53 protein-coding genes and 3 pseudogenes (1 of these 56 cut by a window edge) are annotated in these 56,120 nt (G+C 62.8%); 19 read left to right on the forward strand and 37 right to left on the reverse strand.

All coding sequences use genetic code 11. From position 1 onward, the window contains the following. From ACKWRH_RS46090 to ACKWRH_RS46135, 10 genes are all read right to left on the reverse strand, one after another. Positions 1-1,043: the beginning of a caspase family protein gene (locus ACKWRH_RS46090; RefSeq protein ID WP_445222881.1), read on the reverse strand. The gene continues 1,597 nt to the left of window position 1, outside the view; the window shows 1,043 of its 2,640 coding nt (coding positions 1-1,043); the start codon lies at positions 1,041-1,043; its stop codon lies beyond the left edge, outside the window. A gap of 1 nt (position 1,044) precedes the next feature. Then, positions 1,045-1,383, reverse strand: a complete 339-nt coding sequence (locus ACKWRH_RS46095) for a hypothetical protein (RefSeq protein WP_254114065.1) — start codon at positions 1,381-1,383, stop codon at positions 1,045-1,047. Between the two features lie 30 nt (positions 1,384-1,413). Beyond that, the gene (locus ACKWRH_RS46100) at positions 1,414-2,982 is read right to left on the reverse strand and encodes a hypothetical protein (protein WP_445222882.1); all 1,569 of its coding nucleotides are present in this window, start codon (positions 2,980-2,982) and stop codon (positions 1,414-1,416) included. 436 nt (positions 2,983-3,418) lie between these two features. Further along, positions 3,419-4,339, reverse strand: coding sequence for a hypothetical protein (locus ACKWRH_RS46105; RefSeq protein ID WP_445222883.1), 921 nt, complete (start codon positions 4,337-4,339; stop codon positions 3,419-3,421). Between the two features lie 235 nt (positions 4,340-4,574). After that, on the reverse strand, positions 4,575-7,889 hold the full coding sequence (locus tag ACKWRH_RS46110) for a UvrD-helicase domain-containing protein (RefSeq protein WP_445222884.1): 3,315 nt from the start codon (positions 7,887-7,889) through the stop codon (positions 4,575-4,577). Then, positions 7,886-9,880: a PD-(D/E)XK nuclease family protein gene (locus ACKWRH_RS46115; RefSeq protein WP_445222885.1), complete on the reverse strand. Its 1,995-nt coding sequence runs from the start codon at positions 9,878-9,880 to the stop codon at positions 7,886-7,888. Before ACKWRH_RS46115 ends, ACKWRH_RS46110 begins: the two co-directional genes overlap by 4 nt. After that, a complete protein-coding gene (locus ACKWRH_RS46120; RefSeq protein WP_445222886.1) occupies positions 9,881-10,456 on the reverse strand; it encodes a hypothetical protein in 576 nt (191 codons plus the stop codon). 80 nt (positions 10,457-10,536) lie between these two features. Next, on the reverse strand, positions 10,537-12,564 hold the full coding sequence (locus tag ACKWRH_RS46125) for an ATP-binding protein (RefSeq protein ID WP_254114060.1): 2,028 nt from the start codon (positions 12,562-12,564) through the stop codon (positions 10,537-10,539). Further along, positions 12,561-13,859, reverse strand: coding sequence for an SIR2 family protein (locus ACKWRH_RS46130; RefSeq protein ID WP_445222887.1), 1,299 nt, complete (start codon positions 13,857-13,859; stop codon positions 12,561-12,563). Before ACKWRH_RS46130 ends, ACKWRH_RS46125 begins: the two co-directional genes overlap by 4 nt. Positions 13,860-14,037: 178 nt before the next feature. After that, positions 14,038-14,631 carry a DUF6088 family protein gene (locus tag ACKWRH_RS46135; protein WP_254114058.1) on the reverse strand — a complete coding sequence of 198 codons (594 nt, stop codon included), beginning with the start codon at positions 14,629-14,631 and terminating at the stop codon, positions 14,038-14,040. A gap of 188 nt (positions 14,632-14,819) precedes the next feature. Here ACKWRH_RS46135 and ACKWRH_RS46140 point away from each other — a divergent pair, with 188 nt between their 5' ends. The 5 genes from ACKWRH_RS46140 to ACKWRH_RS46160 all read left to right on the forward strand — a co-directional run bounded on the left by ACKWRH_RS46140 (position 14,820) and on the right by ACKWRH_RS46160 (position 19,375). Then, positions 14,820-15,155, forward strand: coding sequence for a helix-turn-helix domain-containing protein (locus ACKWRH_RS46140; protein ID WP_060907918.1), 336 nt, complete (start codon positions 14,820-14,822; stop codon positions 15,153-15,155). Then, a complete protein-coding gene (locus ACKWRH_RS46145; RefSeq protein ID WP_254114057.1) occupies positions 15,148-16,395 on the forward strand; it encodes a type II toxin-antitoxin system HipA family toxin in 1,248 nt (415 codons plus the stop codon). The genes ACKWRH_RS46140 and ACKWRH_RS46145 overlap by 8 nt, the downstream gene beginning before the upstream one ends. A 104-nt stretch (positions 16,396-16,499) precedes the next feature. Next, positions 16,500-17,516, forward strand: coding sequence for a hypothetical protein (locus ACKWRH_RS46150; RefSeq protein WP_445222656.1), 1,017 nt, complete (start codon positions 16,500-16,502; stop codon positions 17,514-17,516). Between the two features lie 390 nt (positions 17,517-17,906). Then, the gene (locus ACKWRH_RS46155; RefSeq protein WP_254114055.1) at positions 17,907-18,650 is read left to right on the forward strand and encodes a hypothetical protein; all 744 of its coding nucleotides are present in this window, start codon (positions 17,907-17,909) and stop codon (positions 18,648-18,650) included. A 176-nt stretch (positions 18,651-18,826) separates the two neighbouring features. Then, positions 18,827-19,375, forward strand: a complete 549-nt coding sequence (locus ACKWRH_RS46160) for an NYN domain-containing protein (protein WP_254114054.1) — start codon at positions 18,827-18,829, stop codon at positions 19,373-19,375. 40 nt (positions 19,376-19,415) lie between these two features. On the opposite strand, the gene ACKWRH_RS46165 is transcribed toward ACKWRH_RS46160, so the two are convergent. Both ACKWRH_RS46165 and ACKWRH_RS46170 read right to left on the reverse strand, forming a co-directional pair. Then, positions 19,416-19,982, reverse strand: coding sequence for an ImmA/IrrE family metallo-endopeptidase (locus ACKWRH_RS46165; protein WP_445222657.1), 567 nt, complete (start codon positions 19,980-19,982; stop codon positions 19,416-19,418). A gap of 7 nt (positions 19,983-19,989) precedes the next feature. Next, on the reverse strand, positions 19,990-20,346 hold the full coding sequence (locus ACKWRH_RS46170) for a hypothetical protein (RefSeq protein ID WP_254114052.1): 357 nt from the start codon (positions 20,344-20,346) through the stop codon (positions 19,990-19,992). A 103-nt stretch (positions 20,347-20,449) separates the two neighbouring features. Here ACKWRH_RS46170 and ACKWRH_RS46175 point away from each other — a divergent pair, with 103 nt between their 5' ends. The 4 genes from ACKWRH_RS46175 to ACKWRH_RS46190 all read left to right on the forward strand — a co-directional run bounded on the left by ACKWRH_RS46175 (position 20,450) and on the right by ACKWRH_RS46190 (position 22,582). Beyond that, a complete protein-coding gene (locus ACKWRH_RS46175; RefSeq protein ID WP_254114051.1) occupies positions 20,450-20,668 on the forward strand; it encodes a hypothetical protein in 219 nt (72 codons plus the stop codon). 2 nt (positions 20,669-20,670) lie between these two features. Further along, positions 20,671-20,934 (forward strand): DUF1883 domain-containing protein, encoded by a 264-nt coding sequence (locus ACKWRH_RS46180; RefSeq protein ID WP_254114050.1) that lies wholly within the window; start codon positions 20,671-20,673, stop codon positions 20,932-20,934. 248 nt (positions 20,935-21,182) lie between these two features. Then, entirely contained in the window at positions 21,183-22,079 is an 897-nt protein-coding gene (locus tag ACKWRH_RS46185; RefSeq protein WP_445222658.1) for an SMODS domain-containing nucleotidyltransferase, read from the forward strand. Continuing rightward, positions 22,076-22,582 (forward strand): hypothetical protein, encoded by a 507-nt coding sequence (locus ACKWRH_RS46190; protein ID WP_445222659.1) that lies wholly within the window; start codon positions 22,076-22,078, stop codon positions 22,580-22,582. Before ACKWRH_RS46185 ends, ACKWRH_RS46190 begins: the two co-directional genes overlap by 4 nt. Positions 22,583-22,924: 342 nt before the next feature. Here ACKWRH_RS46190 and ACKWRH_RS46195 read toward each other — a convergent pair whose 3' ends face one another. Both ACKWRH_RS46195 and ACKWRH_RS46200 read right to left on the reverse strand, forming a co-directional pair. Continuing rightward, positions 22,925-23,998: a relaxase/mobilization nuclease domain-containing protein gene (locus ACKWRH_RS46195; protein ID WP_254114046.1), complete on the reverse strand. Its 1,074-nt coding sequence runs from the start codon at positions 23,996-23,998 to the stop codon at positions 22,925-22,927. Beyond that, positions 23,995-24,513: a plasmid mobilization protein gene (locus ACKWRH_RS46200; protein ID WP_445222660.1), complete on the reverse strand. Its 519-nt coding sequence runs from the start codon at positions 24,511-24,513 to the stop codon at positions 23,995-23,997. The genes ACKWRH_RS46195 and ACKWRH_RS46200 overlap by 4 nt, the downstream gene beginning before the upstream one ends. Between ACKWRH_RS46200 and ACKWRH_RS46205 the strand changes: the two genes are divergently transcribed. Next, on the forward strand, positions 24,512-24,670 hold the full coding sequence (locus tag ACKWRH_RS46205) for a hypothetical protein (RefSeq protein WP_445222661.1): 159 nt from the start codon (positions 24,512-24,514) through the stop codon (positions 24,668-24,670). The genes ACKWRH_RS46200 and ACKWRH_RS46205 overlap by 2 nt on opposite strands. Before the next feature lie 243 nt (positions 24,671-24,913). On the opposite strand, the gene ACKWRH_RS46210 is transcribed toward ACKWRH_RS46205, so the two are convergent. Further along, positions 24,914-25,609, reverse strand: a complete 696-nt coding sequence (locus tag ACKWRH_RS46210) for a KorB domain-containing protein (RefSeq protein WP_445222662.1) — start codon at positions 25,607-25,609, stop codon at positions 24,914-24,916. Continuing rightward, positions 25,599-26,360, reverse strand: coding sequence for a ParA family protein (locus tag ACKWRH_RS46215; protein WP_445222663.1), 762 nt, complete (start codon positions 26,358-26,360; stop codon positions 25,599-25,601). The genes ACKWRH_RS46210 and ACKWRH_RS46215 overlap by 11 nt, the downstream gene beginning before the upstream one ends. An 848-nt stretch (positions 26,361-27,208) precedes the next feature. Between ACKWRH_RS46215 and ACKWRH_RS46220 the strand changes: the two genes are divergently transcribed. The 3 genes from ACKWRH_RS46220 (at position 27,209) to ACKWRH_RS46230 (ending at position 29,232) form a co-directional block, all read left to right on the forward strand. Further along, positions 27,209-27,388, forward strand: coding sequence for a hypothetical protein (locus ACKWRH_RS46220; RefSeq protein WP_445222891.1), 180 nt, complete (start codon positions 27,209-27,211; stop codon positions 27,386-27,388). 33 nt (positions 27,389-27,421) lie between these two features. Next, complete coding sequence (locus ACKWRH_RS46225) at positions 27,422-28,780, forward strand: IS701 family transposase (protein WP_445217214.1); 1,359 nt, start codon at positions 27,422-27,424, stop codon at positions 28,778-28,780. 146 nt (positions 28,781-28,926) lie between these two features. Beyond that, positions 28,927-29,232, forward strand: coding sequence for an HU family DNA-binding protein (locus tag ACKWRH_RS46230; RefSeq protein ID WP_445222664.1), 306 nt, complete (start codon positions 28,927-28,929; stop codon positions 29,230-29,232). Between the two features lie 20 nt (positions 29,233-29,252). Here the strand turns inward: ACKWRH_RS46230 and ACKWRH_RS46235 are convergent, their stop codons facing one another. From ACKWRH_RS46235 to ACKWRH_RS46245, 3 genes are all read right to left on the reverse strand, one after another. Next, positions 29,253-29,396, reverse strand: coding sequence for a hypothetical protein (locus tag ACKWRH_RS46235; RefSeq protein ID WP_445222665.1), 144 nt, complete (start codon positions 29,394-29,396; stop codon positions 29,253-29,255). Positions 29,397-29,459: 63 nt separating this feature from the next. After that, positions 29,460-29,771, reverse strand: a complete 312-nt coding sequence (locus tag ACKWRH_RS46240; protein WP_445222666.1) for a DUF736 domain-containing protein — start codon at positions 29,769-29,771, stop codon at positions 29,460-29,462. Positions 29,772-30,479: 708 nt separating this feature from the next. Further along, positions 30,480-30,662 (reverse strand): hypothetical protein, encoded by a 183-nt coding sequence (locus ACKWRH_RS46245; RefSeq protein ID WP_445222667.1) that lies wholly within the window; start codon positions 30,660-30,662, stop codon positions 30,480-30,482. A gap of 148 nt (positions 30,663-30,810) precedes the next feature. Between ACKWRH_RS46245 and ACKWRH_RS46250 the strand changes: the two genes are divergently transcribed. Continuing rightward, positions 30,811-31,011, forward strand: coding sequence for a hypothetical protein (locus tag ACKWRH_RS46250; RefSeq protein ID WP_445222668.1), 201 nt, complete (start codon positions 30,811-30,813; stop codon positions 31,009-31,011). A 141-nt stretch (positions 31,012-31,152) separates the two neighbouring features. Here the strand turns inward: ACKWRH_RS46250 and ACKWRH_RS46255 are convergent, their stop codons facing one another. From ACKWRH_RS46255 to ACKWRH_RS46280, 6 genes and pseudogenes are all read right to left on the reverse strand, one after another. After that, the gene (locus ACKWRH_RS46255) at positions 31,153-31,572 is read right to left on the reverse strand and encodes a hypothetical protein (RefSeq protein ID WP_445222669.1); all 420 of its coding nucleotides are present in this window, start codon (positions 31,570-31,572) and stop codon (positions 31,153-31,155) included. A gap of 108 nt (positions 31,573-31,680) precedes the next feature. After that, positions 31,681-32,913 carry a plasmid replication protein RepC gene (gene repC / locus ACKWRH_RS46260; RefSeq protein WP_445222670.1) on the reverse strand — a complete coding sequence of 411 codons (1,233 nt, stop codon included), beginning with the start codon at positions 32,911-32,913 and terminating at the stop codon, positions 31,681-31,683. A 197-nt stretch (positions 32,914-33,110) separates the two neighbouring features. Next, positions 33,111-34,130 carry a plasmid partitioning protein RepB gene (gene repB / locus ACKWRH_RS46265; protein WP_445222671.1) on the reverse strand — a complete coding sequence of 340 codons (1,020 nt, stop codon included), beginning with the start codon at positions 34,128-34,130 and terminating at the stop codon, positions 33,111-33,113. Further along, positions 34,127-35,341, reverse strand: a complete 1,215-nt coding sequence (repA, locus tag ACKWRH_RS46270; RefSeq protein ID WP_024342299.1) for a plasmid partitioning protein RepA — start codon at positions 35,339-35,341, stop codon at positions 34,127-34,129. Before repA ends, repB begins: the two co-directional genes overlap by 4 nt. A gap of 1,425 nt (positions 35,342-36,766) precedes the next feature. Beyond that, positions 36,767-36,988: pseudogene (locus ACKWRH_RS46275) on the reverse strand (integrase); the annotation flags it as partial. Positions 36,989-37,001: 13 nt separating this feature from the next. Beyond that, positions 37,002-38,093 carry a hypothetical protein gene (locus ACKWRH_RS46280; protein WP_445222672.1) on the reverse strand — a complete coding sequence of 364 codons (1,092 nt, stop codon included), beginning with the start codon at positions 38,091-38,093 and terminating at the stop codon, positions 37,002-37,004. A 227-nt stretch (positions 38,094-38,320) separates the two neighbouring features. On the opposite strand from ACKWRH_RS46280, the gene ACKWRH_RS46285 reads away from it, so the two are divergent. The 3 genes from ACKWRH_RS46285 to ACKWRH_RS46295 all read left to right on the forward strand — a co-directional run bounded on the left by ACKWRH_RS46285 (position 38,321) and on the right by ACKWRH_RS46295 (position 40,387). Beyond that, positions 38,321-38,566, forward strand: a complete 246-nt coding sequence (locus tag ACKWRH_RS46285) for a type II toxin-antitoxin system VapB family antitoxin (RefSeq protein WP_011931108.1) — start codon at positions 38,321-38,323, stop codon at positions 38,564-38,566. Next, positions 38,566-38,961, forward strand: coding sequence for a type II toxin-antitoxin system VapC family toxin (locus ACKWRH_RS46290; protein WP_445222673.1), 396 nt, complete (start codon positions 38,566-38,568; stop codon positions 38,959-38,961). Before ACKWRH_RS46285 ends, ACKWRH_RS46290 begins: the two co-directional genes overlap by 1 nt. A 241-nt stretch (positions 38,962-39,202) precedes the next feature. Then, the gene (locus tag ACKWRH_RS46295; RefSeq protein WP_445222674.1) at positions 39,203-40,387 is read left to right on the forward strand and encodes an RHE_PE00001 family protein; all 1,185 of its coding nucleotides are present in this window, start codon (positions 39,203-39,205) and stop codon (positions 40,385-40,387) included. Between the two features lie 9 nt (positions 40,388-40,396). Here the strand turns inward: ACKWRH_RS46295 and ACKWRH_RS46300 are convergent, their stop codons facing one another. After that, positions 40,397-40,675 (reverse strand): DNA -binding domain-containing protein, encoded by a 279-nt coding sequence (locus ACKWRH_RS46300; RefSeq protein WP_445222675.1) that lies wholly within the window; start codon positions 40,673-40,675, stop codon positions 40,397-40,399. A 206-nt stretch (positions 40,676-40,881) separates the two neighbouring features. On the opposite strand from ACKWRH_RS46300, the gene ACKWRH_RS46305 reads away from it, so the two are divergent. Both ACKWRH_RS46305 and ACKWRH_RS46310 read left to right on the forward strand, forming a co-directional pair. After that, positions 40,882-41,223, forward strand: a complete 342-nt coding sequence (locus ACKWRH_RS46305; protein WP_247316009.1) for a type II toxin-antitoxin system PrlF family antitoxin — start codon at positions 40,882-40,884, stop codon at positions 41,221-41,223. Next, the gene (locus tag ACKWRH_RS46310) at positions 41,220-41,723 is read left to right on the forward strand and encodes a type II toxin-antitoxin system YhaV family toxin (RefSeq protein ID WP_445222676.1); all 504 of its coding nucleotides are present in this window, start codon (positions 41,220-41,222) and stop codon (positions 41,721-41,723) included. Before ACKWRH_RS46305 ends, ACKWRH_RS46310 begins: the two co-directional genes overlap by 4 nt. Positions 41,724-42,125: 402 nt before the next feature. Here ACKWRH_RS46310 and ACKWRH_RS46315 read toward each other — a convergent pair whose 3' ends face one another. From ACKWRH_RS46315 to ACKWRH_RS46365, 11 genes and pseudogenes are all read right to left on the reverse strand, one after another. After that, positions 42,126-42,437, reverse strand: coding sequence for a DUF736 domain-containing protein (locus ACKWRH_RS46315; protein WP_445222677.1), 312 nt, complete (start codon positions 42,435-42,437; stop codon positions 42,126-42,128). A gap of 774 nt (positions 42,438-43,211) precedes the next feature. Continuing rightward, a pseudogene (locus ACKWRH_RS46320) lies at positions 43,212-43,547 on the reverse strand (ArdC-like ssDNA-binding domain-containing protein); the annotation flags it as partial. A gap of 296 nt (positions 43,548-43,843) precedes the next feature. Beyond that, on the reverse strand, positions 43,844-44,431 hold the full coding sequence (locus tag ACKWRH_RS46325; RefSeq protein WP_445222678.1) for a hypothetical protein: 588 nt from the start codon (positions 44,429-44,431) through the stop codon (positions 43,844-43,846). Between the two features lie 382 nt (positions 44,432-44,813). Further along, positions 44,814-45,140, reverse strand: a complete 327-nt coding sequence (locus ACKWRH_RS46330) for a hypothetical protein (protein ID WP_445222679.1) — start codon at positions 45,138-45,140, stop codon at positions 44,814-44,816. After that, positions 45,137-45,382, reverse strand: a complete 246-nt coding sequence (locus ACKWRH_RS46335; protein ID WP_445222680.1) for a hypothetical protein — start codon at positions 45,380-45,382, stop codon at positions 45,137-45,139. The genes ACKWRH_RS46330 and ACKWRH_RS46335 overlap by 4 nt, the downstream gene beginning before the upstream one ends. Before the next feature lie 203 nt (positions 45,383-45,585). Further along, positions 45,586-46,461: a DUF7007 domain-containing protein gene (locus tag ACKWRH_RS46340; RefSeq protein WP_445222681.1), complete on the reverse strand. Its 876-nt coding sequence runs from the start codon at positions 46,459-46,461 to the stop codon at positions 45,586-45,588. Then, positions 46,458-46,931, reverse strand: a complete 474-nt coding sequence (locus ACKWRH_RS46345) for a hypothetical protein (RefSeq protein ID WP_445222682.1) — start codon at positions 46,929-46,931, stop codon at positions 46,458-46,460. The genes ACKWRH_RS46340 and ACKWRH_RS46345 overlap by 4 nt, the downstream gene beginning before the upstream one ends. 89 nt (positions 46,932-47,020) lie before the next feature. Beyond that, positions 47,021-48,706, reverse strand: a complete 1,686-nt coding sequence (locus ACKWRH_RS46350; RefSeq protein ID WP_445222683.1) for a ParB/RepB/Spo0J family partition protein — start codon at positions 48,704-48,706, stop codon at positions 47,021-47,023. Between the two features lie 259 nt (positions 48,707-48,965). Further along, positions 48,966-54,062: an Eco57I restriction-modification methylase domain-containing protein gene (locus ACKWRH_RS46355; RefSeq protein ID WP_445222684.1), complete on the reverse strand. Its 5,097-nt coding sequence runs from the start codon at positions 54,060-54,062 to the stop codon at positions 48,966-48,968. 172 nt (positions 54,063-54,234) lie between these two features. Further along, positions 54,235-54,830, reverse strand: a pseudogene (locus ACKWRH_RS46360) (DUF1419 domain-containing protein). A gap of 317 nt (positions 54,831-55,147) precedes the next feature. Continuing rightward, positions 55,148-56,047 carry a DUF3991 and toprim domain-containing protein gene (locus ACKWRH_RS46365; protein ID WP_445222685.1) on the reverse strand — a complete coding sequence of 300 codons (900 nt, stop codon included), beginning with the start codon at positions 56,045-56,047 and terminating at the stop codon, positions 55,148-55,150. Between the last annotated feature and the right edge of the window lie 73 nt (positions 56,048-56,120).

Here is a 56,120-nt window from a genome sequence, read left to right on the forward strand (position 1 = left end):
GTCCAAAATCCAGTGGTATAGCCCGACTGCAGTGGCGCCGCTGCGGCAGCATTGCTCGATAGATCCGCAACCGAGATCCCTGTGTCGACCCTCTCAAGCGGCAGGATACGGAGCAGCGGTTCAAGCCATCTGGTCCCGTGCCGCACCATCAAGGTCCCGCCAGCCCCTGGCTCGACGTAGTAAATGAGGCCGTAGCTCAGGAGCAGCAGCGCGAGACCACCAACCGCCAGGCCGGTCACCACCTGGCGGAGCCGTATGGCGACAGTTTCGAGGACGGTTCGGTCTCGAACACGGCGCGCCAGACTTGCGACCGGCAACGTAACCGCTGAGATCGACACGCCTCCCTTCACAGGCTCTTGCCGCGCCCCACCCTTCTGCTGGAACACGTAGAGCGGCACCTGCACACAGAGGGCCGGGAACAGCTCTGCGTCAACATCCAACTGCGTCTTGCGTCCGCTGAACTGAGCGGCGCTCCCCGTATTCAGGAGATCGAGCAGGTGCGCACTAAATACTCCATGTTTTACTCCCGTGTCCTCCCACGTGCGCTGAGTCTCTCGCGACGATGCCACATAGAGGCGCGCATCGCTCTGACCAAGCGCCGCGAAAAACGACATGCGCCGCACGAGCCCCTCGGCGAAGCAGCAATCGAGAATTAGGATCGTCCGCTTCGCGTCGATGCTTGTGAGCCATCGATCCAAAGTCTCCGCGGGTAGCAAAGGAAGGCTGCCAATTTCCTGAGCAGGCTGAACAAGAAATCCGGCCGTGGCCTCGTCAACCCAGCCGTGGCCAGAGAGGAACACCCAGCAGAGCTCGTAAGGACCGCCCTTCGCAAGCAGTCCCAGACCGGCCTCGACTTTTGCCGCAGTCGCTTCGTCTTCCGGAATCCTGACAACGTTTAGATCGCTGGCGCCAGGCCAGCACGTTCGAAGATATTGCTCGACGGCGTCCGCATCGTTGACAGCGAACTGTAGGGACGAAAGGCCTGTGCCGCCGATCGAGCGATAAGCGCCAATGCCGACAAGAAATGCTCCGACCCTCGCCATATCACCAAGTGAAAAAGTTTCGCACGCTCGGCGCGGGCCTCGCTATCACGTTCTTAGCTCCGGGGGGTTGGGGAACGCTCGTCACTAACTTTTGCAGGATTAGCGGGGTCGAGATTCCGACGTGAAAGGCGATGATCCCTTCGGCACGCCCACCGAAATAAAGCCACGCAACGAACCCGCCGGCCACGATCATGGCAAGCGTGATCCCCCAATAGAACAAGCTGACGCGATAGGCCGGAAGCTGCTCGGCCTCCCGTAGATTCCACCAATGAAGTATTTCGGCCACGATGCCGCCAGCGCAGCCGACACCGAAAACCGTTAACGCCCCTTCCAGCACCATCTGGGTCCCCCTAGCCTGCCTTCTCGGCTCCTAAAACTGCCCTGGCAGCTCAAAACGCATCCTAACCCGCGCGCGACGAACCGCAGCGCGCTCAACCGCGTCGAGAGACAGCAACGCGGGCTCCTTTGCATCGCTTTCGATTGCCGCCATGACTTTCAGCATGACATCAATTTCTGCGGCCTGTGAATCACCGCCACCATGATGATGTCCATGATCGCTATCGACGTCTCCATGGGCATGGTGGCTCCCGTGCCCGTCCAACGAGACGCCCACGAACGGCTCATCGACTATCACCCAAGGCTTGTTGACCTCGAACCATTCCGCGCCATGGAGTTGTCTGCGTTTGATCACACCGGGGCGCGACGCTTCCTGCGCTCTGAACCAGTCTTCGATGCGATCATCGACCCAACCGTGGAGCCGCCAGAACACCGGATTGACATGTGATGAATAGAACTCACCGAGGTAGTCATACTTGGGTGAGCTCCATTTGTCCGAGAAATCGAATGACGGCCGCTCACCAGGCTCACCTGTGTCAGGGTCAACGATGATCTCACCGGTGTCCGGGTCGCGTGCCGGCGTCATCCAGCGATTGTGCATGGCGTTGTGAATCGTGAACTCCAGCAGATTGCCGAGAGCGCCAAAGCTAAGGCTGGCGAGCACCGACGGACTTGTGTATGTCGTCTCCCACTGCCGCATTACCGAGGCGAAATAGTCTGGGGTCTTCACCCAATCGCCAGTGGACGGGACCATATTACCTGACGCGGCGACATCCTTCGTGAAAATCACTGTGCCGGAGGGATTCTTGCCGGGCGAATAGACGACCTGCGCGACGTCGGCCGGCGGCAACTTCTTCCAAGAGACTGGCGGCGCGAGCCCCTGCCGCACGTAGTCCTCGCGCACCATCTTGATCATCCAGCGATGCATAAACAAGAAGTCTTCTCCTGCACCGTTATCGAGGATCAGATTGTTGCCGTCGGCGCGCTTCTTGCGAGGCGGCCGTGCAACTTCCCAGCCGAGGTCTCTGATTTGAGCCCTTGTCTCTTCATGCTTGAAATTCGGCCATTCTCCGCGAACGGTATGCCACGCCGCATGCCAGAGCCGATGCCATTTGCCTGCGAGCATCGCAACGGCCGTGGGAGCCAGCATCACGCCGGGAATATCTCGCGGTTCGCGAAAATCCCGCTGGACCGCGATGACGCTGGCCGTGACTCCGGCTTTGGCTGTGCCGTGATCCTTGGCCCGCATGACCGAACCGACGAGGCACGTGCGTGGATGCGTCGTCTCCGGCCAGTGCTTGGCCAATGTGAGCTCGTAGACGTACTCAAAAGCTTCAATATCCGAGCCCTTCGTGCCAGTTCCGCGAAGCCGGACCAGGGCCGACTCTTGAGATAGGAGCTCCCCCTCGATGGACATCACTGCGCGCTCGGAATCATCCTCTTTCGTCGGCCACGACAAGAGACCGGTGATCTTGCCATTTAGAGACGCGACGAGCGTCAGCTCCGCCTCAGCGAATTGAAGCTTATTGAAGTCATTGACGATGTCCGGCTCGTTGAGGAAGCTTCGGTAAGTGTATGTGCCGGTGATGTCCGTGGGTTTCATACGCCTACCCCGCTTCGATCTCTTTTGAAACGCGAACGGCTCTTGCCTCAGGCTCTTCCTCACATCCCGCAAAACCAAGACATGCGGAGATCGCAAATCGCTGAATCAAAGACGCGATAGATTTCATGGGTCGGAACGATTGCAACGGACTGCCAGACGCTCTGCCGTCTGACCGACACACATCGTCCTAAACTCTTCAATCTATCCTTAGCCCCAAGCGAAGCGCCAATGCTCCCTAACCAACATAATTATCTGAAATTGCACGCACAACGTGTAACATCGTTACTTGTTGTAAGCAATAGCAATGCGAGCGTGCCCGGGAATTTTAGCCTACAACGAAACAACAATCGCTGAGCCCCAGCCACTTCTACGTTTCGTCCATCGTCGCCGACTATCGTTGGAAACGCATATCGAGATCATTCCTTGCCGTCGATCTTCAGATCGGTCGCAGAGCAGCACGAACTAACAAGTCGTTCAGCCGAGCAAGGCAGTCATGGCGGCGACGCTCAAGATCACGTGCCAACCGATGATCCCGCACGTCGAGATATCCGCGGCGTTGCTCTAGGCGGCCGTCCTTGATCCCGGCGATGAGCAATCCCCGTAGCTCGGTCAATTCATCATCCAAGTTCTTCAGACCCGCTCTCCAAGCCGGTTCCTCAAGGTAGCGCCAACCGCCAACCGCCTTGCGGATTACGTGACGGCTTTGGCGGTCGACCAGTTCCCCCGTCCGCAGCGCGGCCTGCGTGTCCTTCAAAGCTTGCAGGAAATCGTCGAAATGTTCCTGCCCGAGCGGATCCGTAAATGCTGGGCGATGGAAGGCCGTTGCGATCGTCTCGAGGATCAAGCGATCCTGGTCGCGCGCGTTCCGGATGCCAATGATCTGGTCGTAGTACCGCTGCTGGAGATCGGAATAGGCATTGAGCCACGTAACATAGTCATCCCAAAACCAAAGCTGCACCTGGAAATGGCCTGCCGCCCGATGTTCCTCGTCGAGCAACCGGGCTTGGCGCTGTATCCCAGCGTCGCGCTTTGCGGTCGTCGCCAGGACCCAGAGGTCGAGTTTCGGCCGGAAAGCAAGCGCCTTGTCCACTTCCGATCTGAGCAGCTTTCGATCGATCGGTCCGCCGGGAAGAGGATTGTTGTTCTCATCCAGATCATCGAGCCGCTTGCACTGCACACCGATCGCGCCAGCGCGGGTTCGGGCGGCGTAGACATCGACCCCATCCTGGGCTTGCCCGGGTCGACCTATCTTATTTGCCATCGCGATTCCATACGCGAGCTCAACGACCGATTGGGTCAGATCCTCGAACTGCTGCCAATAAAGCGGTGGCTGGAAAACTTGAGTAACCTGCCCCATCAGCGAAATGTCTCCAATCGATCGAGCGGCATCTCGCCGGCCGCGGCAGCGCCAACTCCGTGAAGTTGAAACAAGCGGTCGAAGAACCGTTCGATCAATGCTTGCACCACTCCCCGCCCACAAGTCCGTTCGCGCCGAACCGGAACACCTCTTCGCCCTCGGGCCGCAAGCCGCGACCGGGGCGGACACCTTGATCGAATAAGCGGGGAGCGACGGCATTTGCAGACAGCCCGCGTCACGGATCGCTCCGTGGCATGCTAGCCGTCACCCACCGAATGATACCACCTGTCATGTAGACGACGGCACCACGCGCTGTTCCGGTAGCGCGGAGATAGTCGCCCAACTGTGCGGCATGCTCGCGCATATCCTCTTCACTGGGCGCGACATCGCTCTTCCAGTCGAGCACAGCAAAGGGCTGCCCATCTTGAAGCGCGATCGCATCGATCCGTCCCGCGAGGGCGGATGCCTCAGGCGGACCCGCGAGCATCGCATAGATCGGCCATTCGGAAACAAGGTTCGGCCTAAGGGAAACGACTTCGGGCAGCGCTAGGGTGCGCAAGACGGTTGTAGCGATTTCGTCTGGATCTGGAAGCTGCGCACCGTCTTCGGTGTCGATCACGAGCTGCGTCACTAACACCCGCGCTCGCGCAGCGACATCTGACGCATCCTCGACCAGCTCGCCTGTAAGTATCTCCTCCATCAGCTTGTGTAGGACAAGGCCACGCACACGGCCGGCGCCAATCGGCAATTCGGTTTCTGGGGCCTCGCCGAGTTCGATAGCAATCGCCTCGCCCACGGGCGCGCGATCTGGATCGTGATCGCTCGGCCGCAGCCATCGAAGCGGCGTCGCCGCGCTGTCAACGATGACGCGCTCCGCCTCAAAGAGCTCCCGCGTCTGCCCGTTCATCGGCTCGACGACGATCGTGCGCGCGACAGGCGACAGCCGCGAAAGGACAAGCTGCGGCAAGTCCCGTTGCGCGAGATCGACAATTCGTGCCCAGGATCGCTGTTCGGCCTGAGGTAGCTCGGGAACGATCAGAAGCTCGCAGGCGCGCGTACAGGCGACATACCAGAGGCGCTCTCGTTCCCGCGCCAGGCTGTCGTCTTCAGACTCGAGTGCGCGAAGTAGTTCAGGCGGAACAACGTCGCCGATCAGCCAATGCAGTGTCTCGTCGGCGGCGCGGTAGACGAACGGTTCGCGCGAGCGCAACAACGTACCCGTGTTGATCGGGATCACTACCGGCCATTCAAGGCCCTTGGCGCTGTGAATCGTAATGATCTCGATCGCGTCTCCTTCCGAATCGACCCGTCCCTCGTTGTGGGGGACCCCATCTCGCCATTCCTGAGCGAGATCGCGGACGAACTTTTTGAGGCCTCGTACGCCATATGGCCGTGCGCGTTCCAGAAACGCCTCGATATTGGCGGCCGCACGGGCACTACGATGGCCCTCTCGCGCAGCAAGGAAGGGACGGACCGAAAGGCGTTCGACGGCTTCAGCAAGCAGCAGCGCCGGCGTGGTCGCCCGAGCGCGTCGTCTGAGGTCCTGAAGGATCGCTAATGCGCGACGCGCGTGCGGATGGACTACATGGTCCAGATCCGTCAGGAGCGAGAAGCGCGGCATCGCGCTAGACTGCGAAGGAAGCCCAGCGGTGATGTCGAGCAGCTCTTCCTCGGTGAGCCCAACCAGCGGCCCGCGCATCAGCGCGCCGAAGGCCAGCGTATCGCCAGCGTCCGCGAGTGTACGAGCCAGCGCGAGCAAATCCTGCACCTCCTGACGACGAAACAGGCTTTTGCCGGCCTGCGAAGCGATCGGAAGGCCGCGCTGCTCAAGTGCACGCTCATAGCGCCAGAGTTCGGCACCTGTCGGCGCCAGCAAAGCGATGCCGCCGGCGGTCAGCGGCACCGTAGTGCCGCCCTCGTCACGGACGCGAAGATTTCCGATGAGCCGCGCACAGAGGTCGGCGACGGCTTCCGCTTCAGCATCGCGGATTTGCGCAGGTCTCGAATCCGGCGGAACATCTACCGTGATCCGAGCCGCGCAGGGCAGATCATGGTCGGGGCCATCAAGGGTCGGGGCGAGCGGCACATAGCCTGGCTGGCCGTCGCCCGACAGCGGGCGCGCGAAGCAGCGATTGATGTACGCGAGAATCTCGGGACGCGATCGGAAGTTGGCTGTGACCTGAACGATGTTGTCCGGAAATTGCCGCTCGATGGTTGCCCGCGCCTGCGCATAGGAGCCAATGTCGGCGCCGCGGAAGCGATAGATCGCCTGTTTCGGGTCGCCGACCATGAACAGCGCGCCGGAGCGCAGCAAGCTGTCCTGCCAACGCTCGGCGCGGTCCTCTGTCGCAATCTGGAACAGGATCTCCGTCTGGATCGGATCCGTGTCTTGAAACTCGTCGACAAAGATGTAGCGGTAGCGTTCCCCGAGCGCGCGGCGAACAGCGTCGTGCTGACGCACCAACGCACGCGCCTTTTCGAGTAGGTCGTCAAAATCGAGGACCGCGGCTGCGCGCTTGAAGGCTGCGTAGTCATTGAGCACTTCGTCGAGCTCTGCCGAGAGCTGAGCGACGAGAGCGGTTGCAATCCGCCCCAGCAAGGTCCGGTAGCACCGATCAACCCGCTCGAAGCATGCAGTCGCCTCTTCGTTGACGCGCGCGCCACGTTCCTTGCCCGCGACCCGCTCCCAAGCCGATTTCCTTCTCGGCGTCAGAAGATCGAAGCTACGTCGACGCATGCACCCCAGTTGCGGCGGATGTGCAAGACGCCAGAGAGTTTCAAAATCGGGTGGCGGATCGAAACTCCCGGCGTAGAAATTGGCAAGTGTCTCCAGCTCACCGACAAGCTCCAGGGTTTTGGGTTCCGGCGGCTGCGAGGATATCCAGCGCCGGAAGTCCGCGACAGCATCGGCGAGGTCGATGTCCGGGCGACCTCCGAAGTCCGCAGACAACGTGCGGGCTCCACGATATCTGAGCCGGAAACGGGCGAGCGCCTGGAGGGTGTCCACAACGCGGCGTGGATCGTCGCGCGAGAGCGTCACAATGGGGTCACCGGGCCGCTCCGGCGCGTTCAGTCGCCTTTTCAGCCACTGCTCGAACACTGAATCGAAGGCGGCTGATGCTTGGACGGCGTCGAGGATACGTGCGCCTGGATCAATGTCCGCCTCGACCGCATAGCTGGTGATGATTGTCTGGCAGAAGGCGTGGATGGTGGCGGTGGTCAGTTCGTCGAGCTTCGCCGCCGCGGCAGAGAGCACACGCCGTTGATCGGCGTCGAGGCCATGCGGTATAGCAAGCCGTAGTGGTTGAGGCACGCGGTCCGCCAGCAGCTCCTCGACATAACGATGCACGCGCGCGGAGAGCGCACTAGCGGCTAGTTCGGTGAAGGTGATCGCAGCGATCGTGCCGGGCTCGGCGCCGCCTGCGAGCAGCATGGTGAGGCGTCCGGCCATCAGCGCCGTCTTGCCGGTGCCAGCAGCAGCCTCGACGAGCAGCGTCACACCAAGATCTGTGAGGATGCGCAACCGCGCGGAATCGTCGGCGAGGGTCATCGACACCCCCATATCCGCGCAAACTCGCCGAAGGCGCCCATGAATGCTGCGTTTTTGATCTGGAAATAGGTCGCGGGAGACGCTGGCAATGCGATGCGAAAATCGTTGTGCTCCTCCTGCGCGTCGGGGCCAGGCAGGGCGCGTCCGGCGCGCAGGAGGGCTACGGCCGCCGTAACGTGTGAGCCAAGCTCCGCGATCGTCTGATCGACGTCCGGCAGGCGATATGCCTTTGGCTCTTCGTCGCCGAGAAAGACGAGGCGCGCGATCACACGCGGACTGTCGGGGAGCAACTGTCCGGCAGCGATCGCATAAATGACGCGTTGAAGCTCCGCACCACGGCCGAGCACAATTTCGTCCGCCCGGCGCGGTTCAACGCCGGTCTTATAATCTGAGACGCGTACGGCGCGGCCGTCGCCGGTGAGATCGAGCCGATCGATGCTCCCTTGAACACTCACTTCGGTGCCGGGAATCGCCACCTGGGCGTTGGGGCTCCAAGGCAGATCGTGCGTTGTCGCACCAGCTCTACCATGCCCGAAGGCAAGTTCGGTCCAACTGCGTGTACCGGGCTGAAATGTCTCGTCGAGCGTCAACGCCTTGAGGGCGAGCTGCGCCGCAGCAGCGAGCGTATGTTTCCACAGCAGTGCGGGCGGCACAGACCGCTCGAGCGGCCAACGCGCGCGGATTGCCTCGGTCGCACCCGCCAGCGTAGCTTCGATTTCCTGGCGCGACGCGCGCGCATAGCCCGGCGTAGGTTCGAGTGCATCGACTGCGTGTTTCAGCAACTCATGGACCAGTTCGCCGTAGGCGCGTGCGTCGAGCGCGAGGGGCTGATCGTCTTCTGAAACCGCTTGCCAGCCCAACGCGTAGCGCCAAACGAAGGCGAGCGGGTCGCGCAGCATCAGCCGCAAGGAGGTGGCGGACTGGATTTCGCTGATCGCGCGAGCGATCTGTGGATGGTCCCCGCGGACCTGGCCATCGTGCGCAGTGACCGCTGGGCGTCGCCAATTGCGCCAGCAAAGATTGGCGGCGACGAGCGCTGGCGATGCTGCCGCCTCGTCAGGCCGCGCAAGAATCCGATCGGCCTCACTGAACGCATGCTGTGGGATACGTGCCCGCTTGAGAACCTGCGGAGATATGCCCTGCGGGATCAGTGGGCTCGCGGATAGCTGGCCGCCTTGAGGGTTTCGCCGGCTCCGCGAGAGAACACAGCCCTGCGTCGCGTGACGGGCAATCACAGCGAAGGCGCGCCGATCCCGCTCGGTGATGGGATCGGGATCGAGCACAGCACGCGGCAAGATGTGGGACGGTATCAGCGGATCTTCCACGGCGCGGCGTGGCCAGGAGCGTGAGGTCATGCCGAGCATCCGCACCCAAGGACGCGGCGCACCCGCGACGTGGCTTGCCGGGCACCAGGCGACGGCCGCACCGGGATCACGACCATCGGGTAGGCGTAAATCCTGTAGCGTAAATTCCAGCGCTTCGGCCGGAGCGCGCCGAAGTGCTTCGGTCCAGAGCGTGCGAGCAGCGGTGCCCAGCAGCAATGCACCAGCCTGCGTAGCCGCTTCGGGGCCGCGCGCAAGAAGCTGGAGAACGGGCATCACGATCGGCCTTGGGTCAACTCCGTCGGCGTGGCGCCCTGCCCCCTCATCGAGCGCGCGACGCCACTGATCGAGTTCGAGCAACGCGGCGCCAGGCCGAAGACCGAGCGACCAGTCCGCCTGCAGGTCCGCCAGCGCACGACTTCGGCCTCGAGCATGCCCGAACAGCCGACGAATGCGATCTTGGCTGAGGCCGTTGAGCAGAACATCGGCGAGCGCTGCACACGCCTGCCCCTCTCGCGACGCAAGGGCCGGCATTCCGTGCGAGAAATGCAGCGGTAGCTCGGAGTCTGCTACCAGCACCAGAAAATGTTCGTCCCACTCCTCGGTCGCCGTGGCGCAGATCGCGATCTCGCTAGGTCTCGCGCGGCCCGAAGCGATCAGTTCGCGCATTCAACGCAGGGCTTCCACGACTTCGGCGCGCGGATTGGCGCACGAAGTCACTGATATGCTGGCAGGCGGGCCGACATCGCTGACGACGATTTGCCCCGGAAACCAGGTCGTCTCAAGTGTGCCGGGGTCGCGCCAGGCGAGTGGAACCGTCTTGGCGAGCGCCGCAAGCAGCGGGCGCCAGACCAAGGCGATCGCAGCTATTCGATCGATCTCGATCGGCCCCAGTGTCGCGGGAGCATGGGTGACGCGCGCGAGTGCGCCATCTCGTAGGTCGCGTGGCGTCAGTACGCCGGCCGGCAGGTTGGCTCGAACACGGCGCTCGATCTCTGCGAGCTCGGCGAGCCGCGCGCTATGATCAGCGAGTCTCTCAAGATCAAGATCGGCCTGCCAAACCTTCGCAAGCGTGCGGGCGATCGAACGTGCGGTACCTGGAAGTCGGCGAACCCCTTCGAGCTCCGCCAATCCGCCGGCATCGAGCGCAGCGCGAATGGCTGGATCGAGGTCCTGCAATCTGGCCGGCCGGCTGAAGCCTCCAGCCAGACGCGCGGCAAGCAGCGGGAATGTGAAAATCTGCAACCCAGATTCCGCGCACTGCGCGGCAATGATCCACGCAGTGCGGAATGCAAGCGGTCCTTCGACAACTGCCGATCGTCGCTTCATGTCCCCTCAGCCGCGACTTCCTCGCCCGGTTCGAAGACTGTCGGCGCAATCCGAACTTGAGCTGTTCTGCCTTCTTCGTGGAACCACAAGTCCCGAATTCTCGCGTCATCACTTGCGGGCAACGGATTTGCATCACGCACGCGAAAGGTGGTCGGGAGATTCACGGACGTCCCGAAAACCAGAGCATGTTGCTTCGGGAGAGACGGCAGCCGTTTCAAGACCGCCTCGGAGATGAAAGGGGTCATCTGCCGAATATGAGAAAGGTCGTCGGGATTCTGGATACGATGGATCACGAAATTCGAGCACTGCGAAAGAATGGTCTTCGAGAGTTCGCTCGGCCTCTGAGAGGCGGCGAGAATGAACAGTCCGTATTTTCGACCCTCCTTGGCAATTCGTTCATAAACCCGGCTCGCATCGATGGCATAGCGGGATGGCTTCTCCGCGATGTACCGATGCGCCTCTTCGAGAAGGAGATGGATTGGAAACCGGTTCCGCGGCTCTGCTTGCCGGAGCAAGCGGAAGGCCATCCGGGCAAGCACCGACGCTACGAGCTCGACAACCTCGTCCTCGACCGCGTTCATGTCGATGATCACGATCTGGTTGCGTTTGACCCACCCCGCTCCGTCGCGTGCCAAACCGAGGAGCTGCTCAAGAAAGTTCTCCAACGACGGCCCGGCTTGGCCTCCTTGCAGGTCGTAGCGCAGGAACGCATACTCAGGCCGCTCCTCAAGCGACTTGAAGCGCGTCAACATCTGCGAGCAATAGTCACGGATCTGACGGTTGCCGTGAGCCTCCTCGTATAGAATGGCCAAGTCGAGAGCTTCGCCCAACGCGCCAAACTCAAAGGGAAGATTGGCGTATGCAGGGAATTTCAAACCTTCGATGATGAATCCACCGCCCTTGGCGTCTCCCAACAAGTAGGTCGTCAAGCCGGCAGGGTTGGCCATCTGCCCAAAGCCGATTTTGATGAACGGCGCGATCTTCTGGTTGTTGATCTCGGGCGTGTTGAATCTCTGCAACAGGCCGACCATGCGATCATGTTTTGAGGGGCTGCCCGTGTCATCGCGGAGAATCTGGCTCAGGCAGGTCGCAAGAATGTGGTTCTTGATCCCCTTCAACTCCGCTGCGCTGCCGGCCGAGAACAATGTTGCCAAGCCGAGCGCCATCCGGAGTATCGGTAGCTGAGTGCGCTCGCTGGCCTGGAGAAGCAGCTCCCACTCCGACTGTTCCAAAAACCAGTGCGGTAAACGAAAGCGCTCCTTGCTGGCCGTGCCATCAAGAACGACGTGGTCCACGCCGATTTGCTTATCTTTCGCGAGCGGCGACAGCGCCTTCGCATATTCTCCATTGACGTCAAATATGATGAATGTCGCACCGCGTGCATGATGCTCATCTGCCTTTTCGAACAAGGACTGAAGCACCGACGCAACCGTGCAGGACTTTCCGCTGCCTGTGTTTCCGAGGACAGCGGTATGTCCGCCGAAGAAATCATCAATCCGAACCTTGACGTCGTAACCTTCAAAAATGACCGATCTGCCGATCGTTAGCGCCCGATAGCGGGTCGCGTCTGGCGGCGTTGGCGGAACGTCGTTGTTCGGTGGCGTAGGCTCAGAGGGCATATCGGTCTCGAAGACCCGATCCAGTTCTACGTCGAGCGCATACAGCGCGTCGGCATAGAGCGACGGGAACACGGAGACACCGAAGCGAAATCGTTCGCGCCGATCTAGCGGCAGCATCCCAACCGGGACGACATCAAGATATTTCGCCGAGGATGCCTTATCGAGCTCCCCTTCGCTGCGACTGCCACCGCCAACGTCGCGCTCACGCAAGCCGACAACCTCGACAACGACATATTCGGTCTGCACCGGGATCATCAGGAACGAGCCGAGCCTTGCGACATAGTGGACGTCGTCAAACCCAACTACGGTGAAATTGTCCGTGCCCGCATGCATCTCGATCACGAAGCGGTCCGCCGCGACCGAGACCACCTTGCCGATTGCGCGTTTCCGATCGTCCCGGCTCATTCGTCGTCTTCCCCTTTCTGGGGAGGTGCGACCTCCTTCTTCGGCGCCATGGCCTCAAGAACCTTCCGAACAGCGTCATCAATGCGCTCGCTCGGGCGCTGCGGCATGAACTCTTCGACGATGGTATCAAAGTAGTGAGCCTTGCGGCCGGCGACCCGCCCGTCACCGCCGATGATCCAAATTCGAGGATCGTTTAGCGCGCGCAGCTTGGCGATCTCGCCGTCGAGATTTGGATCCGCGAAGATCACGAGCCGGAACGTGGGGATCGTTAGAGCTTGATAGATGATATTGTTGATGTGCTCGTCGCCAAAAGCATACCCCATGGTGAACAGCACACTCTGTTCACGCACAATGCGCGACTGGAATTCGCGAAACAGGTCGGCGTACGGTGAGCCCAAGCTGGAATTCTGCTTGGCGGGCGTCGGATAGATCATCACCTTTCCGGGCTCCGTCGAGACGGCTGTCTCCCGGATCGGGAAAAGCCCGTGGTCGTCCTCCGTCCAGCTAATGGATCCATGAATCTTGCACAGATAGACAAAGCCATCGACCGCAGACCATTTGCGGCTGGTCACATCGAGCTGTTCAGCGAGGGCGTACCGAAACGTCGCTGGATTGAAGCGTCGCTCGACAACACCGGAAAAACCATTCGTGTATGGCAGGCCGAGCCTGTCCATCGCGGTCTCGTTGAAGAGATCGTAGTTCGTGGTGAAAACCCACGGACGCGGAAGAGATCGATCTCGCAGAACAAGCTTGCGGTAGAAGGATTCGTACAAGCCAATGACTGTGCGGTCGCCATTCGCGAAGGCGCCGTTGGTGCATTTGGCCCAAAGAAATTTCTGAACTTTCTTGATGATCGACTCGACAGTCATGAGTTTTGTCGCCGCGTCATTCAGCGAACTGCGCACCAGGACGAAGCGCAGGCTGAACAGAAGCTCCATCAGCCGTTCCAAATTGCGCGCGTACTCGGCCGCGCCGATGTCAATGCCAAACTGCTTCAGCAGCACGTTGCGTTCATCGGCCGTCGGAAATGATTGATCATCTTTCTTCCGTACCGCCGTGAATTCCTTCGCGAGCGGGGCCATCGTTGGGATGCCGACCTCCTTATCGTTGACCCACGACGACGAGCAGCCGGCCCCCAGCAGGAAGGCCACATTTTTGGCGTTCAGCGACTCCGCTAGCGCCTTTCTGACAATCTCCGCACCATCGGGCCACTCGTAATCAGTCTTCTCGCCGTCAACGCCGCGAATGAACTTGAAGCTGAGCTTCGATGGCTCCGTCTTGTTCGCGTCCCCCATTGCTTATGCCGCCTCTATTTCGCCGCCTCGTTTGCCTTATGCGTGACATCCGCACAGCTCGCCATGCACCCAGACCACCGATACACCCTTCTTAAGGCAATCCGTCGCTCGCCTCGACTCGTCGGCTGCGACACTCAGCAACTCGCGGCGATCGACGACTGAAAAGTGATGAACGGCGTCAGCCATGGGCGGCCTTCCCCACGCTACGTGCCAGCCAGGTCGGAAGCTGCGGCGCTGCGGCGACCAACTCGCTGAAGGCAACCGGCGGGAGCTTCTGCTTTAACATCTTTAAGGCTGCCTCAGCCTGCTCGGGCCCGAGCCAAGCCAGCGCTCGCACCGCCTCGCCGGCCGGCCGATGCGCCATCGCAAGTTGCCAGCGCGGCGCATGTCTAAGCTCGACGACCTGGAATCCGAGATGCATCGTCCGGCTGCGGCCCGAGGTCAGATAGACCGATCGGACCGGCACCTGGGTCGTAAGGCCAAGGGTGTTTGCAGCGGCCGCCCCGCTCGGAACGATGACCTCACCACGCTGGCTCGCCAGCGCCTCAACTGCCTCCGCGACGGAGGGAGCCCTGGTGCCGAACCGGCCCGTGAGTGGGCGCAGGTAGACGCCCCGTCCCGCCCGGATCAACTTGCCGCGGTCGGCCAGACGCGACAAAGCCTGATCCACCGCGGCCCGATTGCCCAGGTGGAGAAGGCTTTTAGCCGCCACCGGCGTGCCCTCTGGCAGCCTCTCAGCGTGTGCTAGAATCTGCTCGGTCAAGCGCTGCATGACCTGTTCTCCTGTCAGAAATATATGCGGTTTTCTGACAGCTCTCAACCAGCAGGTCTTCTTCCTGGCCGATATATACGCTTTGGCGAGCACCGCGCTTCCCACTACGTAAATACCGCCCCAGCGGCCTAGAATATTTGTAAGCTTCGTGCTACATATTCGGCAAATCTGTAGTGCGAAGGTGCCAAATGCCGACCCCCCACAATCCTCCCGCCGCCGTTCGGCGGGCCCTGCGCAAGCTCGGCGCGGACATCCACGATGCCCGGCGGCGTCGGCGGCTGCCGATGGCGGTCGTCGCCGAGCGCGCCTTCACATCCCGCTCGACGCTGCAAAGAGTCGAGGCCGGCGACACCAACGTCAGCATCGGCATCTATGCCGGCGTTCTCCAGGCGCTCGGCCTGCTCGACGGCCTGATCAAGGTCGCCGACATCAGCAACGACAGCGTCGGCCAGGCGCTCGCCAGCGCCGAGCTCCCCAAGCATATCCACCTCAAACGCAAGACCGGAGCCTCTCGCAATGGCTGACTTCGAGGTGCATATCGATCTCGGCGGCCGCACGCGTCGTATCGGATTGGCGAGGAGCAATCGTGCCCGAGGCTCGGAGACCATCCTCTTCGAGTACGATGGCGCATGGCTTGATGATCCGGACCGGTTCTCCCTGGAACCCGCCCTCGCCCTGACGCGCGGCGCCTTCGCCCCACCTGCCGGACTGGCGACGTTCGGCTCCATCGGCGACTCCGCGCCTGACACCTGGGGCCGCCGTCTCATGCAGCGCGCCGAACGCCGCTTTGCCGATCGCGAAGGCCGCGCCGTTCGCACGCTTGCCGAAAGTGACTATCTGCTCGGCGTTGCCGATGAAACGCGGCTTGGCGCACTCCGCTTCCGCTGGGTTGGCGAAGAAACCTTCCAGGCGCCGATCCGCGCCGGCGTGCCCGCCCTGATCGAACTCGGCCGGTTGCTCCAGATCACCGAGCGCATTCTCCGCGACGAGGAGACGGACGAAGATCTCCAGCTCATCTTCGCGCCCGGCTCCTCCCTCGGCGGCGCCCGGCCGAAGGCCTCGGTCGTCGACCAGCACGGCCATCTCTCGATCGCCAAGTTTCCGAAGGAGACTGACGACTACAGCATGGAGACCTGGGAGGAGATTGCGCTGCGGCTCGCCGGCAAGGCCGGCATCACCACCCCACAACACGAACTGATCGAGGTGGCCGGCAAGTCTGTCATGCTGTCACGCCGTTTCGATCGCAATGACGCCGTCCGCATCCCGTTCCTGTCCGCCATGGCGATGATGGGCGCCAAAGACGGCGAGCGCGGCAGCTACCCGGAGATTGTCGACGCTCTTGCGCAGCATGGAGCGCAAGGAAAGACGGACGCCCATGCCCTCTATCGGCGTGTCGTCTTCAACGTGCTGATCTCCAATGTCGACGATCACCTGCGCAACCACGGTTTCCTGTGGCTGGGACAGGCGGGATGGTCGCTCTCTCCAGCTTACGATCTCAATCCCGTGCCCGCCGATGTGAAGGCGCGGGTGCTGACAACGAACATCGACCTCGACGAAGGTACCTGCTCGCTCGATCTGCTCGAGGCCGCGTCGGAATATTTCGGGCTTACGCTGCCGCAGGCCCGCGCGATCATCAAGGAAGTCGCGACCGCAACCGCGACCTGGCGCGACACGGCCAAGGCCGTCGGCGCCCGCGCGGCCGAGATCAATCGCATGGCCAGCGCTTTCGAGCACGATGATCTCAAACGAGCGCTGGCCCTTTGACACGGACCTTTCTTCACAGCTTCGACCCCGCGGCCGCGAGCCCCGTCACCGGCCCGACCGTCGACCTTGAAGTCTCCGATATCGAGGATGCCGGCATTCGGGAGGTGCTGCAGACACCCGGCGCCGCCTATGGTGCGTGGTCCATTCTCGACGCACTCCTGGCGCCGACCGGCACGGGAACGCCTTTCATCTTCAGAGAGCCGCTTGGACAGGCGCGCGAAGTCAAAGTCGCGCTCTCAGGTCTGTTTGGACGCTTCGTCGCCCGCGCCTATCTCGAGCGACACTTCAATCTTTCGATCTTTGCACATCTCGGCAGCCGAACCATCGACCTGGACCGCCGCAGGCAGGTCAAGGTCAAGCGTCTGTTTCGCGGCGACCTGCCCGATTGGATCGCCTGCGCCTCTGACCTTTCCTTGCTGACGGTCGCCGAGGCGAAAGGCTGCCATGATGTCGGAGGCCCCGCAAAGGCGCTGGATCGCGCATGGACGCAGGCCGGACGGATCGATGTCACCGCCCAGGGTCGCAAGGTCACGGTGAAACGCATCGCGATCGCAACGCGCTGGGGAATGGCAGTAGCTGGTCCAGCCGATGTTCATCTCTCGGTCCGCGATCCCGTCGATGAAGGCGAGCCCATCGATCCCGAAGAGAAGAACGCGCTGTTCATCGGCCTTCTTCGGCTGCATATCGCCAACTTGATCAAGCCACTCGGTCATGCCGAATTGGCGGGCGCCCTTCATCGTCTCACGCATCAACCATTTGCGCGAAGGCTCCAGGACGATCTCGGACGCGCGCGAGCCTTGCTCGACGCCGCACCGGTACGGGACGTGGAAAAGGCCAGCGCCATCGGGGGGCTTGTCGGCGGCATCGTTACCCGCGCGGGGCCAGTCACCGACGCCGACGTCGCGCCCGCCGATCAGGAAGCGCTCGCTCGCCTCAACCTCCGACCGGTCTTTGTCGGGATCGAGCGCGATCTTATTCGCGCAGCCATCGACGCGGAGCCTAGTGCCGTGCGAAATCGCCTGGTCACAGCCGTTCATTCTGACGAATTTGCTCGATACGACCGTGCAGGCGGCTGGATTGTGCCGCTCGGCTTGGAGCGACGCATCAGCGGCGAGACTTGAAACCAGCCACGGAAACAGAGTGCGCAAGAATCGTCTGTAATAGCCTTTAGATCAGATTACCCTATGGTTATCGGCTGCGCCATCGCGGTCGGTCGGGACAATTCAAGGCCCGCAGTTCTCGGGCAGGCACAGGGTGGGTCGCACCAAGCTTCGGCTCGCGCTTCTATTCCTGCGCGCGGTGGATACGTGCGGAGGCCCTTGCCGGCAGACGCTGCGGGCCTATTCACAGCGACCTTATTGGCCGGTGGTGCAGATCGCTCAACGGGAGCGAAATGAGCGATTCTGTGACCGCAGGTTGGGTGCTGCGATCTTGCGCCAGTTGAACTCCAGCCGATCTACTCGGCGCCTTTTGCGGGTCGACGCGGCTCGATGCCATGATATACGGGCGTCATGAGCAAACGGCACGTCGGCAAGATCTGCGTCTACTGCGGCATCGCTACTGCCGAGACGATGGATCATGTCTTCGCGCGGGAATTCCTGCTGATTGAGCGTCGGGCGAATCTGCCCAAGGTCCCGGCCTGCCAAGCATGCAATAACGTCAAGAGTGGCCACGAGCACTATTTGACGACCGTGCTACCGTTCGCCAGCAATCACCTGGATGCCACGGCGATGCTGTCTCAGATGGTGGAGCGGCGCCTGAACAAGAACGCGAAGCTGAAGGGGCGGCTGTCGGCTGGCCACCGGCAGGAGCTGACGCTTCAAAACGGTATCCTCGTGTCGGCGATGACGCTGCCCTTTGATGGTGAGCGGGTCGGCGAGCTGTTCAAGTTCATCACGCAGGGTCTGCTCTTCCACCATTGGGGGGTGGTGCTCGATCGGCAGAGGCATGGGATATGGGCCGGCTTTCTCAACCGGCCCGGCGAGGAGGTCCACCGGAGGCTGCTCGCTGGCAATGCCCGGGCCCGCGTCAGGGAAGACATTGGCGCCGGCGCCCTCGTCTATGAGGGAGTGCAAGGCATGGACTTCCCGGAGATGTCAATCTGGGTATTTCAGCTCTTCGGGGGCGTCCGCGTCAGTGGGGATGCCGATGAGCCGGAGGCGATGGTGCGGGTGGTCGGCGGCGTGACCGCCTCGCATAGGGCGCTCAAGCTGCTCGATGGCGGCCAAGGCTCCGCTTCACCCGCAGTTGCCTAGGCGTTTCGCGCGAAAGATCGTCGGCCGATCGCGAATGCGCGGCGCCTGAAGGTCGAGGCCTTGCGAGGTCGGCACCGCATGCCCACATAGGTCAAGCCCCGCTCGTTCGGGGTTATTATTTTCCAAAATCATTATTTTGATCATTTTCTTACGATCCTCATTGGAGAAGCGCCCGCATGACCACATACACCTACGTCGACAATTCTAACCTCTACATCGAAGGCACCCGCGTCTCGGCCGTCAAAAAGGGGATGGCCAAGAACATCGTTGATGCCATGAACAAGGGCGTCGTCGATCACGGCTGGGTGCTGGACTACGGGAAGCTCTACAAATACGTCAGCGGCGAGGACACGGTAGCCAAGCTGTGGGGATCGCCACCTCCCGGCGACTCGTTCTGGAAGATGGTCGGCAAGGCCGGGTTCAAGACCCAAGTCTACAACAAGAACGCTGGCAACAAGGAGAAGAAGGTCGATGTGGCCATCGCGACGGCCATGATGGATGACGCGTTCAACGTCATCGACAAAGACAACGACGATATCCTGCTGGTTGCCGGGGACTCGGACTATGTGCCGGTCGTCGCAAAACTGATCGAGCGTGGCTTTAAGGTCGAGGTGGCCTTCTGGGGCCAGGCGGCAAAGGAGCTCCGCGACACCGCGGCGAACTTCTTCGAACTGGATGGCAAGCTCGATGAATTCACCCGGGCCGCATCGCCAGCGGCTGCGTAGCGCTCGCCTAAACAGGCCGCCGTTTGCCTGCTCCTAAAGTTCAGGCATAACGACGACGGTTTGCCACCCGCTGGTAGGCGCCGGTGACGTTGAGCCGCATTCGGACCAGCGGTTCACTCGCGCCGTACATGTCTGAGGCCTTGGCGATCGTCAGCCCAAGCGCGGCGATATGCAGAGCGGCTTCATCCGAGACGACAAGCGCGGGCCCGAGCCAGTTGGCTTCCTCTTCCATTGCCTTGTCGTAATTCCGGGTCCCCGACGGGTCGAGGATCCTCATTGGCGGGTGCAACAGCAGGCCATGCGCCAGCTCGTGGCTGACGTCGGCAGCCTGACGCTTTTCGTCATGGGCGTCGTTGTGGACGATGAACCGCTCCCGCCCCGCGGCCAATGTCACCGCTGAAAAGTCCTTCTGGCCGTTGACGGTTTGAAGGTAGGCAACGGCTTCAGGCGCCATCTTGGCGTAGTCGCTCAGCGGGAAGACGGGGATTTCGAGATGCTCGGCCAATTGCCAGGGGCAAAGCGGAAGATGGGGTGCGATGTCCAGCTCCTTGCGGAGGCTGCTCGCATACCAATTTGCTTCAGCTTTGAACCCCCGACGTAAGGCCATTTCCCAGCTACTGCCTTTTCCTGAACTGCTGGTACGCGGCCTTGATGAGCGCCTCCAGCGCCTTGGCGCCTTCTTTCGACAGATTGGGATCGGCGCGTAAATGCGCCGTCAGCTCCGCCAGTGGCTCCCGCCCCTCTTTCGGCTTCGGGACGCCACGGGTGAACTGCTCGGCCTTGAGCCCGGACCAGGCGCACAGTGCGGCCAGGCTATCCACATCCGGACGGCGGCCTTGCGACATGCGCGTTAGGCTCGACGCCGGCACGCCCGATTGTTCGGCCACTTTCTTCCAAGTGAGATCGCGCGTAATTCGCACGCTGTCGATTGCAGCAAAGAATGCCTCCCCGTCGAATTTTCCTGACGCCATTAGCCTTGGACTCGCCTGCCTTGATCTTGGGCCCGAATCGGGCCACGATTGCAATCTAGCAATTGATACCGTTCCGGCAATTGTCGATTTGGAGATATCAAGCATGTCGAAATCTTCTAAAGGCGGCGGTCCTTACCGCAGCGCAACGACCGGGCAGTATGTGACTCCCAAGTATGGACGCAGCCACCCGAGCACAACTGTCCACGAGGCCCCAGGCAAGCACGGGTCTAGCGGGCCGCACTACCGCAGCGCGATCAGCGGCCGCTATGTCACGACCAAGCACGGCCAGTCCCACCCCAACACGACCGTGAAGGACAAGTAGCCATGAATTTCCTTCACAACGACTTGGGTTATCTGAGCGGCGGAGAAGTGGTCGAGGTCAGCCTCGACCACGCCGCCACTGTCCGGCTGATGGATGCCGGCAACTTCCAGAGCTATCGGCAAGGCCGGCAGCACCGCTACTTTGGCGGCGCAGCCCGACAGTCGCCGGTGCGGCTGCGGGTGCCGCAGTCGGGTCATTGGCATGTGGCCATCGACCTAGGTGGTCGTGCCGGCGCGATCAGGGCCGGCGTTAGGGTTTTCTCATAGGTTAGGCAGCCACCGATCAACGCGCATGAATTGTTATGGCCTCGTCAAGGCTGCCGCATGGGCTGCCGGTTTGCTCGGAATGTAATAACCGACCTTGGTTTCAGCTGGCCAAAAACACAGGGCGAATAACGGGTGCAACCTAAGAACCGCTGAAGCGAGGGTTGCAACAAGACTCATGGAGCCCCACATCATGTCGTCAGTGGTTGGGGGATTGCTGCATATAGTCCACATCATGACAGGAGGTCGTAATGGGTGTGGGGGTGTCAACTCTGAGTGTCACAGAACGGTTCGGTAAGTTCCTAAATAACATCACGCTAAGCACGACGCAGATTGACGACGGCAAAACGAAGCGGGGAAGCGTCTGCAAGGTGCTCAACCTGAAATATTGGTCGTCAGCATCGGAAACCGACAACAGCTTCTATGTCGGCTCTTGGGGAAAATTCACGCGCATCCGACCGCCTCGCGATGTCGATGTTCTGTTCAAGCTGCCGAAATCAGTCTACGACCGATTTCAATTGCGCAACGGCAACAAGCAGTCCCAGCTTTTGCAGGAAGTGAAAGACGCGCTTAAGGCAAGCTTCCCCAAAACCGACGTTCGGGGCGACGGTCCGGTGATCAAGGTGCCGTTCGCTTCGTACGCCGTCGAGTTGGTGCCGGCGTTTCCGTTGACTACGGGCAAGTTCTGGATTCCACTCACGACCAATGGCGGGAGTTATAAGGAGTTCGATCCTGACGCCGAGTACAAAGCGGTCGCGGACTCGAACAAGACCACCAACGAGAACACGCGCGAGCTGATCCGCATGATGAAGTGCTGGCAAGGCCAGTGCTCGGTGCCGCTCAAATCATTCTGGATCGAGATCCTCGCCGTGGATTTTCTGTCGTCCTGGGAGCACGCCGGCAAGAGCCGCGTCTACTACGACTGGATGGTGCGCGACTTTCTCAAATTCTTAGTCAGCAAAGCCAACAGCCATATTTGGGTTCCTCGCACCTACGAGCTCATCTGGATCGGCGAAGCGTGGAAATCTCGAGCTGAAAGCGGGCATGCTCGCGCCGTCAAAGCGTGCGAGTATGAGTCAAACAATGATTCGATCATGGCGGGGATCGAGTGGCAGAAAATCTTCGGCGACGATATGCCTCTGATATGAGCGATGAAGCAGCGGCGGCTCTCAAAGCGCAGTGTAAAGAGCAGTGGGAACGCTGCCTTTACACATCCAACACCCTCATGGTCTGGCTCCGTGCGCTGCGCATTACGCGTATCGTATTCGTCGTTGTACCTATCATCTTCGGTGCGCTCGCAAGTTGGGAAATTCTGAAGGGCGACAATCGGTACGAATACGTCACTGCCACCATGGCGCTAATCGCCGGGATCGTGCCGGCGGTGTATGCCGCCCTGAAGCTCGATGAGCATCTGCCAACTGCCACACGGCTTGCAGGTGAGTACAAGAATCTCGAAATCTATTTCGGCGATCTCGCGGCGGTCGGCCCCCACAAACCATTCGACGTGTTCGAGGCTGAGTACAAGGAAGCCCGGACACGGCTGGAAAATGCCAACAACGAGGCGTATACGCCGCCAGAGTGGTGCTTCAAACGCGCGCGCGCCAAGATCCGGACCGGCCACTACACCTTCGGCGACGATCCTCCCAGATAAAAACGGCGCCATGATGGAAGCCCATTGCTTTAGGTCGACCGCGCCAGCTCAGCCATCACCGAACCAGCGTCGGATGGAAACCCCTCATCAGCCTACAGAACCTTTCGACCGCGAGGTCAGCTTTGTTGGGATGACAAGCAGAGCTGGTGTGCAGCGAGGTTATAAGCCTGACAGTAACTTTCCCCAAAGAGATAGGCGCCTTGAGCTGGGCCACTCTGAAGCTTGCCTCAGCCCGCCTAACCCTTCCCGCCATTGAAGCAAACGGAATGTGTCTCAGACGCTTCAATAGCTGCCGGAGATCAAACCTAGCTCGAGGAAAGTCTTGTCCTCCGGTGGAGGCAATCATCTTGGACGCTCATTGTCTCGCTTGTGATCACCCAGATCGGCATCGCCCCCCCGCTCCGTGTTGCGGCGACGGCTATTAGCGAGCTCCGCGAGCTCGTTCTTCAGCGCATGCCGGCGGGTCTCGACAGCGGGCATATCGTTGACGAATTGCCTAATCTGTCGCGCCAGCACATGATCTGCCGCCACTCCGGAGCGCCCTAGCTCGGCGGCATAGTCGAGATAACGCCGCCGGATCGCGTCCTGACGTGACTTGATCTGCTCGTCCCAGGGGTGTTTGGCAGTCCTACCGCCCCTAACCTCCGAAAGCACCTCCTTGCGGGCGAGCCGATCGACCTCGGGCGTGATCTTACGCTTGCGCATCGCGCGGATCGCCCCGCGATCGGCTTTTCGAACCCGTCCGCGGGTTCGCCGCGGCGTTGCCTCCGCCGCTATCCCGCGAAGCCGGAGTTCGCCGGCAAACCGTTCTCGCCAGGCCTGAAGATCCGCCTTGCGCGGATTGAGGCGTTTGCCGTCATGGCCCAGAGACCGAACGGTCAAGTGCACGTGGGGATGCTTGTCGTCGAGGTGCTGGACAAAGACGTAGTCGTGATTGTAGCCGAACGTCTCGATGGCAAATGCCCGGGCTGACTCCTTAACGGCGACCGCATCGGTGCCAGCCGGCATCGACAGAATGATGTTGATCGAAAGCGATCCATCACGTCGACGCCTGTCGTCGAGACAGGCATCATCCTCCCAGCGTTGCTGCAGATCTTTCAATCCGGAACGACCTGACAGCGTTGCGCCCTGCTCTGTTTCCGCATCGAGCTCGCCGTTTCGCGTGATGTAGGCCAAGTGCGACTTGAGATGCGCCACGCCCTTGGTACGACCGGTGATCTTGACCATCACCTCTGGTGCTCGGCGCACGATGCGCTCGAGCTTTGCACGCATCGCCGGCGTGAGGCCGCCGGGAGCGGCCGGATCGGGGATATCCCACTCGGCCCGCCGCGGGCGCCGATTGGGCGTTTCCCAGACATACGAGATCGGCGGAAGTTCGGACGCCAGGTCGTTCGGCCGCGGCGAGCGCCGGCTCATCGCCGTCCATCCCAATAATCTGCGTTGCCGTGTAGGGCATTGCGCAACTGCGCGAGCTCTCTTTCGATGACCAATTTGGCCTCCTGAATTGCGGACGGATCGGGCTCGACCGCCCTGCCCTGCAGCACGCTGGTGTTTGCGGCACGCGCGATCTGGTTGATGTTGCCGCCGACCCGGTTCAGCTCGCGAACAATCGCGCGAAGCGCCTCGTGCTCGCTCGGCGAATGCTGCACCGGTGATGCCAACCGCGAGCGCACCAGGGCGACGATCCAGCCGGTTCGGGTCATGCCGCGCTGATGTGACACTTCAGCGAGCTGCCGCATCTCGCTCTCGCGAAATCGCACCGTCACCTTCTCCGGTCGTCCGACTGGCAACGCCAAGATGCGCGGCGCTGGTGCAGCTAGTGCATCAGCAATGAGACGCCGCAGCAGCGCGGATTTTCCGCCCTGGGTCGCTGCGAAAGCTGAGAACTCCGCCGCGACTTCGTCGGAGACGCGAAGCGAGATCAGAGCCATGCAGTCCAATCCCAATCGCGATGTAATACATCGCTGGCGCGAAGCCTATCCTGCACTAGAAAATGCGAATCTCTCCACCCCCTCGATGTTGGTTCAAACCAACCGGCTCGGCAATCAAAGCTCGGCATTTGCTGCAGGTGAGATCCAACCCAGGTGACGATCGATGCGCAACATTCCTCTAACCTTTGCATTGCTCGAACGTTGCGCGTGCGGATCGGCAACACGGGCACCGAGCATGTGGACCGCGGCTTTCCAGCAGCCTCCGGCCTCTCTACAGCGCTGCGGGGGGCGCGTTCGGCCTCCGGCTGCTGCGCTAACGCGCCATCCTTCGGATGGGAAATCCGCTCCGCCGGCATGCCAAGCGCAGCAGCCTTTCTGAGGAGACAGTATGAGGCCAGCTTCATGCGAAAATGATCTCTTCGATCGTGATGGTCGATGCCGGCACCTCTTCCGCTTCTTCTGCGCCATCGATCAATAGCACGGCATGGCGTGAGCCCTGAGACGCGAGCCGATCGACGAGAAGACAGCCTGTGCGATCTTGGTGGCGCACTCTGATCGTCAGTGATGTGCTCTTTCGCTCGTCACGATTGACCGACGAGCTCCGGGGCTTTTCCGCGGTCGCCGTTACACGGTCTCTTGCTAGGGGGCGCAATGCCGCTTGCGGTGCGATCGGGCCTCGTGCCGATTGAGCTCCAGCGGCACCTTCGCGATCAGCATGGGAGCCGCCAACTTCGCTGCGAATTTTGCGAGCCAGCTGGCGGGCGTGGGCGTCGGTAAAGCACTCCTGCGCTGCACATATGGTCTCGACGGCGTTGGGCTGCTCACGCCAAGCCTGGTAGAGTTCATACACAGCACGGATTGACGAGCCGGCAAGCTTCGACCGGAGAAATTCCGGCATACTTTGGACCGACGCGTAGCGAGACACCCAGTCCCTGGGCTTGCCGAGCTTCCGCGAGATATCAGCTTGGAAGCTGCGACGGGGCTGGCCTGGATCTTCGTCAATGCGATCGATGGAGATGGAAGTCGGTTGCCCGGTTGCGGCAACACCATCTTCCGCGGCGTCGATGAGCTGCTTAAAGCTGAGATCAAGCGCCATGTGCCGTCTCGTTCATCTGCCCGACGATCTTGGCGAGAACATCACGGATTTCGCGACCAGCCTCCTGCGCAGAGCGGCGCTTGAGCTTCCAGACCGGCAGGCGTTCCGCAACGGCCTCAGCGTAGCCATCCCTTGCAACGATCTGGCCGGGGAACACATATTTGCCGGCCTCGCGCAGCAGTTGCTCAAGGTGCGTCCTTTGACGGGGCGATTTCGTATTGAAGTTCGAAGGCAGCAACCCGAGGAACTTCGTATCCTGGCGTCCATAACGCCTCTGCACGCCGATGACGGTCTGCATCAGACCTTTGACGCCCTTGATCGAATAGTCCTCCAGATAAATGGGGGCCAGGACATGCGACGCCGCGACCAAACAACCAACACTGCGCAGTCCAAGTGATGGCGGCGTATCGATGACGCAGGCGTCGAACTGATCTGACGCGATAGCGAGGTTCTCTTGCAGAGTCGTGATGGCGGCGGCATTGCTGCGATCGAGATCAGTCAGCGAGCTATCGGCCGGCGCGAGCGTTAGGCCTTCGCCTTCACGAGAGACGACCCGTGTCCCCGGTTTGAACAGATCCGCGGCTAACGTTGACCCCGCGTAGTGCCTCAACGTATCCGATGCATTGCTCTGCGCATCCACGTCGATCACAAGAACACGGAGATTCGCCTCCGCCATGAACCAAGCCAAATGCACAGCAAGCGTCGTCTTGCCGACCCCGCCCTTTTGATTGTTGATGACAATGGTCTTCATCTCAAAATCCGGAATGGGTCTGGCGGCGCTGGGTTCATGTCCTCGTCCATCGTTTTGTGGGGGTGTTGGTTTGAACCAACAGCGATTGCGAATCCGATCACCGGAACGATCCCGAAATTCACCCGGCGAATCCCCTGCCAGAAGAGTCAGGTCAGTACATCGCCAACGGAAGGAACAAATACCGGCAAGCGCGGCTGGGACCGTGCTCGTTGCTGGACCACTGCTGTCGACACGGTCGCGAGAGGATCGTCACGCGAATGCGCGGAGACCGCTTGCGGGCTCCGGGAGCGCCGCCGGGCGGCGCGAGTAGAGCTGTCCCGGAGGGGCTCGCCCAAACGATTAACGCAGTATCACTCGTAGGCTGGCCTTATTGGCCGGGAGCCCACTCTCCTTCTTAAGCATTGGCGCCTAATCAAGTCGGCCAATTCAAGGGTTTCGCATGTACTGGATGAAAGTCGTGTCTTCGGGCTTGGCGTTCTGAGTTTTATGCTTTTGCTCGCGGACATTATTGGCATCTGGAGAGCAGTTGCAGTCTACCGAGCTGTCGTACTCATAGCTCAGGCCGTCATGTCCTCTCTATTGTTGCCAGATCCTCGTAGTGATTGGTTTGAGCCCCAATAACCACGGAATTGGGCGCCCTTTGTGCACTCGAAAGGGAACGTACTTCGAGCGCAAAGGCCCTAGACCCGGCGACAGACCAAGCAATCATGTGGGAAAGCCCTATTCTGCAAGCGCTCCGGAAAACTTGCCGATCCTTGCAGAGTAGCGCCGCGTATGGCTGATCTTCGATTCGGCATCGCCGCATCGAGCTATCCGCGAAGCCGACGCTGTTCAGAGAAGTTTCACTGATCCGCAACTGGGGTCGGATCGGCACGAATGTGCAGACCATGGTGCACAAACCTTCCATGGCAGTGCTGAGGCTGTCGAAGCGTTCGAACGGCTCGAGTGTGCCAAGCGGAGGCGCCGTTATGCTGCTGCAGCTGACGAGAAACTATCCTAGCACTACTTTGGCAGTTTCGTCGGTTTAATGAGCCTGTCAGGATTCCCGAATCGATTTTTCAATGATTCATAGGGGGTCGGCTTTTGGAGCGCCGACCATGGGGAACGCGACGTCGGATTGGGAAGACGAACTCGAACGTTGGCTGAAGCCATTTCTGGATCGCTTGGGTCATAAGGCCCGGCGACGGATGTGTCCGCTTTACATTGCGGGGCTGATCGGCCCTGGTGAACGCAAAAGCATTCAACCGATGGCGGAGCGCTTTGCAGCGGGCGATTACGACCAGCTGCACCATTTCATTGCCGATGGCGTCTGGGACGCGACGCCGCTGGAGACAGAGTTGTTCAGTCAGGCCGACCGGCTCGTCGGCGGCGACGATGCAGTGCTGGTTATCGATGACACCGCGGTGCCGAAGAAGGGCGAACGCTCGGTCGGTGTCGCGGCTCAATATGCCTCGGCGCTTGGCAAGACGGCAAATTGCCAAACGTTGGTGTCGCTGACGCTTGCGCGCGGCGAAGTGCCGGTGATGATCGCGTTGCGTCTCTTCCTGCCAGAGAGCTGGACAAGCGACGCTGCACGCTTGAAGCGCGCCGGCGTACCGGTCGAATACCGGGCGCCGCGATCCAAGCCAGAGATTGCTCTGGCCGAGATTGATCGCGCGATGACGGCCGGCGTGCGCTTTGGTTGTGTGCTGGCGGACGCAGGATACGGCCTCAGCGCGCCGTTTCGACAAGGGCTCACGGCACGCGGGCTGGTCTGGGCCGTTGGCATCCCCCGTCACCAGAAGGTGTACCCGGTCGGCGTCAAGTTGATCTGGCCAGTCGCTATGCGCGGGCGTCCCCGCAAGCTGTACATTCCGGACATCCTGTCGAGGGCAGCCGAAGACATGCTCGCCGATGCCAAATGGCAAACTGTGAGCTGGCGAACCGGGACCAAGGGTCGATTGAAAGCGCGTTTTGCGGCCGTTCGGGTGCGGATCGCCGATGGACCACCGCAGCGGATCAAGGATAAGGGCCAGCAGCATCTTCCCGGCGAGGAGGCCTGGCTGATCGGTGAACACAGGACCTCAGGGGAGAAGAAATACTATCTCGCCAATCTGCCGGCCGCGACAGATCTGCGCACACTGGCTGCCACGATTAAGGCGCGATGGATCTGCGAACAGGCGCATCAGCAGTTGAAAGAGGAACTCGGGCTTGATCACTTCGAGGGACGATCCTGGCAAGGTCTTCATCGTCACGCACTCATGACCATGATCGCGTACGCCTTCTTGCAACACCGTCGCCTCGCACAAGCGGGGCGGAAAAAAAAGAATCAACGGACCCCCGCCTCAGCCAAGCTTGCCGGCCGTTCGTCACGCCATCGTCGATCTCATTCTTCGACCGCCATCCCAGCGATGCCCATGTTGCAGAAGACGAATCCGTGAAAATCCGCAGCGCAAATAGATCTGCCAAAGTAGTGCTAGGCTGGCAATTTTTTCGGGGATTACGGCTCCGCTTGTGATGCCGGCCCTATCTGTTCCAGGGCCTTGATGTCAGACGAGCAAAATCAAAACAAGACTGAGCTCGTCCAATGACGACTGCCAATGAGATCGCCGAAAAGATTGCAGCCGAGAACGACCTGACAAAAGCTCAAGCGAAATCCATCGTCGATAGCGTGTTCAAGGCCATCGCTGATGCGGCCGTCAGCGGAGCCGAGACGAGCCTTCCCGGATTCGGCAAGTTCAAGGTCAAGGATAGCCCCGCCCGCGAGGGCCGCAATCCCTCGACCGGCGCAACGATTGCGATCGCAGCTTCGAAAAAGCTGACGTTTACGCCTGCCAAAGCCATCAAGGACGTTCTGAACGGAGGAGCGGCCCCTAACGACGGTGCTTCCTAAGGCACGCAAGACGAGGGGACTTATGCCCCCTCCTCGGCTGCGAGCGCTTCGTCCCGTTGACGGATGAGTTCGGCCAGTTCGAGTTCAAGCGCCTTGCGCTCCGCCGGTGTGAATGCGCAGTCGCGCAGCTCGGCGCGCAACTCTTCAATGGTGTCGATGGTCATGATCGCATCTCCGGTCGAAGGGAAGCGGGCCCCGCCTTGCGGCGGAGCCCCACTGGCGGAGCCTCAGTCCCGGTTCGGCCGGGACCAGATCAGCTGGAGACCTTCCGCACCTTCGACCTCGGTCAGGGTGGCGTAGATCGGAGCGGGGAAGCTCGGATCGTCCAGCTTGACGGAGAGGTAGTCCCGCTCGGTGTCCTTGGCGATCTTCTGCCAGGCCGCGCCCAGCTCGACGTTGCCTGAGTAGATGCGGAAGTGCGGTCCCTTGTCGGAAGGATTCTCGACGCGGATCAGCTTGGCCTTGACGTTGAGGTTCAGCGTCTTGATCGCGCCGGAGAAGCCATTGCCCGTGGAGGTGAAGGTGCCGATGGTAGCCATTGTCTCATTCCCTTGGTTTTCTCGGGCCGCGCCTATCGCGACCTCGATGGCGGTCGTGAGACCGGAGGCGATCGACCTGCACCCAAAGGGCCGAAATGAAATGGAGGGCGGCCGGCAGCGACTTTCTTGGACCGCGAGGAATGGCGCGCAGCGCCAGGGGAAGAAAGTCGAGGACGGACGTTGCAGGGACAAGATCGAGAGCCCGCGAAGCGGGATCGGCCTTCGGTCAGACCAGCCTCTATCGAGGACGCAGATGGGAGCGCCTGTCGCGAAAACACATGGAATGAAGACAAACGGCCCTATGTGCCATTCGGATCTCAGGGCAACGAGCGTCCCAGCGAAACGTCGTTCACCATAAGCAGGCCACCTAAGCGCCGGGTCATCGCCTACCAGAGAAGCATCGCTGTCAGCAACGTCGGCGCACCTATCGAAGTGGCCATCGCAACATCGATAACGAGGCTGCCGACGTTCTCGCCATGCGGCTGCAAGTCCGTCCCCCGCATCCACGCGACCGACCGCCCTGCGAGGCGTGAGACAGATGCTAGCGTCGGTGGACATGCCGGCCGCCGACTCCGCGACTATTCCGCCCGCACGCGCAATGGAATGAAGCTGAGCATGCGGGTTGCAACGCCACAGCATTGGATAGGTTTGTGGGCACAATCGGCCTCCGCAGCAATCCGGCTGCCGGGCTCGATTTCGGTTCGAACGTTACTTGGCCGGCGGCCGCAGCGGGCTTTCCGCCCATTTCCGGGCGGCGGGATCGCGCAGCGGGTCGTCTTCGCAGGCCAGGCAGACGTAGCGCGGCTGGCCAGGCGCGACGTCGTCGGGCATGGCCGTCATCGGCTTCCCGCACTTCGGGCACAGCTTCCGGCTCGGGTAGAGCGGAGTCATGGTTTTTTCCTGCCGGGACCAGCTTAGTTCCCGGTACGCCGCGAGCACAAGTAGATCGCCAAAAGTTGTCCGCATGCACCAGACCGCTTGACGCGAAGCGCGTCTCACACTGAAATCCGATTTTCAGTGATGTTGCGGGGGTGGCGTCGTGGAAGAATTTTACAGGGGCTTCGCGCAGCGGGCGCGCGATCTGGCGGAGGACGCGGACCCGTTCACCAAGCGGCGGCTACTCGACCTAGCCCAGCGATACGATCTCAAGAGCAGACCGGGAGCCGCGGGCGGCCGGACCCTCCCGCCGCCGCGCGCGATGCCACCGACGGCGCTGTTTTCCGGCTCCGGCGAAACTTAAGACTAGTCGGAGCGCGGCCCGGTCGTCGGTTTTCTATGTGTTCATCGACCGGTCCGGGTGTCGGCCACCCGCGGTCGCGGTGCTCGCGTTATCACAAGCTCACCCATGCAGCATGAAACCGCGCACGCGCGCCGCGAAGGATCATCGCCTGCGCCGCGCGATCTCGTCAGCGACCATGCCCTCCGCCCGCACCAGCCGCTCATGCAGGGTCTCGAACATATCGAGGATGTCATCATTGGGTTCATTCTTGCCCTGCTCGATGGCTTCGGCAACGAGCTCATCGAGGGGCGTCTCCTTCAATTGGCCTTTCTCCAGAAGCTCTTCAAACAGACTATCGCCGCTCGGCTGCGGTTGCATGCGACCGTCGGAGTTGCACCAGACGGTGAATGTCTGTTGTCCCAGAACGGCGTGCTCGACCATCTCCGCATCCAAAGGAATCAGCGTCCCCCAGGCCTCGCCCGCCTCGTCCGCGAACCCCGCCACGTACATCCGTTGCTCCGCAGCCCCTTCATCACGAGGCTGGAGGAACGGCGTGAGGACGATTGGAGGGTGTTTTCCCATGACGATCTCTCCGAACAACTTTGCATCGACACAGCGCAGCAGCTGGGTCAGTGCAGGTATTTTCGATCACACGAAAAAGGCAAGGTCTAGGAACGGCGCCTCATCGTCTCACGCCCGCTGCTTGTCTCGCCGGCGAGAACTGATCTGCGCCATCAGGATCGGGCCAAGCGAAAATTCGCCGACCTCGGCTTTTCGCGTCAGGCCGCGCAGATAACCGCCGGCGGAATTGATCGCCGTCCCGCGCTGCAGGATACACGCGACGACGATGGCTGCGGGCACCTCGCCCATAACCTTTTGCGCCTCCTCCCAGGCGCTCGGGCTGATGCCCAGCATCGATCGCACAACGGCCGCAGTAGCGAGGAAATCGCGCCAGTTCGAAACCCCACCCTTCGCATAATCGACGATGTCAGGACACGCACTCAGGACCATTCCTAACGGATACGCTCCCTCCCCGACTCGCGAGGGTTGAGGTTTGGGCTCAGCTCCCGCCGCCCTGTCTTCTCGAAGGACAGGTTCAAGATCAATAGGGGCTTCTGGTTTTGAATTCTGTATGTGGTGCTCAGAGTGGGACTCATTGGCGCTCGGATTCTTGGATTTGATGTGTGCTTCCAGAAGATTGAGTACGTCGTCGGCAAGCTGAGACAACTCGTCGGCGATCGGCTCGAGCTGCTGGCGCGTGGCCGTGCGCGGAATCTGGTCGACGATCGCGCGGAAGGCGGCGTGCACGACCTGCCAATCGGCAGGCCCCTGCCCTCCTCTTCGCGTCGGGACGGCTTCCTCGATGCCAGTTGCAATCATCTTCGCGATGTCGCGCCGGCACAGCGTAATGCGCTCTCGTACGAGCTTGAGTGCGCGGGCCTCGGCTTCGATATCGGCCGCCAGGCTCTCGAACTCCTCTGACCGCACGACCAGCGGCGACAGATCGAAGCCGAAGGCGAGCTCGATTTCGCCGGCGTCGTCCTTCCGCGCATACCGCTTGCCATTGGGACTGTCGCGCCGAACGATCAGCCCGGCGTCGACCAGCACAGCGAGATGACGCCGCAGCGTCGATGCCGGCATGCCGTGCGCTCGCCGAGTGAGTTGATGGTTCGAGGGGAAGACGATCAGATCGTCCTCCCCTGTCAGGGCGGTTTCGGGATGGAAGGTCAGCAGCGCATTCAGTACCGAGAGGGAGCGCTCCGACACGCCTAGGCGCGGCCGTGCCGTGCAGATGGCGTGGAAGATCTTCCACTTGTGCACGATCTTTTCGGGAGGACGTTCGGTTGTGACCATCTGGCTTGCCACATGGGCAAGCGTCAGCGATCGCCGCCCAAAGGGCGTCGTTGGAGAGTGTGACTGCATGTCTTTGCCTCAGCTGGGCAAAGAAAACCTGCTCGCCGAAACGGCGATGAAATCGCGTGGAAACTCTTGACTGCGATTCGCGAAAGTGATTCTCTGTCAGTCGCCAAACTTGAAGAGAAGGCTTCCGGAACTCCGTTTCGGGGGCCTTTTTTCTTTTCCCTTGTCTGCTCCTGGTTCGTGTTTACGGGACGAGGCCGTCAGGCCTCGGTAGTTTCCTGGCCGCCACTCGTCTTGGAAAAGGCGTCGAAGATAGCCGGGAGTTGGTCCACAAGAAATGCCGCGAATGTCGCCGAGACATTCTTGTCGATGGTAAGCTTCAATTCGCGCTCGATCTGACGCACGTGCGCAATCTTGTCCCCGGATGCGGAAAAGACTGGCTTCTCTTCCGATGGCTTCGATGTCCCCGCGGGAGATGGACGGCTTGCTGTTGAGAATGCTGCGAGAAATCGCGCGTCGGTTTCCCGCTCAGCAAATTTCGGGTCAGCGATCACCGCTCTGACACGTTTGAGCGCCGCGGCATCCTTGAGTAATTCAGCGAAGGACTGCCAGCGGCCGCGGCCAACTTTCGGAGCCTTCCCGATTGCTCGAACGACTTCGGGTGGAACCGATCGAGCGACGGCAAGGAGTTTCGAAGCCTCAGCCCGATCGATCGACAACGCATCCTGCACGATTGACCGGCTATGCCCGGCATCTTCGATATGCATCGCGAAGCTGGCGCGCTCAATGAAACTCAAATCCTCGCGCGGTGCGTTCTCGAGTCCTTGCGCCACGACAAGGGCTTCATCTGACAGCGATCGCAGGATCGCTTTGACGGAAATACCCAATTCGCGCGTGGCGCGGACGCGGCGATGACCATACGCGCTTTGATAGCGCCCTTTTGCTTCAGGATGCTCCCGAACGAGAATGGGCACCTCTTGGCCACGCTGTGCGATCGACTGTTTGAGTGCTTCGAACGAGCTATCATCATTGTCGCGAAACCGGTCGGACAGGGGTGACGGATCAATAAGCGAAGGGTCGATTTCAAGGATCACAGCCCCAGACGCGATTCTTTCACGAAGCTCCTCGTTCTCCTTCTCGACTTCGGAAAAAGAATCCTTCAACGAGCGGACCGAGCCCGACGAGACCCGCGGCAAGGCAGCGGGCACGTTGTCAGCTGACAACGTGCTTGATTGCGGGGCCGTGAAAAGGCTCTTGATAGTGTCAGTACGTTTGCTCATCGACCCCACACCTTCTTAAGAAGTTGCGCGATTTCGGCATTGACCGCGTCGACTGATTCCAACGCGCGGTCGTAGGCGCCCCGCCCTACCGCGCCGCGCTCCAGCTCATAAAGTGATTGCTTGGTGAGGCCAGCATTGGCGATTGCAGTCGATTTCCAAACAGTGGCCTGGAGCACATCCGATCCAAAGAGATTACGAAGGAGGGCCACGATTTGAGCTTCGGGCACGTCGTTGGGATCGTGACGCGTGATGACGTACCGGATGAAGTCGTGGTCGAGTCGCCCGCCGGCTTCCTCGATGACGGACATGAGATCCGACGTCATGAGGAGAAATTGGCTCATGGATGCAACATCGACCATCTGCGGATGGATGGTCACGAGCATCGCGGTGGCCGCGTTTAGCGCGCCCATGGTCAGGTAACCAAGTTGGGGCGGGCAGTCGATAACGACGACATCGTAGTCGTCGGCAACCTGGTCGATGGCGCTGGCGACTCGGCGAAAGAACAGGTCGTGTCCGCGTTCACGCCGCTCGATCATTGCGCGAGGCGTGTGGTGCTCGAACTCCATCAGCTCAAGATTGCCCGGAACAAGACCTATCCCGTCAAAGTAGGTCGGCCGGACGATGTCGCGCATCGGCCGGCGGTGCTCGTCATACCGGATTGCACCGTAGAGAGTTTCATTCGCCCCAATATCAAACTCGGGCTGGTACCCGAACATCGCGGAGAGCGACGCTTGCGGATCGAGGTCAATGGCAAGGACCCGAAAGCCGGCAAGGGCGAGGTATTGGGAAAGATACAATGCCGTCGTCGTCTTGGCGGACCCGCCCTTGAAGTTGGCGACGGTGATAATTTGGAGCTTGTCGCCCGGCTGGCGGCGCGGGAGAAATTCCGACGCTTCTCGGGGCCGCGCCGTGGCTAGATACGCGCGCAGCTCATGAATCTGAGCCAGGGTATAGGATCGGCGGCCCCCAAGTCCGGTCGCTGGGGTCGGTCCAAGTCCGTCGAGGGAGAGCTGTCGGAGATAACCATCGGAGACGCGGACAATTCGCGCAACCTCCCCTGAGGAGAACGAGCGGAGAGACTTACTGGCTGAAGGCGGGAAAAGCGTTGTCGCCAGCGAGCGAAGCTGGCCGGAAAGGATGCCGGCGTGCCGGGTGATCCGGGCAGACGCAGTCTCGCTCATGGTAAGTGAATCTTCCGCTAAGCTCGGCATTTGCTTTCTCAAGACGGTTTCTGCGCGTCAGACGCCTGATCTCCGTCTTGAGAGATGGCCACGATTCTATGATTTGAGCAAGAATTAAAGGGTTAACGAGTTGTTAACGCCCAATGGCGCGCTGCCCACAAGCAATGGCGCTTTTCGGTGCATCGTGCGGCTGTTGTCAGCTGACAACAAAGCCTCCAGCGACCGGGCGGAACTCTACTTTAGCATGAGTCGGCGCCCCCCGCTCCCGCCGCTGCATCGAAAGGTGCAGCCATTGTGCATCGTCTCGATCAAAGAGACCCTCCCGCGCAGCTCCGCAAAGTGCTCCGAACCGTCCCCCTCCCCTACTCTTGCCAGCGCGGCCGCCGCGACATTATTCACCGCGGATGATGTGATGGCACGCTGCATCCAGCCCCCGTCAACCCGCTTCAGCCGCCTCGTCAGCGACACGGGCCTTTCAGCGCCCACGTTGGACGGGCGAAGAGTCGGCAACGTCGGCTCACTATTCCCGAGCCGTCGCAGATGAATCGAGGGCTTCCCCGCCTACGCTGTACCGCCGCCGGGCAAACACGCTGTCGACGCTTCGGTCCGGATCTGCTGGACACGCCCCGCCCGGCGCGCGGCGAGCGGATATTCGAGGCAGTCTTACTTGGTATTAAAATACCATGGTCGCCAAAAAATCCCCCAAATTCACGACGCTGGATAAACGCCTCTTGCAACGGGGACTTTCTGCGGCGGCGCCGCGTTCCGGTGTGCCGCCAACGGGGGGTCTTGGTGCCATCCCGTTCGCGCCCGCGACCGGATAGGCGACCTGGACTCGGTTCGCGACCTCAGCCGGGGACCGACCAAGCCGCAGAGAACTGGCCTCGCCCGGCTCAATTGTAATGGCAGTGACTTGGCCGGGCTTCGGACAGTCGGCCGAGGCGACGTCCATCGCCAAGCTTGAGATGCGCTTGGTTCGGCGCATTCGCACGCAGGGGCGCGGCATCGCTGGAGTTAGGGATGGGGCCATCACATGCGACATTGGGATGACCCGGTCGAGGGGTGAATCGACCTCGCGGCGGACTGTCCTAATCGAGTTCAACAAGACGAGGCGCCCAGTGCCGAAGGCCAGCCGCTCCTTTGGATAGCAAGCAGCAAAGCAGCCGCACCGAGCCTCGGCCCGATGGGAGATCCGCCGAGATCCGAGCTGCGAGCCACTCCAACATAGCGACATCGGACGGGCGGAACTCTTGCCAGATAACAGCGCCCCGGGAAGAGGTTGTTGTCAGCTGACAACAGGGGGCTTGCCCGGGATGGATGTTGTCAGCTGACAACATCTCTCTGTTGCGCTGGCTCCCAATGCCATTCAGCACAGGCTCGCGGGAAGCACCAAAGAGGAGGGGTGGCATTCATAGAATGCTAACCTTAAAAATTCGGCCTCGGACGAGTTTCGCGCCAAGCTTCGAGATAGGCGAGGTCCGAGGCCAGCGCCCGCAGACTATTCTCGCCCATGCCCTCGCGCGCGAGGTGCTTCAGCGTTTCGACGTCGTCGTCGGTCAGGAGCTCGGCGAGCCGGTCGCGCCGTTCCATCGGCAGGATCGCCGAGAGCGTATCGAGCTGCAGCGCCCGCTGGGTTTCGGGGTCGGAGACCAGCGCGCGGGAGGTGATGTCGTCCATCGGCGTTGCTCGGTCAGAAGCCGTAAGTTCGTTCCGCCCAGCGCAACAGCACGCGGGCGTCGGGGTCGGGCAGGCGCACGCGCTGCGCCTTCAGGCCTTGCGCAATCGCCAGGCCGACGTCGGGATCGACCCAGTGGCCGTGGATCATCAGGAAGAACCAGCCGAAGGGCAGGCCGATCTCGCGGTCCACGGCCTCGATCCGGTCCATCAGGATATGAATGGACGCATCCTTTGGCGGCGCAAGGCGCTCGGCCAGCGGCTGCAGCGGCCGGGGGACAAAGCCGACTTCGCGCTCTCCCTTGTGCGTATAATCGCGCACATCGAGCGCCCAATGTTCGAAGACGCGATGCGGCCTGGCGCTCGAGTCCTCCCAGTCCCGAAAGAACCGTAACTCCCGAGGCACGTAGTCGAACCAATCCGGGACCGCCTCAAGAAACGGGGTTTCGCGCGTCCCCCAAGGTCCGACTTCGCGAATGACACGCCCCTCCATCTCGGGCCGCTTGGCTTCGCGTTTCTCGCGTTCGATGCGACCGCAACGATCGAGAAAACTGCGAACGTGGATCACCGCGCCGCCGGCTCGGCCGAGGAGGCGATAGACCGGACCGGCCAGGCGATCCGACTGAGGCGGCTGATCAGTGCGGGGCCAGCTCGGATCGAGCAGTTCCTCTTGGCCAAACGGGCGGTAGTTCGGATTGACGATCGGGCCGGCTCGCCATTCGATTTCTCGCCCGAGCGCGATCTGAACATAGTCGGCTGCGCCTGGCCCGGTCGGCGCGAAGACAAACGCGCTGGTGCCGCGCCACTCGGTGATCTGCAGGTCCGTCTCTTTCAGGCGGCGCCGAAGCGCATCGATAGCGCCGCCGTCCTTGGCGAGCTCCGCCGTCATCCAGGGCCGCAGTTCGCCAATCCGCGTGCCATCCGGTCGAATTACCGAACGGGTGTCGCGCCAGTAGTCATCGTCGATCCGCGCGGCGCTGAACTGAAAGCCTGGGAAGGCGTGGGCGAGGGCTCGGACCAGGTCGTCGTCAGCCGAGGCCGGGTCGAGGTTTGCTAGGACGACCTCGATGGAACCAGCGTCAGGGAGACGGAGAGGGGAGGCGTTCATTGACTATTAACCATAAAAGCCACACGCCGCGAGGGCCGCGCGCGTTTAGCGGGATTGCCGCGATTTCCGTGGCGCGCGATCGGCAGGCTGCGCCCCGTCGCCCTGAGCGGCGGCCGAATCGGCGGGGCCCAAGACCTTGTCGGCCCTGCCAATGGCGCAACCGACCCTTCCCTCTGTGTATCCGAGGTGATATATACGGATACACGCTACGATCTAGAGGAATGCGCATGGCTTTCCACATCAAGAACCCGGAGACCGATGCGCTGGCCCGCAAGGTGGCGGCGCTGAAAAAAATCGGCCTCACCGAAGCCGTGCATGCCGCACTCGCCCATGAGCTCGAGCGCGAGCAGGGCAAGCCGTCTTTGGTCGACCTCGGCGTCCAGTTCTGCCGGGATCTGCGCGCCAAGGGCAATCCGGCGCAGGGCCAGCCCGCCGACAAGGCGTTCCGCGACAGCCTGTATGAGGACACCTGATGTTCATCGACGCCTCGGCGCTGACTGCGTTGTTGACCGACGAGGACGAGGCGCGTGAGCTTTTGGCCCGCCTGCAGCAGACCGGAACGCGTCTGACCTCGCCGCTGGCGGTGTGGGAGGCGGCGGTCGCGGTGGCGCGCGTGTTGAAACTTTCGGTCAGCGCCGCCGCGGAGGCGGTCGAAGACTATCTCGCGCTGATGGAGATCGCCGTGGTCGCGGCGCCGCCGGAGACGGCACGGATCGCGCTCGACGCCTTCGACCGGTTCGGCAAGGGCCGGCATCCGGCGAGCCTCAATTTCGGGGACTGCTTTGCCTATGCCTGTGCCCGGCATCTGGGCCAGCCCTTGATGTTCAAGGGCGGCGACTTTCCGCAGACCGACATCGAGGCCGCCTGAGGCAGCCGCCAGGCCGTCCCTGCAACCGGAAGGGCAGGGGACTTTGTCTTCCGGAACGGCAAAGCGCCTCAGCATGGCGGGCTCACGGGCCGATCGGGTGCCCAGACGATGCGATGTCCGGGGCTCCCCAGAGCTCAGAATCACTGATTTGCGCCGTCACGTCCAACCCTATCGATAAGGGGTGGTTATCGATAGTGAGCGGTGGCCGGGAACAGGCCTCGCTATGACGGAAGCGAAAGCTGTGTTAGCTTCCGTTTCGCCGCTTCCTGTTAAGGTTATCAAGACCTTGCTGTCCAGCTACAAAATCCCCGATCCGCTGCCCTGGGCCCAGCTCGCCGGGCCGCTCGCCGCCGCCGAGGATGCGCTCGCCCGCCTCGACGAGCGGCTGGCCAAAAGCCCAATCCGCGACGGCGCGATCAGCCGGACGCACTTCACTGATGCCTGCGCCAGTCTGTGGCTCGACGGCGAACTTGTCCACCTCGACGACCTCGTCCTGCACGACGCCGGCATGGACGTCCGCGCCCCCACCCACGAGCTGACCCGGGCCCATGCCGTGCTGCGCGCCCGTCAGCGCATCGCCGAGGCGAAGCCCGATTGGGCGCTGTCCGTTGCCGGGCTCGCTGGCCTGCGCGGACGGAGCGAGCGAGAGGAGGAGAAGGGCAACCGAAAGAAAAGTGAAGGAAGTTTTGGGGGCGCCGCCGAGGGCGCGGAGCGGGAGGAGGTGGGTTTCGAAGGGCCGCTTGGCATCATCGACACCGATCCCCACCTGGCCGCCGCCTTCGCCGCGGTCGACGCCGCGAACGCCAGGGCGGAGCGCAGGCTCGCCGACGAGGCTCGGGCGCGGCCGGAGCGGGATTCCCTCGTCTACGATCCCGACTGGGACGAGGACGGCCGCCTCGACGACTGGCGCGCCGTCGTCGACGAGACCCGCACGCTGCCGCCGACCCTGGCGGCGGCGATCGCCGCGGATGCCTGGGACGCGATCGAGCCGCTTGAGCACACGCCTTGGCTCGGCCGCCTACTCGCAGCTAGCGTGTTGCGCGACCGCGGCAAGACACGCTGGCATCTGCCGTGCCTGCATGCCGGGCTGAAAAGCATCTCGCGTGAGCGCCGGCGGCCGGGCGACGCCGCGGCGCGGCTCGCCGTGCAGCTCGAGGCGATGACGGCCGCCGCCGAGGCCGGCCGCCAGGACCACGACCGCTGGCTGATGACCAGAAACCTGCTCGCCCGCAAGCTCGCCGGCCGTCGCGCCACTTCAAAACTGCCGGCGCTCCTCGACTACGTGCTGACCCGGCCGATCGTCTCGGCCGGCATGATCGCGGCGGAGCTCGGGATCACGCCCCGTGCCGCCCAAAACCTCGTCGCCGAGCTCGGCCTGCGAGAGGCGACCGGGCGGGGACGCTATCGGGCGTGGGGCATCCTGTAGGACGCCGAGTTAGTGCGGTGCCCCGCCACGAAGCAGATGCCGATGGCCGTGCTCGGTCATCCGGTGGGCGCGGGCGAGATGAGATTTCCAGGCGCGGCGGGCACGATCAGGCTCTTGGGCCGGATCAAGGTGCAGCACGATCCGCGTAACCTCTTTCCAGTCGGCGCCGTCGGCTTCGGCATCGAGCAGGCGCAGGTAGGTGACTAGGTGCTCTTCGTCGTAGCCGGTCAGAACGGAGGCGGTCGGTGCTTCGTCGGCGACATCCGGGTCAAGCGGGGGCTTCTGCATAGGGCGACTCTCGCGGACGAGCTTCTGGCAACCGGAGCGTAGGCTAGATGCTGCACCGGCGAATAGATCCCAAATGCGCACCACGCGGTGCATTACCGGCATCCCGGGCGCACCGTGGCTGCTGCTGTACTCGATCGCGCCCGGTGGCGGCTTGACATACAATGCAAATGCATTACATCGAAGAGTGTGCAACCCCGGAGCCGGCCATGGCAAAAACGGCTGAAATTCTCGAAATCCCCGCCACCATCACTGAGCGTGGCCAGACGACCGTGCCCGCGGCAATCCGGAAGATGCTCGCGCTCGGCAAGCGCGATCAGGTGGTGTTTCGCGGGCTTGCGGATGGCACCGTCGTGATCGCGAAGAAGGTGGCCCAGGTCGAGGATGGCGATCCCGTGATCGGCAAGTTTCTCTCATTTCTCGCGCGCGACATGGCGAAAGAACCGTCGCGGATTCGGCCGGTGCCGCGCTCACTCGTGTCCCGCGGCAAGGACCTGGTCAAGGGCGTTAAGGTCGATCTCGACGCGCCGCTTGCGGACGACGAGGCGTGAGCCACGAGACGCTCGAAATCAACGGCTGGACGATCTACGCGCACCCGCTGTTTCTCGACCAGCTTGAGGCGATGGTCGGCGCCGTCGAAAAAACGCGGAAGAAAGACCCGCAAGGATACAAGAAGAAGCGCGCTACAAAACTGCTCGCGGCCGTTCTCAAGGTCGCGTTTGAAGACATTCCAAGCGACCCGACGCGCGACACCTACCGCCAAGGCGGCACACTCGGCGACGCGTACAAGCATTGGTTCCGGGCAAAATTCCTGCAGCAGTTCCGGCTGTTCTTTCGCTACCAGCAGTCCGCGGATGCGAAGGTGATAGTGTTGGCTTGGGTCAATGACGACACGACGTTGCGCGCTTATGAGAGTGCAGACGACGCCTACGCGGTGTTTCGCAGGATGCTCAATCGCGGCAATCCGCCCGACAGCTGGACCGACCTGCTCGCGAAAGCGAGCGCAGATTCGGCAAAGCAACGGCTGGCCCGCGCCGCTCCTAAGACATAGCTCTCGCCCGGCCAGCGACCGAGCGTTCGGTGGGATTCGAACGTCCCGGCGGATGGTAGCGGAGCAACTCGCCACGCCGGCGCGGCGGAGGACCTCGTCGCGGGACTCGGCCTGTGCCAGACGGCGACGTATTGCGAGTCGGACGCTTTGCAATCGTGCCCTGGTACGGGATCGAAAGGTCACTCTCCTCGCTTAGATGATTAATGCTAGGTATCGTAGTCCAACTGCGACTTTGGCCTCCAGTTCAAACTGGTCGGTTCATATCCTCGTAGCATGGCTACGATTCACAGTGATAAGCTAAACAGGCTTCATACCTGCGCCTAGCGACCGGAGCGTGCGCGCATCTGCTGGTGTCAATGCAGAAGCGGCCCCGCCTTTCGGCGAGGCCGCTGTCGCGGTCCCTCAATCCCGGCTGGGGCGGGACCAGATGAGCTGGAGACCTTCCTGGCCTTCCACCTCGATCAGGGTGGCGTAGATCGGAGCCGGGAAGCTCGGGTCGTCCAGCTTGACTGAGAGGTAATCGCGCTCGGTGTCCTTGGCGGTCTTCTGCCAGGCCGCTCCCAGCTCGACGTTACCGGCGAAGATGCGGAAGTGCGGTCCCTTGTCGGAGGGGTTCTCGACCCGAACCAGCTTGGCCTTGGCATTGAGGGCGAGGGTGCGAACCGTGCCGGTGAAGCCATTGCCGGTCGAGGTGAAGGTGCCGATGGTCGCCATTGTCGTGTCCTTTCAGTTTCCCGGGCCACGCCCATCGCGGCCTCGATAGCTGGCGACAGACCGGAGGCGGTCGACCCGCACCCCGAAGGGGGCCGGCACGCAGTAGAGGGCAGCCAGGGCACGACTTTCTTGTCTTGCGCGAGGAATGGACGCGCAGCGGTCCAGGGGAAGAAAGTCGTAACCGGCTGTTGCGGGGATAAGAGCGAGGCGGCGCTTAAGCGACGCCGCCCTTCGGTCAGACATGCCAATCGAGGACGAAGTGGGTGTGTCGGAAGAAACGACCGAGAACACGAACTGCGATCATCGAAACCTTGACCGGGGAAAGAACCCGATCACCGCTCACCGCACATCTGACAATTCCTTAGGCTTGCTGGTCGAGGCCCGAACCAGGAAGGCAAGCCCGCTACTCGACCGTCAGGAGTCACGCGGCCCGCAAAGTGAACCCGCAGGCCGCGAACGAATTTGCTCGGCAAAGCGACGACTTGTGCAAGGCTAGAGCGTCGCCCGCCGTCAACGGAAGGCGAGCAAGGTCACCGTCAGGTCCCGCAGCACGAGGAATAACGGATCGGCTGTAGCGGCCAAGCAGGGGGCTGCAGTCTCCGCCGATCGCCGGGATAAGGGCCGGCAAGCGACGGCGCCAATCACGCTGTGCGCTCATCATGCTGCCTCCTCGACGTCTGCTGCCTTCGGCTGCTGGTCGTGCAGATAGGCAACGGCGCGTTGCGCATGCGCGGCAGCCGAGAAGATAAAGCGCTTCTCATTAGACAAGAGCTGAGCGTCGGTCTCCGTCTTGGTGAAGCGGCTCGCATACACCACAGTGCTGCCGGTCTCACCCTTACGAACATGCGCGCCAAGTTCACTGGCCTGCTTGAACGTCATCCAGATCGGCGAGCGGAAGCCGCGCGCGACCGCTTCTGACCAAAGCAGCAAGACGTTAATGCCCGTATAGGGCTGGCCGTTGTGTCGCAGGGGTCGGGTGATGCGGTCCGCTATATTCGGGGCGGCCCAAGGTTGAACCCAGGGGCGCACGCCGCGTTCGAGCTCGGCGACGATGCGGTCCGTGATGCGGGCGTACAGGTCGCCTCGCGACTTTTCGCCATTCCTGCTCATTATAATAACCTCCGTTCGGGAGGCCGCGCCCATCGCGGCTCCTCACGTGGTCCGCCACCGCCGGGCTCAAAGTCCGCGCACCCGAAGGGCCGAAGCAGCGCGAAGGACGGCGAAGCCGTTGCGCGGACGTCGGGTCCGGCGCAGGACCACGGACCGGGAGGAGCCGACGATGGCGAGCAGCACGGGCGGCGGCCCCTTTTTTTGCTGCGGCGACACGAAAAAGGGCCGGTCTCGCGGACCGGCCCTTAAGCTGGCTGCAGCCGAAGAGGCGCGGGGCCGAGGCCCCGCGCCGACGGTCAGTCGAACGCCGACATCTGCGCCTTTGCCGCTTTCCGGCCGACGGTGTCGGTCGTGTTGTCGACGGGACGCTCGAAAGGCTTCCAGGTCTCACCGACGACCCGTTCGTAGGCCGCGACGGCGCCTTCTGCGGCCATGCGAAGCGCGTGAGCCTGTGCGCCCATGTCGGCGGCGAATTCACGCTTGCGCTGTGCCTGGCTATCGAAGCCGACCGGACCATCGATGTCCTCATCTCGGCTGTCGTTGGCGAGCTTGGCGGTCGCGTCTCGCGCTTCAGTGACTGCTCGGGTGTAGAACTGGCCGGCGCCGTGCGCCGATCCGACATAAGCACCGACGATCCGCTGAAGGTGGATCTGCATTGCGCGTTCGCTCAGGCCATCCTTGAGCGCGTCGGCGGTTTCGATGACGACCCGCTCATGCAGATCGCGGATGCCGTCGCTGTCCAGGATCGCGAGGCCGAAGCTTTCGGAGATGCGCTGTGCCTGCGCCGTGTCTGGACAGGCGAGCCGGACCATCTCGAGAGTGGTGCCCTTGCGAAGCGGGGTGACACGGGCGCTGGCGCGAGAGGAGCGAGCAGTTTTGGTCATGGTGAGATCCTTTCTCGGTTTCGCCTTGGGAGCGATCGCCCTTTGCCGTCGCTCCCTCGGGTGCGGTCGACCAGAACCGGCTTCAGCGGGCCGCTTCAGGGGGCGGCGGCTGCCAAGGCGAGCGTGGGTGGGTCGCGGGCGAGCGGGCCCTCAGGCCTGCGAAGGACGCGGCCCCCCATCGCGAGACGGCGGCCGCCGATCGCCTCGCGACTTGCCCTTTAAGCGGCCCGCGGCAGGTTCAGACCGCAGCACAAACCGAGGGCGCGCCGGCCAAGGGGCAGAGCCGCCGAAACCGGAGAGGTTGGGCCAAACCTGCTGAACTCTCCGTCTCGACATCAAGTGTCCGCTCCGCTCGCACTCCAATTGGTGCGTCCTTCGTCTCTCACCGCCGCGCAGCGGAAACGCGGTGGCGCGTCCGAAACTCGGCGATCGCCGTCTCCTGCCGATCGAGCTTTCGCGTGAGGGCGTCGATATCGCCGCGACGAGCCAGGGCGAGCTCCGCGACGTGCTGCTGAAACAGCCGCTTATCCGCGTTCGTCCAGCTCGATGCGGTACGGCCGTGCTGCTGGCGCTTCGCCCGGTCGGTGATCGTCAGCCGTTCGGCGCGTGCCGCTATCTGGCGTTCGATGACGCCGAGATGGCGCTTCGTCTCGGCTTGCGCGGCTTCCATGCGCGTGAGCAGGAGACGTCGGTCCGGGGGTTCGATCATTGCACCGTCCCCGTAGGCGATAACGGGAAGGCGGCATCCGGCATGTAGCCGTCCGGGAAAGAGACTGCGACGATCGATGACGGGATGGCGTCGCCGATGGCCGCCCAGTCGATGAGCGCTGACTTGGCGCCGGCGTGCTTGCGCATGTCTGCGAGGATGCCGTCGAGTGCGTCGGCGATGGCGCTCCCGGGATTATGGTGGGCATGCACGAGGAGATTCACGGCGACGAGGTAGGCGTTCATGACTGACCCTCCTTCCTGTTGGCGTCAGCCGGGTAAGGCTGCGGCGCGTGGATGGACACGCGCACGGCGCACCTCCAGGCATCGGAGCCAGTGAAGTGCCGTCTGAGCCGGGGGTGCCAGACAACGAGGATCGGCGTTTCGCCGTCCTCGTCAGTGGCCGTACGCCAGCCGAAGGCTTTGGCAATGAGGGGCCAGGGCATGGGTCACCTCCATCCGACGAAGTCGGAGGGACCGCCGTAGAGCCGGTGGCGCGCCTCATCGATCACGAAGCCGAAGCGGCCGACGTGATACTCGCCGGACGGCACGAGGAAGCGGCGCTCCTCAGTCCCGGGCCCGCGCTTCCCGCCGAGCGTCGCAACGACCTCGACGAAACCGCACTCGTGCTTAGACGTGATGGCCGACACGACAATCCAGTCCCGTGCATGCGCGTGGTCGAAGGCGCGGCGATCTTTTTCGCGGGACTCGCCTGGCTGGAGGGTCGTGCCAAAGATCATCTCCCAGGCGTCGGGCCAGCTGTCCTTGAGCGTTCTCTCGGCGCAGCGGCGTTCGAACGCCGTGAAGAGATGCGGGAAGGTGATCGCCACGGCGGCCCATTCGGCGTCTTCTTCGTACCAGCCGCCCTTTGAGCGCAGCATGGCATGGACCCTGCGGTTGCGCTCGGCCGAGAGGTGGAAGCCGCCGTGGCCCGCGGTCGAGTGGCAGACCACGCCGTCGGTATAGAGGGTGGCGCCTTGCGAGGCGCCCCACGGCGTATTCGCCGCGAACCGCACGTCCTTGCGACCGAGCGCACGCTTTTCGCGCTGATGCTCGGCGTTTTCAGCAACCTTCGATCGGAATGCCGCCTGGTCTGCCAGCGCGCCGGAATGGCCGTAGAAGTCGGCGCGGTACCATTCCGCGATCGGCTTGCCGATGCGCCAGCCCAATGCGAGATAGTGCCCGCCGCCGCGTGCCGGCAGCATCGCGAAGGCGGTTTCGCCCACGCGGGCTACGAGGAAGCCCTCGGCACTGTGTCCGTACTCAACCTCCGGGCTACCGGAGGTCGGTTCCTGCAAGGTTTCTAGCGGGAGAGAAGCGTTCATGCTGCCCTCCCTTCGACGGCGTCCGCGCCGACCTCGTCGGCAGTCACTTCCTGGAGCACCGCGCCCGGATAGCCATGGCGCGTCAGCCACTCCTTCGCCTCGGCCTCATTGGTCGCGAGATAGACGAGTTCGGCGTCATCACCGGCGCGGTCGAGCACCCGGACCGAGCCGATGGCGGGACGCTCGACGATGGTGAAATGCAGCTTCGACTCCAGCGAGAACGTCCGGTGGACGCGGATGGCGACGACGCCGCTGGCGCCGTAGTCCGCCTCGTGCAGGGTGAAACAGGCCGACAGCGAGACATTGCCGACGCCTCGTCCGCCCTGCTTTCGGATCAGGCGGCCTTTGCTGTTGCTGGACTGCCAGGCGGCGAGCTTCTTCCTGAAGCGCGCCGGCGGCTGCGGCGTTCCGTCGGACCAGGCTATGATCGAGCCTATAGGTGCATTGTCGAAGATCGTGTGCGCGGACATCGTGTCCTCCTTGTTTGCGCGAGTGCGGAAATAAAGCCGCCGCCGGCTGGGCCGGCGGCGGCGGATCGTTCGGAAGAAGGCGCGTCCCTCTATTCGGCCGCCTCCCTGAATGCCTCGGCGTCGGCCGCGCCGTCAGCAAGCTCGTCGCCCGCGCCGTCGACGTTCTCATCGGCTTCGCCTTCGTCGTCCGAGGCGGCCGAGCAGGAGGACAGCCACTCGGAGAGTTTCGTCGCATCAGGCGCGAACAGCGCGGCCGGATGAACGAAGTGACCTTCCTTGAAGTGCTCGACGAGCGCGGCGCGCGTGTCCTTCACGCGCTGGCGCGGTAGGACTGGCGTCTCCTCGCACGACGCCTCGAGGGCAGGGCGCGACAGGCAGGAAAGGAACTCCTCCGTGCCCATATTCGGCAGGAAGGTGTCCGCCCCGACCACCGCGCCGGCGACGCGGGCGACGATGCCGCTATTGGTGGCGTTCTCGCGGCACGAGAAGACGTCGACCAGCATGGTGCGCGCCGCGACACGAAGTGTGTCCATGTCGAAGGAGAGCTTGCCGTCGGCGTCGAACAGCGCCGCCGCGTTCTCCGCAAGCCGGCTGTGGCCGTAATAGGTCCCGCCGCTCCCCGTCATCACGGAGACGTTCTGGCCCGAGAAGGCGAGGATCAGCAGCGCCATCAGCGTGTCGTCCTCGATCGGAGCGCGGCCGAGCGCCTCGCGCAGCGCGTCGGTGCGGTAATCGCCGATCATCTCGGCGCCCTTGCGGGTCACGTCCGGACGGGGCTTCGAGACCTCGCCGACGTCGTCCGCACCGCTGTCCGAACCCGTCGCGGCCTTGCCCTTCAGCTTCTTCGCCGCAGGCATGCGATAGTGCACGGTCTGCACGCGCCCATCGCGGTCGAGATACAGCGCCGTGCAGTCGGACTTCGCCGGCTTGCCGTAGACCCGCTCAACCTTCGGGGGCAGCTTCGCCTCACCATAGTTGGTGACCTCGGCGATGATGCCCTTCTTCGGCAGGTTGTTTGCCATCCACTCCTGCTGGGCACCGAGGAATGCCTCGACGTCAGTGGTATAGCGGCTATCCTCGTCGGCCGGAGCAAACAGGTCCTCGACCCACTGGATTCCATAGGCCTGCGCAAGGTCGTGGCCGAAGCTCGCGTGGCGCGCATACATGCGCGTCTTCTGAAGGGCCTGGGCGACGCTCCACCATGAGACCTGCGGATCGGCCTTCGACGGTTTGTGCTTCTTCCAGACCTCCTTTTGCTCGTCGAGCGAAGCTGCGGCGATGGTGCGGAGCTGCTGCTCGTTCGGCATATCGCCCTTGGCCATGTGGTCGAGCATGGCGGGAAGCACGTTCGCCAGCAGACGCAACTTCCTGATCTGACGCAGCGGCAGCGCGAGCGCGACGCCGATCGCCTCCTCGGTCCAGCTGAGCGCGACCAGGCGCTCGATTGCACGCCACTGGTCGACCGGGTTCAGCGCCTCGCGGGCGATATTCTCGATCATCGAGCGCATGGCGCCGTTGTCGTTCGCAGCCTCGTCGACGAGCACGTGGATCTCCTCGAGACCGGCGGCGATCGCCTGCTTCACACGGCGGTGGCCGGCGTTGATGACGTAACCGTTGCCGCCGGCCGTCTCAGGCGTGATGACGGGCGGCTGGACGATACCAACAGCCTTGATTGTCGCGAGCAGCAGCGCGTCGGCCTGCGGCGTCGACTTCGTCTGGCGCATGCGATCAGGGTTCTCCCTCAGCGCGCGCGGATCGACCTTGATGAGTTGCATGGGAACACTCCTTTTGGGATTGCGGACCGACGTTGCCGGCCCTTTCTCGTCTTCTTCCCGAAGACACCCCTGGGCCCTGCGGAGCGGGTGGGCCGGTGCAACTGCGGCCGAGCATCCCTGCCCGGCAGGACCAGCAGGGCCTACGCCCTGCGCAGGACGACGGGTTGGGATCGCGCAGGCGGCGGTTGAGCGCCAGCATCGACGGCTCGCCCGATCTGCGAGCGGGCCTTCTCCCTTTCTCTTTCTTCTCATTCTTTATTCACGCGGCCGCGGCGATCTGCCGGGAGCCTTCGCCGTCCTCCGCCAACGCCTTCTCCACCTCGACAAGATGCCGGCGCTTTTCGGCAAGCTCGCCAGTGAAGGCGAACTCGCCGCCGTTGCGCGACTCGTAAGACGCGAGCCGCCGGCGGGCCTCAGTGAGGCGCTGGCGGTAGTGCTCGCGTTCGCTCTCGAAGTCGGCCAGCGCATGCTCGAGACGGGCGATCGCGCCGAGCGGCGTCACGGTCACCGGCAGCTCGATCTCGTACTCGGCGCCGGTTCGCCGCAGCATCGTGGTGTAGCGGTAGCCCTCGTGACCGATGCGTTCTCCGCTGTACGCGACGTCGAAGCCGCCGATCGAGGCGATGACGGTCTCGCCTTCCTGCTGGAGTTGCACGAGCGTCAGGATCTCCTTCATCAATGCGCGGCCAGCGGCCTTGCGTTCCATACACGGCTCTCTCGTCACTGACATGCTGAAGGCATCGCCAGCCGTCGGTGTGAGGCGCTGGATGTCCTGGCCGATCTCGCCGATACGGCGGGCCGAGAGCTCGATGTCGCGCGCGGCATCACGCATCTGCCGCCACACCGCGTGCTGGTCGTCGATGTGAGCAGCCCGCAGCCGTTCGAGCCGCGCGATGTCGGCCTCGAGACCAGCCTTCTGCATCAGGCGCGGGTCGCCCGACGCGATGGCTTTTGCCATGGCGAACTGGTTGGCCTGGCTCTCTCCCATGTCCTCAAGCCGGCGGATCGAGGTGTCGCCGGACAGCGCGGCCGCGATGAAGCGGGCCTTGCGCTCGTTGTTTTGCCACATCTGCGCATCGAGGCTGCCTTCCGTCGCATAGGCGAAGATGTCGACTTCATCGTGCTGATTGCCCTGCCGCACGATGCGGCCCTCGCGCTGCTCGATCTGCGACGGAAGCCAGGGCACGTCGAGGTGGTGCAATGCCTTCAGGCGAAGCTGCGCGTTGACGCCGGTGCCCATCGTGTCGGAGGATCCGATCAGGAAGCGGACCTTGCCGGCACGCACGTCGCCGAACAAGCGCTGCTTCGCCTCTGACTTCTTGTAATCCTGCATGAAGGCGATTTCGCCCGGTGGCACGCCGCGACGGACCAGCTCGTCGCGGATCCAGCGGTAGGCGGAGAAGCCGCGGCTCTTCTCGACGCTGATGGTGCCGAGATCGGAGAAGATCATCTGCGCAGCGCCAGGCAACTCAAAGGGTTTGCCATCCTTGCGGGTGTAGTTGCTCTCGGCTGTCTCACTCCAGATGCGGAAGGCGTTACCGACAAGAAGATTCAGCTTGTTGTCGGCCTCGTTGTCGCTATTGGGATCAACCAGACGCAGGTCGATTGCAGCGTGGCGGCCGTCAGTGATGACTGACAGCAGGATGTCGTCGCCAGGCTCAGGTGCACGGTCGCGCTCCTCGATCGCCTTGATGCGCTCGCCGAGCCGGATCTGGTAGCGCTTGAATGCCGGCGACGGCTTCGCCGTGAGGATCTGGCGCTTACCGGTCGAGACCGCCGGTACCTTCACGTACTGACGCAGGTCGTCCGGCATCACCACGTCCGCGAAGGAACGGAACATGGCGATGAGCTCCGGCACGTTCACGAAGGTGGCGAAGCGCGTCACCGGCTTGTATTTTCCGGAGGGTTGCAGCTCAAGTTCGGTCGCAACGTCGCCAAATGTGCTCGCCCAGGCGTCGAACTCGTGCAGGCCGCGCTCGAGGAGGGCCTCGTAGCCGAGATAGCGCTGGACCGAGAACATCTCGCCGAGGGTATTGGTGATCGGCGTGCCGGAGGCGAGCACGAGCGCGCGGCCGGGGCTCTTCGTCTCGATGAAGCGGGATTTGACGTAAAGGTCCCAGGCGCGCTGCGAGCCGTTCGGATCCACGCCCTTCAGGGTCGACATATTGGTCGCGAAGAAGAGCTTCCTGAACTCCTGCGCCTCGTCGACGATGATCTGGTCAACGCCGATCTCGGAGATGGTCAGGAGGTCGTCCTTTCGGGTCGAAAGCGATTCCAGGCGCTCCTGCAAGCCCTCCTTCAATCGCTCAAGGCGCTTGCGCGAGACACGGTCGTCACTCTCGACCTTCGTAAGCAACGTCTCGTAGAGCTCAAGCTCGTCGTGAATCATCTGCTGCTCGAAAGCCAACGGCACCGCAATGAAGCGGAATGCGCTGTGCGTGATGATAATCGCGTCCCAGGTTGCAGTCGCCGCGCGTGCGAGGAAACGGTGCCGCTTGTCTTTGGTAAAATTGGTCTCGTCGGCGACGAGGATACGGGCGTTCGGATAGAGCGCGAGGCACTCGCGCGCGGCCTGCGCCAGGCAGTGGCCGGGCACGACCAGCATCGCCTTGGCAATCAGGCCGAGCCGCCGCTGCTCCACGATGGCGGCGGCCATCGTCATGGTCTTGCCGGCACCGACCGCGTGGGCGAGATAGGTCGAGCCAGCCGAGACGATGCGCCAGATGCCGCGCTTCTGGTGCCCATAAAGCACAAAGGCGCCAGAAGCGCCCGGAAGCTTCAGGTGCGAGCCGTCGAAGGCTCTCGGCGCGATGTTGTTGAAGCGGTCGTTGTAGACCCGCGCCAAGCGGTCGGTGCGATCGAGATCGGACCAGATCCAGCGCTGGAAGGCGTCTTTGATCTTCGAGAGCTTCGTCTTGGCGGCCTCAGTGTCGACGACATTGAGGACGCGGCGCTCGCTGTCACCGTCCTTGACCGTGTCGAAGATCTGCGGGACGCGGCTGTTCAACGCGTCAGCGAGAAGCTCGCCGGCGTGCCGGCGGTCGGTGCCCCATTCGGATGTGCCGGCAGCCATCCAGCCGAGCTGACGTGCCTCCACTGTCCACGATGCGAGCTCCGGCATGTGGTGGATCCTGATCTCGGCGTCCATTGTCGCCTTGACGAAGGCGACGACGTCGGCGGCCGGAATCCACGGCGCGCCCAGACGTGCCGTGATGTCGGAGGGCTTGAGGTCCGCGGGCTGCACGCCTTGCAGCGCCGTGAGGTTGCGCTCGTAGGAGGGGTCGAGCGCGGCAGCGGCCTCCGCAATCTTCAGCTTGTCGCGCACGTGTCCCGACAGGTAGGAGTCCGCCGTCTGCCACGAGCCGTCCACCGGGTCGCGGAAGATTGCGCTGCCGAGTTCGGCGACGACATCGTCGCGGTCCCGGTGCAGCAGCTCGGCGATGTGGTCGATGTCGACGCGGCCGCGCTCGTTGAGGACGACGGCGAGCGCGTCGGCGGCGTTCGCTATTACTGGCGGGGCGGGCGGCGCGATCACGCGTTCGGTGAAGATCGGCCCGGGCTTTGCGGTGTTGGTCTCAAGGTCGTAATCCTCGATCGATGCGACCAGCCAGCAGTCGGGGTCGTCGAGGAAGGGCTGGATGTTTGGCCGGCGGTGCGTCTCGCGCACCTCGCCGGTCTCCTCGTCCTCGGCGGTCGAGACCGTCGTGAAATTGATCGGGCCGAAGTCCCGAACGAAGTTCGACCAGGCGATGCGCAGCCTGACCTGCGCGTCCTTCCACGGTCGGTCGAGCTCCTGCGCCTTCAACACCTCGCGCACGGCGTCGCGGACCGGGATCAGCTTCCGGATGATGCGCACGTGCTTTTCCGGGATGCCGTCGGTGCTGCGGCCCTTACGCGCTTTCACCGCGACCGGGTCACCGTCGACGACCTGCATCAAGCCATGCGCCTTGTCGAAGAAGTAGCTGCCCTCGCGCACGTGGCGATCGGCAGGCCAATCGGCGTTAGATGGATCGCCGGCTTCCTCCAGGTCGAGATCGATCGCCTCCGGCTCGCCGTCGTAGACCGCTTCCGGAACGAGGCCGACCGCGGCTTCGAGCATCGCTTCGAGATCCTCGTCCTCGCGCGGCAAGCATGTGTAGGCTTCGCCGAAGGGACCGGACGCGAGCGCGTGCGTGCCGAGCACAAAATCCGGGCGCTGCACGAACCATCGGTTCACGCGGATCGCGCTCTCGTCTTCCCCCGCCAGCCGGACCGCGTCGAGGTCGAGCCACGACAGGTCGCCTTCCACGTCTCCGACCTTGCGCTTGCGGAAGAACAGGATGTCGACGACGACATCGGTGCCGGCGCTGGCACGGAAGCAGCCCTCAGGCAGGCGAATGGCTGCGATCAGGTCGGCCGACTTCGCGATGTGCTCACGCGCCGAGGCGTCCGGCTTGTCCATCGTGCCGGAGCTCGTGACGAAGGCGGCGAGGGCGCCGGGCTTCAGGAGGTCTATCGCCCTGGCGATGAAATAGTCGTGCAGCCGAAGGCCCATCGACCTGTACGCGCGATCCGAGCGCACGGTCCGGTCGGAGAAGGGCGGGTTGCCGATGGCGAGATCGAAGCTCGCCGGCAGCTCGGCGCGCGCGAAATCGCCTGTGACGATCCGTGCCCGCGGCTGCAGCAGCCGCGCGATGCGTGCGGTCACGGAGTCGAGCTCGACGCCCGTGATGTGGGAGGTCTCGCGTAGTTCCTCCGGCATCAGCGCCAGAAACAGCCCCGTGCCGATGCCGGGCTCAAGCACGCGGCCGCCGCGCCAGCCGAGGCGCTGCAGGCCTGACCAGATCGCGCGGACAATGAACTCGGGCGTGAAGTGGGCGTACTGGGTGCATCGCGCAAGCGAGGCGTAGCCGGCGGCGTCGACAGCGTCCTCGAGCTCTACGCCGATTTCCCTCCAACCCTTCGCGAACTCGGATTCGCCCGGACGGCGCAAGACGCCGTTGGCGAGCTCGGAAGCGCCGAAGCCCGTGAAGCGGATCAACTGCCGCTGCTCGTCCGACGAGGCGGGCCGTTGCTCCGCCTCGATCTGCGCCGCGAGCCGAATGGCCGCGACGCTGTCGCGGGCGCGCTGCTTCCAGCCCTTTGCCAGGCGGCGGTCGCCGGCGAGACGGAAGTTGTCGCCGCGCATGCGGGCGTTCGGCGCACACTGCCGGGCGGGTTTGAGCGTCGGCCCCGCGGGAGCCGGCCCTGGCGATGGTGCGCTGTCGTCGTGGTCGTCGCTCGAGTCGGCGGCGAAGGCGGTGACGCCGAGGCCGAGGCCCGAGGAGAGGGCGGTGTTGCCGAAGAGGTCGATCGTGAAAGGGTCGTCTTGCGCCATTGGAGATGTCCTTCTGCTGGGTGCGCGACCGCCGCGAGCCCGAGCGGGCTCTGGCGGACGGCACGGCGTTGCGGGGGTGAGGGGAAGGCCGGCCGGGAGGCCTTGTGCTGAAATTGCGAAGCCCGGCGCGGGGGCCGGGCTGTTCGCAAATCGAGGAGGACGGGCGATCCGACTAGGCCGCGACCGCTTCCGGCAGGTGGCGGAGCTGCACCGGCAGTTTCGCTGCGATCTCCACTTCGGTGAGGTCGTCCAATAGCTTCAGCGCGGTGCCATGCTGGCCGGCGTAGACGAGCACGGTGCGGCGGCCGCGGGCCAGCGCTCGCCGGCGTAGCCGCGGTAGTCGTCATGCGTGCTCGACCAGATGTGCTCGAGCCGCTCTTCGCGCGTCATCGCGCGGACAGGACGAGACTCGCGCTCGATGATCGCGGCCTTCATCCGCTCTGGCGACGCTCTGTCCGACAGGTCGCAATAGCCATGGAACCAGCGCATCTGGCCGTCAATTGACAGTGCCAGGAAAACGCTGGTCACGCTTGCCGCCATGAATTCGCGCATCGCGAACATGTCCGCGCGCATCCATAGCGGCGGCAGGATTTCGAACATGTAGTCGTGCTCGGACTCAGCAACCTCGAACCACTCGCCGGCGAAGAGGTGCCCTGCCTCGCCCTCGGCCATGGCCGGATGGCGGCGATGGCGGTTGAACATACGGTGCATCTGGTGGCGCGTCGCGACGCCTTCGAAGACCTTACGAGCGATAGGTGAGGTGTGCATCGGCGGCTCCTCTTGGCCTGGCCGGACTGAAACGCGAGCGATCCTCCTGATCTCTTCGTCCCTTCAGTCCTTCATCACACCTCCTCGCCGGCCGCATCGAAGGTCCGGGGGGTCAAGGGCCGCGGAACGCGGGCGAAGCTTCACCCTTGACGCGCCGGCCGGTCATGCGGCAGCGCCTCATTCCCCATTTCATCTTTCCTCTTTCATTGCCTGATCGCCTTCTCCTGCCGCTCACCGGCAGCATCGGGACCGCACTCATACGGCGGCCTTGCCGCTGCGCCACCCATACGGCGTAGGCGTCCCATTCGCGAACCGCATCAAGGGGTCGCTGTCTGGGCCTTCAGATCCTCATTCCAATCGACGGTTCGTGGTCGTGCCCGCACGTACTCCGCACCCGCTTCCGTGGCGATGGCACAAACGCGATCGGCATACACATCACCCTGTCGGTTGTTGTCGGTCGCTCCCACCAAGCGGGCGTTGGCGCGCGTGGCCAGATTGCGGATGGCATGATCTGTCGCCGGGGACCAGCCGCCCCCGGTGCTGACATAAAGTGTATCGGAGCGTCGGACCTCGATCGCCGCAAGGCTCATGGCATCGATGGCCGCCTCTGTAATGCAGATCCGCTCGGACTCGGGCGGCCCGAAGCGGAAAAGTTCTTTCGCGCCCTCAGTGGCGAAGCCGCGCCATGCCGGTCCGCGCTCCTCCCACCCCGTGATCGCTCCGGCAGAATCGCTATGGGCGGCCCATATGCTGCCTTTAGGGCCTTCTCGCAATTGATCGCAGGTGACCGCCTGCTTCACAATGTCGGCCGGCAGCCCGCGCTCATCCGTGAGATAGCGCCAGGCTGGCGAGCCCGGGCGCGGCTTGAAGCGATGTTGCCACCGCTCGGTGATGGATCCAGGCGTCCTCGGCCTTGGCGGCCGCTGCCACGCTGGTGCGCTGGCACGGAAACCAACCATATCCGCAACACGGTCATATGCTTCGACGAAACCATCGGCGCCAAGATGTTCGGCGAGCGAAAACACGTCTCCCTTCGCCGGCGACAACGGATCGAACCAGCCGCGGCCTTCGTGGATAACGATGATGATGTTGCTGTCACGGCGATACTTGATCGCGCGTCGGGTGCTTTCCTTGACGTCGACCTTCCAGCCGTCCTTCTCCAGCAGGGCCGCGCAGCCGACCTTCTGGCGCAGCTCCTCGATCTCTCTCTTGTCCATTTGTCTACACCGGTCTCGCGCAAGCGAGTCCGCTCCTTTTTTCTGTTTGATCTCTCTTGGTCAGAGCCTTGCG

It is taken from the genome of Bradyrhizobium sp. Pa8, assembly GCF_052588265.1.

Coding starts and splice junctions, on each gene's coding strand:
- ACKWRH_RS46095 (WP_254114065.1), bottom strand. CDS start 1,383: ATGGTGCTGGAAGGGGCGTTAACGGTTTTCGGTGTCGGCTGCGCTGGC.
- ACKWRH_RS46100 (WP_445222882.1), bottom strand. CDS start 2,982: ATGAAACCCACGGACATCACCGGCACATACACTTACCGAAGCTTCCTC.
- ACKWRH_RS46105 (WP_445222883.1), bottom strand. CDS start 4,339: ATGGGGCAGGTTACTCAAGTTTTCCAGCCACCGCTTTATTGGCAGCAG.
- ACKWRH_RS46110 (WP_445222884.1), bottom strand. CDS start 7,889: ATGACCCTCGCCGACGATTCCGCGCGGTTGCGCATCCTCACAGATCTT.
- ACKWRH_RS46115 (WP_445222885.1), bottom strand. CDS start 9,880: ATGCGCGAACTGATCGCTTCGGGCCGCGCGAGACCTAGCGAGATCGCG.
- ACKWRH_RS46125 (WP_254114060.1), bottom strand. CDS start 12,564: ATGAGCCGGGACGATCGGAAACGCGCAATCGGCAAGGTGGTCTCGGTC.
- ACKWRH_RS46130 (WP_445222887.1), bottom strand. CDS start 13,859: ATGGGGGACGCGAACAAGACGGAGCCATCGAAGCTCAGCTTCAAGTTC.
- ACKWRH_RS46135 (WP_254114058.1), bottom strand. CDS start 14,631: ATGCAGCGCTTGACCGAGCAGATTCTAGCACACGCTGAGAGGCTGCCA.
- ACKWRH_RS46140 (WP_060907918.1), top strand. CDS start 14,820: ATGCCGACCCCCCACAATCCTCCCGCCGCCGTTCGGCGGGCCCTGCGC.
- ACKWRH_RS46145 (WP_254114057.1), top strand. CDS start 15,148: ATGGCTGACTTCGAGGTGCATATCGATCTCGGCGGCCGCACGCGTCGT.
- ACKWRH_RS46155 (WP_254114055.1), top strand. CDS start 17,907: ATGAGCAAACGGCACGTCGGCAAGATCTGCGTCTACTGCGGCATCGCT.
- ACKWRH_RS46160 (WP_254114054.1), top strand. CDS start 18,827: ATGACCACATACACCTACGTCGACAATTCTAACCTCTACATCGAAGGC.
- ACKWRH_RS46165 (WP_445222657.1), bottom strand. CDS start 19,982: ATGGCCTTACGTCGGGGGTTCAAAGCTGAAGCAAATTGGTATGCGAGC.
- ACKWRH_RS46170 (WP_254114052.1), bottom strand. CDS start 20,346: ATGGCGTCAGGAAAATTCGACGGGGAGGCATTCTTTGCTGCAATCGAC.
- ACKWRH_RS46175 (WP_254114051.1), top strand. CDS start 20,450: ATGTCGAAATCTTCTAAAGGCGGCGGTCCTTACCGCAGCGCAACGACC.
- ACKWRH_RS46180 (WP_254114050.1), top strand. CDS start 20,671: ATGAATTTCCTTCACAACGACTTGGGTTATCTGAGCGGCGGAGAAGTG.
- ACKWRH_RS46185 (WP_445222658.1), top strand. CDS start 21,183: ATGGGTGTGGGGGTGTCAACTCTGAGTGTCACAGAACGGTTCGGTAAG.
- ACKWRH_RS46190 (WP_445222659.1), top strand. CDS start 22,076: ATGAGCGATGAAGCAGCGGCGGCTCTCAAAGCGCAGTGTAAAGAGCAG.
- ACKWRH_RS46195 (WP_254114046.1), bottom strand. CDS start 23,998: ATGAGCCGGCGCTCGCCGCGGCCGAACGACCTGGCGTCCGAACTTCCG.
- ACKWRH_RS46205 (WP_445222661.1), top strand. CDS start 24,512: ATGCAGTCCAATCCCAATCGCGATGTAATACATCGCTGGCGCGAAGCC.
- ACKWRH_RS46200 (WP_445222660.1), bottom strand. CDS start 24,513: ATGGCTCTGATCTCGCTTCGCGTCTCCGACGAAGTCGCGGCGGAGTTC.
- ACKWRH_RS46210 (WP_445222662.1), bottom strand. CDS start 25,609: ATGGCGCTTGATCTCAGCTTTAAGCAGCTCATCGACGCCGCGGAAGAT.
- ACKWRH_RS46215 (WP_445222663.1), bottom strand. CDS start 26,360: ATGAAGACCATTGTCATCAACAATCAAAAGGGCGGGGTCGGCAAGACG.
- ACKWRH_RS46225 (WP_445217214.1), top strand. CDS start 27,422: ATGATTCATAGGGGGTCGGCTTTTGGAGCGCCGACCATGGGGAACGCG.
- ACKWRH_RS46230 (WP_445222664.1), top strand. CDS start 28,927: ATGACGACTGCCAATGAGATCGCCGAAAAGATTGCAGCCGAGAACGAC.
- ACKWRH_RS46235 (WP_445222665.1), bottom strand. CDS start 29,396: ATGACCATCGACACCATTGAAGAGTTGCGCGCCGAGCTGCGCGACTGC.
- ACKWRH_RS46240 (WP_445222666.1), bottom strand. CDS start 29,771: ATGGCTACCATCGGCACCTTCACCTCCACGGGCAATGGCTTCTCCGGC.
- ACKWRH_RS46245 (WP_445222667.1), bottom strand. CDS start 30,662: ATGACTCCGCTCTACCCGAGCCGGAAGCTGTGCCCGAAGTGCGGGAAG.
- ACKWRH_RS46255 (WP_445222669.1), bottom strand. CDS start 31,572: ATGGGAAAACACCCTCCAATCGTCCTCACGCCGTTCCTCCAGCCTCGT.
- repC (WP_445222670.1), bottom strand. CDS start 32,913: ATGCAGTCACACTCTCCAACGACGCCCTTTGGGCGGCGATCGCTGACG.
- repB (WP_445222671.1), bottom strand. CDS start 34,130: ATGAGCAAACGTACTGACACTATCAAGAGCCTTTTCACGGCCCCGCAA.
- repA (WP_024342299.1), bottom strand. CDS start 35,341: ATGCCGAGCTTAGCGGAAGATTCACTTACCATGAGCGAGACTGCGTCT.
- ACKWRH_RS46280 (WP_445222672.1), bottom strand. CDS start 38,093: ATGAACGCCTCCCCTCTCCGTCTCCCTGACGCTGGTTCCATCGAGGTC.
- ACKWRH_RS46285 (WP_011931108.1), top strand. CDS start 38,321: ATGGCTTTCCACATCAAGAACCCGGAGACCGATGCGCTGGCCCGCAAG.
- ACKWRH_RS46290 (WP_445222673.1), top strand. CDS start 38,566: ATGTTCATCGACGCCTCGGCGCTGACTGCGTTGTTGACCGACGAGGAC.
- ACKWRH_RS46300 (WP_445222675.1), bottom strand. CDS start 40,675: ATGCAGAAGCCCCCGCTTGACCCGGATGTCGCCGACGAAGCACCGACC.
- ACKWRH_RS46305 (WP_247316009.1), top strand. CDS start 40,882: ATGGCAAAAACGGCTGAAATTCTCGAAATCCCCGCCACCATCACTGAG.
- ACKWRH_RS46315 (WP_445222677.1), bottom strand. CDS start 42,437: ATGGCGACCATCGGCACCTTCACCTCGACCGGCAATGGCTTCACCGGC.
- ACKWRH_RS46325 (WP_445222678.1), bottom strand. CDS start 44,431: ATGACCAAAACTGCTCGCTCCTCTCGCGCCAGCGCCCGTGTCACCCCG.
- ACKWRH_RS46330 (WP_445222679.1), bottom strand. CDS start 45,140: ATGATCGAACCCCCGGACCGACGTCTCCTGCTCACGCGCATGGAAGCC.
- ACKWRH_RS46335 (WP_445222680.1), bottom strand. CDS start 45,382: ATGAACGCCTACCTCGTCGCCGTGAATCTCCTCGTGCATGCCCACCAT.
- ACKWRH_RS46340 (WP_445222681.1), bottom strand. CDS start 46,461: ATGAACGCTTCTCTCCCGCTAGAAACCTTGCAGGAACCGACCTCCGGT.
- ACKWRH_RS46345 (WP_445222682.1), bottom strand. CDS start 46,931: ATGTCCGCGCACACGATCTTCGACAATGCACCTATAGGCTCGATCATA.
- ACKWRH_RS46350 (WP_445222683.1), bottom strand. CDS start 48,706: ATGCAACTCATCAAGGTCGATCCGCGCGCGCTGAGGGAGAACCCTGAT.
- ACKWRH_RS46355 (WP_445222684.1), bottom strand. CDS start 54,062: ATGGCGCAAGACGACCCTTTCACGATCGACCTCTTCGGCAACACCGCC.
- ACKWRH_RS46365 (WP_445222685.1), bottom strand. CDS start 56,047: ATGGACAAGAGAGAGATCGAGGAGCTGCGCCAGAAGGTCGGCTGCGCG.